Below are 56556 nucleotides of genomic sequence, written 5' to 3'. Positions count from 1 at the left end.
GCCGACCCCCGCAGCCAGCTCGACGAGCCGCGCGTCGGTCAGCCCGGGGCCACCCTCGGCCGGTTGCTCGGTGAACAGCGCGTCGTGGAAGTCGAGGAACGCCTCGGTGCCGGCTGCGTCGGCGACCGCGGCCGCGGCGTTGAGCGCCCGGGTGGAGTAGTCGTCGGTGGAAGCGCGGTCGAGGATCGCGATCGGGTGGTAGCGCACCTGCGCGGTCCCGTCGGCGGCGAGCTCGGCGAGGGTGGCACCGGCGGCGGCCTCGAACTGCCGGCAGGCCGGGCAGAGGAAGTCCTCGTAGACGTCCACGGTCACAGGAGCGTCGGCCGGCCCGACGGCGAACGCGGTCCCGCCGTCGGTGGTGTTGGCCGGCACGGCGGCGTCGGGAGAGGTCGACGTCCGGGCGCTCTGGACGGCGATCACCACGACGACGGCGAGCACGACGACGACCGCCGCTGCCACCCCGCCGACGAGGGTCTGCCGGCGCCGGCGCTCCTGGGCGCGGGCGCGTTCCTCTGCGGCGCGCTTCTCGGCGATGCGACGGCGGGCGGCCTCACGCCTGGTCTCAGGGGACACGTTCGCCCTCCTCGTTCGACGGTGTCGCCTCTGCATGCCGGCCGCCGAGGGCCAGCCGGGAACCCGGCCAGCGAGCCAGCGCCAGCGCGACCGCGAGGAGAGCGACGTCGCGGACGACCTCCGCCGGGTAGGCGGTCTCCCCCGCGGCCACCTCACCGCCGCCGCCGAAGCAGCCGCAGTCGATCTGCAGGCCCCGGGCCCAGGCCGAGCCGACGCCGCCGAGGAACACGACGAGCAGGGCGGCCGCGACGACCGCCGCCGTCCGCACGAAGACGCCGGCGACGAGTGCCAGCCCGACGGCGATCTCGAGAACGGGCAGCCCGAAGGCCACCGGCGCGACCAGCGGCTCGGGCAGCAGGCGGTAGGCGCGCACGGCGCGGACGGCGGCGTCCGGGTCGGGCAGCTTCAGCGCCCCGGCAGCCAGGAACACCCCGCCCAGGACCCAGCGCGCCACCGTGGCCACCCAGGGCACGACGGACCTCTCCACCTCAGGACAGTCGTCCGGGCCGCGCCGGTGGTTCCCGCGGACACGACGAGGGCCCCGAGCGGATCGCCCGGGGCCCTCGTCGCGGCCCAGCCCGGAGGCTCACCCCGAGCGGGCGAGGGGTGAGGAGGGCGGGGTCCTTCTTCAGGCGGTGCGGAGCACGGCCTCGATCTCGAGCTCGACGGTGATCTTGTCGCCGACGACGACGCCGCCACCGTCCATCGGCATGTCGATGTCGACGCCGTACTCCTTGCGGGAGATCTCGGTCTTGGCGGAGAAGCCGGCGCGGGTGCCGCCGTAGGCGTCGGGGCCGAAGCCGTTGAGCTCGAGGGCGAGCTCGACGGGCTTGGTGATGCCCTTGATGGTCAGGTCGCCGACGACGGTCCAGTCGGCACCGTCGGTGCGGACCTCGGTCGAGCGGAAGGTCATGTGGGTGTGGTTGCCCACGTCGAAGAAGTCGGCGGAGCGGATGTGCGCGTCGCGCTGCTCCTGCCGGGTGTCGATCGAGTCCATGTCGATCGTGGCGGTCACGGTGGACTGCGCCGGGTCCTCGGCGGTGACGATCTCGCCGGAGAACTTGGTGAAGTAGCCGCGGACCTTGCTGACCATCATGTGGCGGACGGAGAAGCCGACCGTCGAGTGGCTGGCGTCGATGTCCCAGGTGCCGACGACGTAACCGGGGATCTGCGTGGCGGTGGTCATGGGAGCCTCCAAGTGGTTGAGCGTTGGACCATCGTGCTGGACCGAACTCTAGTTGAAGGCTCATCTATTCCGCCAGTACCCTCGTGGGTATGACCGCCGACGTGTCGCTCGCTCCCCGGGACCCCGGCTCCGACGCCGAGGGGACGCGCTGGCTCGACGCCGAGGAGCAGCAGGCCTGGCGGGCCTGGCTCTACAGCGCCCAGCTGCTGCTCGACCGGCTCGACCGGGAGCTCACCCACGCCACCGGCATCTCGCACGCCTACTACGAGATCCTCGTCGCCCTGTCGGAGACCGAGGGCCGGATGATGCGGATGAGCGAGCTCGCCGACCGGTGCCTGTCCTCGCGCAGCCGGCTCTCGCACGCCGTCTCCCGGCTGGAGGAGCGCGGCTGGGTGCGCCGTCAGGTCTGTCCGGACGACGGCCGCGGCCAGCTCGCCGTCCTCACCGACGACGGGTTCGCCGCGCTCGAGGCGGCGGCCCCGGTGCACGTGGAGAGCGTGCGCACCCACCTGTTCGACCAGCTCTCCCCCGAGCAGGTCGCGGCGATGCGGGACCTCGGCGAGACGCTGCTGCGCCACCTCGGTCCCCGCTGATGGAGGACCCCGTCCTACCCACCCCTCGCACGCTCAGGGCGGGGCCCGGGACGGGGCCGCAGCGGGTCGCCTCGGGTCAGGAGACGTCGTCGGGCGGGGCCGGCCAGCGGGGTACGCCGGCCACCGCGTCGTCCCCCAACCGGGCGGGGAACCGCGCCGGTCGCCGCTCGAGGAAGGACGCCACGCCCTCGGCGGCGTCCGGACCGGCGCCGAGCTCGCCAAGGGCCCGGGACTCGGCGCGGTGGGCGTCCCAGGGCGAGGGCGCCCCGAGCATCGACCACAGCAGCTGACGGGCTGCTCCCACCGCGACGGCCGAGGTGTTGTCGGCGATCTCGCGGGCCAGGCCGAGCGCGGTGGGCAGCAGCTCGTCGTCCGGGACCACCCGGGACACCAGCCGGCCGCGCAGCGCCTCGGCGGCGTCGAACACCCGGCCGGTGGCCACCCACTCCATCGCCTGGCTGATGCCGACGACCCGCGGCAGGAACCACGACGACGCGGCCTCCGGCACGATACCGCGGCGGGCGAAGACGAAGCCGAACCGGGCCGACTCGGCTGCGATACGGACGTCCATCGGCAGCGTCATCGTGGCGCCGATGCCGACCGCGGGCCCGTTGACCGCGGCGAGGACGGGCTTGCGCAGCCGGGCGAACGGCAGCGAGGCGATGCCGCCCCAGTCCCGCGGGACGCCGTCCACCGTGCCGCGCGGGACGGGGTCGGGGCGCGTGCCGCGGTCGCGGAAGGTGCCCTCGCCGCCACCGAGGTCGGCGCCGGCGCAGAAGGCCCGGCCGGAGCCGGTCACGAGCACCACCCGGACGTCGTCGTCGGCGTCGGCGGCCGCGGCGGCTCCGGCGAGCTCCGCGGCCATGACCGGCGTGAAGGCGTTGAGCCGCTCGGGCCGGTGCAGGGTGATGGTCGCGACGCCGTCGGCGACCGCGTAGCGCAGCTGGGTGGGGGTCACCCGAGCGCGCCGGCGACCGCGAGCCGGGCGACGGCGTCCAGGTGCTCGGCGGCGTCGCCGAGGAGCAGCCGGTCGACCTTGGCCCGCCGCCAGTACAGGTGGGCGTCGTGCTCCCAGGTGAAGCCGATCCCGCCGTGCACCTGGACGCACGCCTCGGCGGCCCGCTCGAGCACCTCGGCGGCGTGCGCCTTGGCGGCCGACGCGGCCAGCGGCAGCTCCTCGGGTGCGGCGTCGGCGGCCCAGGCCGCCCACCACACCAGCGAGCGCAGCTGGTCCACGCCGACCCACGCGTCGACCAGCATGTGCTTGACCGCCTGGTAGGAGCCGATCCGCCGGCCGAACGCCTCCCGCTGCTGCGCGTAGCCGACGGCCATCTGCACGGCGGCGTCGGCCGCGCCGAGGTCCTCGGCGGCGAGCACGACGGCGGCGACCTGCCGGGCCCGGGCCCACAACTGCCCCGCGTCCTCGGCGAGCACCCGCCGCGAGGTCAGCCGGACCGAGGCCAGCCCGCGGGTGGCGTCCAGCGGGCGGCCGGGGGTGGCCTCCCCCTCCCCGACGACGAGCGCGCCGTCGTCGTCCAGGCCGAGGAAGAGCGTCGCGCCGGCCGCGTCGACCGACGGCGACGAGCCGGGAAGCGGGCCGTCGACGACGGCGACCGCCGCAGACCCGTCGGCCAGCTGCGCGGCCAGGTGGGGGGCGCCGGCCACCAGCACCGCGGCGCGCGCGGCGGTCGCCAGCGACGGGCCGGCGAGCACGGCTCCGCCCTGCTCGGCGACGACGGCGAGGTCGAGCAGCGACCCGCCCGCACCGCCGGCGGACTCGGGGACGGTGATCCCGAGGAAGCCGATGTCGGCCAGCGCCTTGCGGCCCGGCGCGACGGCGCCGCCCTCGAGCGCCTCGCGGGCGGCGGTCGGCGAGGCCGAGCCGCGGTAGAAGTCGCGCGCGCCGGCGGCGGCGTCGCGCTGGTCGGGGCCGAGGTCGAAGTTCACCGGGCGCCGCCGGCGAACGGAGCGCTCTTGTCGGAGCGCGGTTCGGGCGGGAGGCCGAGCACCCGTTCGCCGAGGATGTTGCGCAGCACCTGGTCGGTGCCGCCGGCGATGGCCAGGCCGGGCAGGAAGCCCTGGCTGCGCTGCCAGGTCTCGTCGCCCTCGGCGGTGGCGGCGTACACGGCGTCGTCCCCGAGCAGCCGGACCCCGGCGTCGGCGACGAGCTTGGCCGCGGCGGTGCCGGCCAGCTTGCCCGCGCTCGCCTCCGGTCCGGGCACCCCGCCCCGGCTGAGCTCGGTGAAGCGGCGGTAGCCGGTGTAGCGGGTGGCGAGGGAGGCCACGACCGCCCGGCCGACGGCCTGCCGGGCGAGCACCTGCCGGTCGTGGTCCAGCTGCGGCAGCCGCTGCCGGGCGTGCGCGACGAGCGTCTCGACGGGGACGCCGAGGTCGCTGCCGGCGCCGCCGATGGCCACCCGCTCGTTCATCAGCGTGGTCAGCGCGACCCGCCAGCCCTCGCCGGGCTCCCCCAGCCGCTCGCTGTCGGGGATCCGGACGTCGTCGAAGAACACCTCGTTGAACCCGGCGGAGCCGATCATCTGCCGCAGCGGCCGCACGGTCACACCGGGGGCGTGCATGTCGACGACGAACATCGTGAGGCCGGCGTGCTTGGGCCTCTGCGGGTCGGTGCGGGCGAGCAGGATGCCGTGGTCCGCGACGTGGGCCAGCGTCGTCCAGACCTTCTGGCCGTTGACCACCCAGTCGTCGCCGTCCCGGACGGCGGTGGTGCGCAGTGCCGCGAGGTCGGAGCCGGCCGCCGGCTCGCTGAACAGCTGGCACCAGACGTCGTCGGCCCGCAGCAGGCGGGGGAGGTACCGCCGCCGCTGGTCGTCGCTGCCGTGGGCGATGACCGTCGGCCCGCACATGCCCAGGCCGATGTGGTTGACCAGGGCCGGTATGCGGGCGCGGGCCAGCTCCTGCTGCACGATCGCCTGCTGCACCAGCGTGCCGCCCCGCCCGCCGTGCTCGCGGGGCCAGGTGACGCCGACCAGGCCGGCCTCGTAGAGCACCCGCTGCGTGCGCCGCAGCTCGGCCTCGGCGGTGGCCGCGTCCACCGTCTCCTCCCCCGCGCCGACGTGCAGCAGCTCGGCGGCGTGCTCCTCGAGCGCCCGCCGGACACCGGCCCGGTACTCGGCTTCCTCGGGGGTGTCGTCGAAGTCCACGAGCGCCCTTCCTCCGTCCGGCGGGTCGGCCGCAGCGTGTCAGCGGTCACCCGCAGTGGTCAACGACGACCGGCTGTTGACCACCCCGGTCGCCCCGGCCAGCATGACGCCCGTCACAGTCCGGCGGTCAGGAGGCCCCGTGCGCGCAGACGTCCCCCGGCTCATGGGCCGCGGCATGACGACCAGCGACCAGCTGGCGCGGTGGGCCCGCCGGACGCCGGACGCCGTCGCGCTGCGGTTCGAGGGCACCGGGCGCAGCTACGCCGAGCTGGACGAGCGGGTGACCAGGCTGGCCCGCGCCCTGGCCGACCGGGGGGTGGGCGCCGGCGACCGCGTCGCCGTCCTCGGGCTCAACGGGCTGGAGGTGTGGGAGTCCTACCTCGCCGGGGTGCGGGTGGGCGCGGTCGTGGTCCCGGTGAACTTCCGGCTCGTCGCCGACGAGGTCGGCTACGTGCTCGGCGACAGCGGCGCCGTGGCCCTCGTGGTCGACACCGCGCTCGCCGAGGTCGCGGCCGAGGCCCGCGAGCAGGCGCCCGGCGTGCGCACCGTGTTGACCATCGGCGGGGACTACGAGGAGGCGCTGGCCGCGGCGGGCACCGAGCCGCTCGACGTCGAGGTGGACGAGGGCGCCGCCGCCTTCGTCATGTACACGTCGGGCACCACCGGCCGGCCCAAGGGCGCCGTGCTGACCCACCGCAACCTGCTCATGCACGTGTTCAGCCAGGTCACGCACCTCGGCTGGGACCCCGACGACCGGGTGGCCGTCCCCGGGGCGCCGCTGTTCCACATCGCCGGGCTCGCCGGCGGCCTGCCGCCGCTGCTGCTCGGCGGCACGCACGTGGTCCTGCGCTCGGGTGGCTTCGACCCGGTCGCCACGCTCGACCTCATCGAGCGCGAGCGGGTCAGCAGCGTGTTCCTGGTGCCGGCGATGTGGGCGGCGGTCGTCGCCGTCCCCGACATCGCCTCCCGGGACCTGTCCTCGCTGCGGCGCATCTCCTGGGGTGCGGCGCCCGCGTCGACGACCCTGCTGCGGACGATGATCGACACCTTCCCGCAGGCCGAGGTGGTCACCGCCTTCGGGCAGACCGAGTGCAGCCCGGTCACCTGCTTCCTCCGCGGCGAGGACTCGGTGCGCAAGATCGGTTCGATCGGGACGCCGATGCTCAACGTCGAGGTCCGGGTGGTGGACGACGCGATGCAGGACGTGCCGCAGGGCGAGGTCGGCGAGATCGTCTACCGCAGCCCGATGGTGATGCGGGAGTACTGGGGCAAGCCGGAGGCCACTGCGGAGGCGTTCGCCGGCGGCTGGTTCCACTCCGGCGACCTGGTGCGGCAGGACGAGGACGGCTACCTCTACGTGGTCGACCGCAAGAAGGACATGATCATCACCGGCGGCGAGAACGTGTACTGCGCCGAGGTCGAGGACGTGCTGGCGGGCCACCCGAAGGTCGGCGAGGTCGCGCTGATCGGCGTGCCGGACGCACGCTACGGGGAGGCGCCGCTGGCCGTCGTCGCTCCGCGCGACCCGGCCGACCCGCCGACGCCGGCCGAGCTCACGGCGTGGTGCCGGGAGCGGCTGGCGAGCTACAAGAACCCGCGCGAGTACTCCATCGTGGGCGCGCTCCCGCGCAACCCCAGCGGCAAGGTGCTCAAGACCCGGCTGCGCGAGGAGCACTCGGCCAGCTCGCTGGTCGCCGACCCGGTGGTCTGAAGAAGGACCCCCTGCCCCCCGCAGGGGGCCGGCGGGCCCCGGGACGGGGCCGTCGCTCAGATGGAGCAGCCGTCAGGGCCGCAGACCTCGCCGCCGGTGATGACCGGGATCAGCGGCGTCCGCTCGGCCCAGGCCCGCTCGAGCACCTGCAGCAGCGCGTCGGCCGGCTGGGCGCCGTTGACGCCGTACCTGCGGTCGACGACGAAGAACGGGACGCCGCTGATGCCCAGCGCCTGCGCCTCGGCCTCGTCGGCCCGCACCGCGCCGGCGTAGCGCTGGTCGTCCAGGGCCGCGCGCACCTCGTCGGCGTCGAGGCCCGCCCCGGCGGCGAGCCGGACGAGGGTCTCGCGGTCGCCGACCGCCTCGCCCTCGCTGAAGTAGGCGGTCAGCAGCCGCTCCTTGACCGCGTCCTGCACCCCGCGCTCACCGGCCAGGTGGATCACCTGGTGGGCGTCGAAGGTGTTGGCGCGCACCGCCCTGTCGAACCGGAAGTCCAGGCCCTCGGCGGCGGCCTGCTGCGTCATGTGGTCGGTCATCTGCTGCGCCCCGAGCACCGAGGTGCCGTACTTCCTCGCCAGCCGCTCGGCGTACTCGGTCGGCGAGACCGGGTCACCCGCGGCGGCCGACGGCGCCCCCGGGTCCAGCTCGAAGGACTTCCACTCCACCTCGACGGCGTCCCGGTGCGGGAACCGGTCGAGCGCGGCCTCGAACCGGCGCTTGCCGATGTGGCACCAGGGACAGACGACGTCGGACCAGATCTCCACCTTCACGCCCGGCCCAACGTCCCCGGCGCCACCCGGCATTCCGTCCGGTTCAGTCCTGGAACAGGTCGCGGGAGACCAGGCCGGTGTCGGGGTTGTCGGTGAACAGCCCGTCGATGCCGGTCTCCCAGAAGACCAGCTGCTCGTCGATCGCCCGGCCGTAGTCGCCGGGCTCCTCGCCGGGGTCGCGGAGCTCGGCGGGCAGGAACTCGTTCTCGTTGCGGAAGGTGTACGGGTGCACGAGCAGGTCCGCGGCGTGCGCGTCGGCCACGAAGGACGTCGGCTCGCCGAGGGTGCCGTCGGCCTCCCGGGGGATGACCTGGGCCTTCTCCGGGCCGACGCCGTCGGCGTACTCCCCGATGTCCGCCAGCCCCTCGGCCGTGGACAGGTCGGCGTAGGTGCGCGGGTCACCGGCGGCCACCAGGTCGGCCGGCGCGCCGGTCGCCGACAGCAGCTGCACCAGGGGGACGTCGACCACCCCGTCGAGCTCCCGCAGGTTGGCCGTCTCGAACGACTGCAGGAACACCGGCGCGTCGCGGCGGTCCAGCCCGGCCTCGTCGAGGTCCCCGACCAACGGCTCCTCGAGCGAGAGGTCGATGGAGTCGAAGTAGGTCGGGTGCTTGGTCTCGATGTAGACGCCGACCTCGCGGCGCAGCTCCCGGGACAGCTCCTCGCGCAGCTCGAGCACCTCGTCGAGGGTCGGCACCTGGTAGAGACCGTCGTAGAGGGTGTTCTCCTCCCGGACGTCGGGCAGCCGCTCCACCGCGCGCAGCGAGCGCAGCTCGGCCAGCGTGAAGTCCTCGGTGAACCAGCCGGTCAGCTCGACGCCGTCGATCAGCTTGGTGGTGCGCCGGTCGGCGAACTCGGGCCGCTCGGCGACGTCCGTCGTCCCGGAGATCTCGTTCTCGTGGCGGGTGACCAGCACGCCGTCGCGGGTGCTGACGACGTCGGGCTCGATGTAGTCCGCGCCCATGCGGGCCGCCAGCTCGTAGGAGGCCAGCGTGTGCTCGGGCCGGTAGCCCGAGGCGCCGCGGTGCCCGATGACGAGCAGCTCGTCGGCGCCGTCCCCGGTCTCCCGCTGCGGTGGGGCAGCGGTGGCCGGCCCGGTCAGGAGCAGCGGGACGGCGAGGACGGACGCGGTGAGCAGCGCGGTCCGGCGGTGGGCGCGTGGCATGGGACATCTCCCCCGGGCTCCGACGGCGACCCTCGCCGTCGGCCCGGACGATCCCAGCCCGGCGACGTGGCCGCGACGTGAGCGCTCGCGCGAACAGGGGGTGGACCCGGACCCTCAGCCCTGCCAGGCCTCGGTGACCTCGGCGGCCACGCCGGCGGCCTGCGCCAGGCCGGCGCGCGCGGAGCCCGCGCGGGCGGCCGGGTCGAGCACGTTGCGGCCGATCGCACGGCGGCTGGCGTCGTCCGGGGAGACGACGGCGACCCGCGCGATCATCCCGGTGACCTGCGCATCGACGCCGGCCATCGGTCCGAGGCCGCGCGGGATCGGCGCGAGCACGACGACCCGGTCGGAGCCCCCGGCGAGGTCGGCGTTGGCCGCCGAGCGCATGCCGCCGTCGACGTAGCGGCGGCCGTCGATGGTGACCGGCGGGTACACGCCGGGGACGGCGCAGCTGGCCGCCACGGCCTGCAGCAGCGGGACGCCGGAGGTGCGGTCGAGGACGCGGAACTCGCCGCTCTCGGCGTCGACGGCGGTGATGCGCAGGTCGCGGTCGGGCCACTCCCGGCTGACGAGGCGGGAACCGATCACGTCGAGCCGCTCCTGCTCGGTCGGGGTCAGGCCGGCCCGCTCGGTGGCCAGCGCCAGCGCGCCGATCCGGCGGCGGAACCCGACGTCGTCCCCGCGGCTGCGCAGCGCCGCCAGTCCGTAGCGGAGCAGCGCGGAGCGGGTCATCCGGGCGGCCTGCTCGCCGGTGGGCGGCTCGAGCTGACGGGCGAACAGGGTCTCCAGGTCGGCACCGCCGGTGAGCTGCGCCCCGACCACCGAGCCGGCCGAGGTGCCCACCACGAGGTCGGCACCGGTGAGGTCGACGCCGGCCTGGGCCAGACCGGTGAGCACGCCGATCTCCCAGGCGATGCCGGTGATGCCGCCGCCGCCGAGGACGAGGGCCCTGCGCTGGTCGTCCATCCCGCCATCCTCACCCACCGTCGGCTCTCGACACGGGTAGTGACGTACGCCACGCTGAGGGCCTCCGGAGAGGAAGGACCCGCATGACCGCCACGCAGGACGCCCCGACCCCGACCGCGCACAGCTGGCCGCCCGGCCTGCCGCGGTCGCTGGACTACCCCGCGGTCCCGGTCGGCTCGATCCTGCGGGCAGCGGTGCGCCGCTGGGGCGACCGCACGGCGTTCGTCGACCACGACGTCCCGCTGACCTACACCGAGCTGGGCGCCCGGGCGCACGCCGTCGCCAACTGGCTGGCCGACCACGGGGTCGGGCGCGGCGACGTCGTGGCGGTGCACATCCCGAACTGCCGCCAGTACCCGGCGGTCTACTACGGGGTGCTGCTGGCCGGGGCGACCTTCTCCCCCACCAACCCGCTGCTGCCTGCGGCCGACCTCGCCGCGCAGCTGACCGACGCCGGCGCCCGCGTGCTGGTCACCTGGGACCAGGTCCTGCCGTTCGTGCGGTCGGCGCTGGCGGCCACGCCCGTGCAGACCGTCGTCGTCACCGGGGAGGCGCACACCCTCGACCTCGACGCCCGCCTGGAGCTCGAACCCGAGGACGTCGACCTCGCCGAGCTGCTCGCCGGCGACCCCGGCGACCGGCACCTCGACGCCGACGTCGACCCGGCCGCGGACCTGGCGCACCTGGCCTACACCGGCGGCACCACGGGGGTGAGCAAGGGCGTCGAGCTGCCGCACCGCGCCGTCGTCACCAACGTGCTGCAGTCCGCCTGCTGGTCGTCGGGGTCGGTACCCGACCTCGACGAGGCCGGTGACGTGACCCTGCGGCAGGTGCTCGGGCGGGACGAGTACCCGACGGCGCTGGGCGAGGGGCGGCTGGTCAACCTCACGCCGTGGTTCCACGCCATGGGCGCGATCGGCTACCTCAACGGCATGGTGATGGCCGGGACCATGACGGTGGTCCACATGCGCTTCGACCCGGTGCGCTACGTCGAGGACGCCGCCCGGTACGCGGTGACCTCGATCGGCGGGGCGCCGCCGGTGTTCGTGGCGCTGCTGCAGGTGCCGGGCTTCCTGGAGGGCGACTGGTCCGGCGTCCGCGGGGTCTCCTCCGGAGCCGCGCCGCTGCCCGTGACGCTCATCGAGCGACTGCAGCAGGTGCTGCCCAACGCCGTGATCGGCGAGGGGTACGGCCTCACCGAGGTGACGATGCAGGCCACCGGCAACCCGGTGTACCGGTCGGGCACCCGCAAGCCCGGCACGGTGGGCGTGCCGATCTTCGACACCGAGATCAGCATCCAGCCGCTCGGCGGCGGTGCCCCGCTGCCGCCCGGCGAGCGCGGCGAGGTGTGCATCCGCGGCCCGCAGGTGATGCGCGGCTACGCGCACCGGCCGGAGGCGACCGCCGAGGCGATCGACCCCGACGGCTGGTTCCACACCGGGGACGTCGGCGTCCTCGACGAGGACGGTTACCTGGCGATCGTCGACCGCACCAAGGACATGCTGCTCTACAAGGGCTACAACGTCTTCCCGCGCGAGCTGGAGGAGGTGCTGTTCGGCGTGCCGGGGGTGGCCGGGGCGGCGGTGGTGGGCCGGCCGGACGAGGAGGCCGGGGAGCTGCCGGTGGCCTACGTGGTCCGCAAGGCCGACGACGCCGGCGCCGCGCTGACCGCCGAGTCGGTGATGGCCGCGGTCAACGACAGGGTGACGCCGTACAAGCGGCTGCGTGACGTCGTCTTCATCGACGCGATCCCGGTGTCGGCCGCCGGCAAGGTGCTCAAGCGGGAGCTGGCCGCACGGGAGCGGGCCGCCGTGACCGGCGGCTGATCCCCTCCGCCACCGCACCCGTCCGCTCACCCGGACGGGTATGGCGGTGCAGGCGGGACGGTGGGGGGCTCACTATCGTCCGGCGGGTGGCGAGCGAGACCGAGGCGGGCACCGAACACACCGGCGTGCAGCTCGCGCACGTCGAGCCCTCACCGATCCGCCAGGTCGCCCGGCGGATCGTCTTCGCCGTCGTCGTCTTCGTGGTCACGGTGCTGCTGGTCTACCTCGACCGGGCGGGATACCGGGACCTCGAGGACCTCGGTGAGATCACCCTGCTCGACGCCGCCTACTACGCGACGGTGACGCTCTCCACCACCGGGTACGGCGACATCACGCCGGTCACCGAGCAGGCCCGTCTGGTCAACCTGCTCGTCATCACGCCGCTGCGCGTGCTGTTCCTCATCGTCCTCATCGGGACCACTCTCGAGGCGCTCACCGCGCGCTCCCGCGAGGAGTTCCGCATCCGCCGTTGGAGGTCCCGCGTGCGCCAGCACGTCATCGTGTGCGGCTACGGCACCAAGGGCCGCAGCGCCATCCGCTCCTTGCAGGCCAGCGGCACCCCGCTGGAGCAGATCGTCGTCGTCGACCCCGACCCCCGTGCGATCGACGAGGCCAACTCGGTGGGGCTGCACGGGATCGTCGGCGACGCCGGCCGCACCGACGTCCTGCGCCGAGCGCACGTCGAGCGCGCCCGCGCCGTGATCGTCGCCGCCAACCGGGACGACGCGTCCGTGCTGATCACGCTCACCGTGCGGCAGCTGAACCCCAGCGTGCCGATCACGACGTCGGTGCGCGAGGAGGAGAACGCCGCGCTGCTGCGGCAGTCGGGAGCCGACACGGTCATCACGACCTCGGCCACCTCGGGGCGGCTGCTGGGGCTGTCCACGGACGCCCCGCGGGTCGTGGCCACGGTCGAGGACCTCGTCACCGGCGGCCAGGGCCTCGACCTCCAGCAGCGCCGGGTCACCGCCGGCGAGGTCGGCCTGGGGCCGCGGCAGCTGCGCGACATCGTGCTCTCGGTGACCCGGGGCGGGCGCACGCTGCGCTTCGACGACCCGCTGATCGGCACTCTGGAGCCCGAGGACGTGCTCGTCGTCGTGCGGTCGCACCCGCCGGGCGGGCAGATCGCCGGCTGACCGTTCGACGCCGCCAGCCTGGGCCTTCCCCCTCGGAGCCGAGGCGACTCCGATCCCGCACCTGGCCCCGAGCCGACCTCCACGGATCACTCGGAGCGCATCACCAGGCCGTGGACGAGGAGACCGCTCCCGACCTGCTCGATCTCGCACCCGACGACGCTGCGCGCGCCTGCCACGCGCACGACCTGGACCTGGCGATCGACCACACCCGGGCGATGTCGTGGTGGGGCTGGGACCAGCCGGGCGCCCACGTGGCAGAGCAGCGCCGCAGCAGCACTCAGCGTGCCGGCCTGCATCCCGTCGTCCACGCGTTCGACTGCGTAGGACTGCAAATGAGAAGGCCAGGTCAGAACGACGTGGAGGTGCAGAAGGGCGCGGAGCTCAGGGTCGGTCGGCGCGGAGCACCCAGGTCCGCGTGGGCCGGTGGCGGCCGCGGAGTTCGGCTACGGCGCCGGGCTCCCAGTGCCGCCCCTCCCCCGCGCCGGCGTCGCGCACGGCGTCCTCGCTGGCCACCACCCGCCCGGGCACGTCCTTGGCCAGGTCGGTGAGCCGGGCCGCCTCGTTCACCGGGTCGCCGATGACCGTGTACTCCAGCCGGCTGGCGGCCCCGACCTGACCGGCCCACACCGGACCGCAGGCCACCCCGACACCGAGGTCGAGCTCGCCGGCGGCCCGGACGGCGGCCGCGATCCGCCGGGCCGCGCGCAGGGCCGCGCCGGCCGGGTCGGGGTGGTCGGCGGGAGCGCCGAAGACGGACAGGACGGCGTCCCCCTCGAACTTGTTGACCAGTCCGCCCTCGCTCTCGACGGTCTCGACGACCACGGCGAAGAAGCGGTTGAGCAGCCCCACCATCTGCTCGGGCCCGGTGCGCAGCACCAGCGAGGTGGAGCCGGCGATGTCGACGAAGAGCGCGGCGACCGTGCGCAGCTCGCCGCCGAGCGAGACCCCGGTGACCATGGCCTGCTGGGCGACCGTCGTCCCCACGTGGCGACCGAACAGGTCGCGCAGCCGCTCGCGCTCGGCGAGGCCGGCGACCATCGTGTTGACGCCCTCCTGCAGCAGCCCGATCTCGCCGGCGTCGTCGACCGGCACGCGGACGTCGTGGTCCCCCGCGCCGACCCGCTGCACCGCGCGGCGCAGGTCGCGCAGCGGCGCGCCGACCGAGCGGCCGGTCAGCAGGGTGGCGAGCAGTCCGACGAGCAGGGCGACGACGGTGAGGAAGACGACCGCGGCCTCGTTGGGCCCCTCGGGGTTGCTCGGGTCGAGGAACAGCAGGACCAGACCGAGCAGGGGGACGCCGCTGGTCAGCCCCCAGGTGAGCAGCAGCCGCGGGCGGACACCGAGGCCCAGCGCGCCCGTCGGCGGGTGGGCCTGGAGCGCCCGGGCGGTGACGTGGCGACCCATCCGCAGCGCGAGCAGGTAGCTGACGCCGGCGGCCACCACGCCACCGAGCAGCGCGGCCAGGGTGATGCGCACGCCGACCAGCGGGAACGGGGAGACGACGGCGCCGACGACGCCGACCAGCAGCGCGCCGCCGAGCCACGTGACCGCGGCGACCCGGGCGATGTCGACGGGCAGCCGCAACGCGTGGCCGGCCTCCACCGGAGTGGGACGGCGGCCGGCGCTGAGCCAGGCCGCGGTCGGCCGCTGCCACCGCAGCCCGACCAGGACGCCGAGCGGCAGCGCGACGGCGAGGTAGGCCAGCGCGGTCAGCGCGATGACGGCGCGGCCCCCGGCGGGGTCGTGCGCGCCGGCGGACAGGCCGAGCAGCAGCAGCCCGACGGTGCCGACGCCGACGAGGTTGGCGACGACGACCAGCACCACGAGCACCGGCACCGCGCGCCGCCCGGTCGGCGCCCACTCGAGCGCCGCGTCGAGACGACGGGCGGCGGGGACGCCCCTCATGGACCGGATGCGGGGGCCGGGTGGTCGCGCACGGCCCCCATGGTCACCGAGGCGCGCCCCCCTCCCCGCAGGCGGGGCCTCAGACGAGGACGGCCTCCAGGGCGTCGGCCTGCTGCACCAGGTCAGCCGCGGTGGTCAGCCAGCCGGCGACCAGCAGCAACGGCCACGCCTGCTCGTCGTCCAGCGAGGCCGTCGTCGCCACCAGCGAGGCCTGGGCCACGGCCCTGCACGCCATGTTCCGCATGACGGCTCCTTCCATCGGTTGCCGGGACGGTCGGCACCGACGGGGCAGGGATCCAGTCGTGCAACACGGATGTCACCCCGAGGGGGTGGACGGCGCACCGCCGCCGCGGACCACCCGGACGGGCGGGGCGGTCAGTGACCCCTCGGCCCCGAGCGCGCGGCGGCGACGTCCTCGGCGCTGAGCTGGATGCCGAGGTTCTGCTCCATCTCCTCCAGCGGCACGTTCTTCGTCTCCGGCATCACCTTCAGCACCCAGACGAGCTGACCGACCATGCAGACGAAGAAGAGGGCGAACGCCGCGCCGCCGCCGAGCGCCGCGGCGATCCCGGGGAAGGTCCAGGACACGACCGCCGCGAACACCCAGTGCGTCAGGCTGCCCAGCGACTGGCCGCGGGCCCGGATCCGGTTGGGGAAGATCTCGGAGATGAAGACCCAGATCACCGAGCCCTGACCGAAGGCGTGCGCGGCGATGAAGACCACCAGTGCCGCCAGCACCATCACGCTCGAGGCGCCCGTGAACTGCCCGTCGTACACGGTGAACACCACCGCCAGCGCGCCCAGGCTGACCAGGTAGCCGATCGAGCCGATGAGCATCAGCCGCCGGCGGCCGATCTTGTCGATGACCGTCAGCGCCGCCATCGTCGTCACCAGGTTGACCACCCCGACGACGACGCTCTGCAGCGCGGCGGAGTTGTCGCCGGCGCCGGCCATCCGGAAGATGTCGTTCGCGTAGTAGAGGATCGCGTTGATCCCCGACAGCTGGTTGAACGCGGCGATGGCGACCGCCAGCAGGATGACCTTGCGGTTCTGCCGCACGAAGAACGGCGCCCGGGCTGCCTCGGCGTCGTTGGCGAGCGTCTGCTCGATCTCCCGGATCTCGAACTCGGCCTCGTCCCGGGAGTTCGTGAGCCGGTGGATCGTCTCCACGGCCTCTCCCCGGCGGCCCACCATGTACAGCCAGCGCGGCGTCTCCGGCGTGGTGAACAGCAGCAGGAAGAAGACCGCCGCCGGCAGGGCCATGACCATGAACATCCAGCGCCAGGCGATGTCGCCGGGCAGCGTGCTGGCCAGGATGTAGTTGGACAGGTACGCCAGCAGGATGCCGAGCACGATGTTGAACTGCACCAGCCCGACCAGCCGGCCGCGGTACTTCGGCGGGGCGACCTCGGCGGTGTAGATCGGCGCGACCACCGAGGCCACGCCCACGCCGATGCCGCCGACGAACCGGAAGAACATGAACAACCAGAGGTTCGTGACCAGGCCGGTGCCCAGAGCGCCGACGACGAAGAGGACGCCGATCCCGAACAGCACCTTCTTGCGGCCGTAGCGGTCCGCCGGCTTCCCGGCGATCAGCGCGCCGACGATGGTGCCGAGCAGCGCCGTCGCGACGGTGAAGCCGAGCCAGAACCCGCCGATGTCGTAGACCCGCTCGAGGTCCTCGGTGGTGCCGGAGATGACCGCGGTCTCGAAGCCGAACAGCAGGCCGCCCAGGGCAGCCACGATCGCGCTGCGCACCACGAGGGGGTTCATCGGGGGGCTCCCTCACGCCTCGGGATCGGGATGTCCTTCACGAGGTCAGAACCGTCGTCCCGGCGGCCCGTCGGGGGCACGGTAGGGACCGGTCCCGGCGACGGGCAAGGGGCGTACGGCACCGCCCGGTCCGCTCCCCCGGCGCGTCGTCCGCGACTCGCCGTCCGGCGGGCGAGCGGGCGGCACGTCGACCCCGACCCCCCGGATTGGCGGGCGCGGAGCACGGGGAACCGGGGGAGACTGGCCTGCGCCAGAAGAGGTCAGGTCGTGGGGGACGGTCACATGTCGGAGGAGTCCAGGCCCGGGCGGAGGCACCGGCACGGGTCGGGCCTGTGGCAGGGCGCGGCCGTGGTGGTCGCCGCCGCCACCCTGGTGGCGAGCTCGCAGGTGGCCGACGCCGGTCGGCCGGCCGCGAGCACCCACCAGGACCCGCCGCCGGCCGGCGTCGACACGTCCCCCCAGCCGGCGGGCAGTTCCGCCTCCACCCCGTACGCCGCTCCGGACACGCCCGCGTCGCCTGCGTCGCCTGCGTCGTCGTCAGCGTCGTCCCCGTCGTCGAGCGCGGCGGCGGCCGCGTCGGGACTGGCAGCCGGCGGGATCCCGTCGGTCGCCCGGGCGGCCTACGACTCCGCCGCGGCGGCCGCACCCGCGGACTGCGGCGTCAGCTGGTCGCTGGTCGCCGCCATCGGCCGGGTCGAGTCCAACCACGGCCGCTTCGCCGGAGCGGTGCTGCAGACCGACGGGCGGTCGACGCCCCGGATCATCGGGATCCCGCTGGACGGGAACGGCACGGCGCTGATCCGCGACACCGACGGCGGACGTCTCGACGGCGACTCCGTCCACGACCGCGCCGTCGGCCCGATGCAGTTCATCCCGTCCACCTGGGCGCGCTACGCCAGCGACGGGGACGGCGACGGGAACAGCGACCCCTTCGACATCCAGGACGCCGCTCGCGCGACCGCGCGGTACCTGTGCGCCGCCGGTGGGGACCTCACCACCGTCAGCGGGCAGCGGCGCGCCGTCTTCGCCTACAACCATTCCGACAGCTACGTGGCGACGGTCCTGACCCTCGCCGCCCAGTACGCCGGGACGCCGACACCCACCGTGCCGACCGACCCGGTGCCCCCGCCGTCGGAGCCGCCGGCCAACCCGGGGCCGCCGCCGGCAGTGGAGCCGACCGTGAGCCCGTCGTCGTCCGCCGCGCCGCCGCCGAGCCCCCGGCCGACGTCGACGCCGTCGACGACGACGCCGCCGTCGACCACCGCGCCGCCGACCGTCACCGCGCCGCCGTCGACCACCACGCCGCCGTCGACGACGCCACCGAGCACGACCCCGCCGGTCACGACGCCACCGACCACTAGCACGCCGCCGACCACCAGCACACCGCCGACCACCAGCACACCGCCGACGACGACACCGCCGACCACCACGCCACCGGCCACGACGACGCCGCCGAGCACGCCCCCGGCCCCGACGACGACACCGCCGACCTCCACGCCACCGGCCACGACGACGCCACCGACCACCAGCACACCGCCGACGACGACACCGCCGACCACCACGCCACCGGCCACGACGCCGCCGCCGAGCACGCCACCGGCCACGACGACGACACCGCCGACCTCCACGCCACCGGTCACGACGACGCCGCCGACCACCAGCACACCGCCGTCGACGACCCCACCCACGACGACCCCACCCACGACGACACCGCAGACCACGACGCCCGGGTGCGGGACCCCGACGGTCGCATCGCTCGGCACGGTCGACATCCGCGACGGCTCCGCGGACCCCTCGGTGTCGACCGCCGTCGGCGCCCGGGTGGCGGAGGCGGGCGGCACGGTCGGCGCCGTCAGCGCCACGCAGGACACCACCTCCGGCGTCCTGTACCCGGAGGGTCAGGCCGAGGTCGCGACGGCGCTCGCCGACGCGCTGGGCCTGACCGGCGCCGCGCAGGTGGGTGACGTCGAGCGGGTCACCGTGGTCATCGGGGCCGGCGACGCCGCCCGGCTGGCCTGCGCCGACTGACCTCGGCGCCGCTGCGCCGGACTGCCCAGCCGGGCCGGGCGCCGGTCAGACGGTGAACTGCCCCACCAGCGCGCGCAGCTGCCGCGCGAGCGAGGCCAGCTCGTCGGACGCCTGCTGCGTGCTCGCCGCCTCGCCCTGTGCCGCATCCGCCGCAGAGGCCAGCCCGCCCACGGTCGTCGAGATGGTGGCCGCGCCGCCGGCCACCTCCGCGACGCTGCGGCTCATCTCCTGCGTCGTGGCGGTCTGCTCCTCCACCGCCGCGGCGATCGCCGACTGGTAGTCGTTGATCCGGTCGATGACCGAGCTGATGCTCGTGATCGCCTCCGTGGCCTGCCCGGTGTCGGCCTGGATGGCCTCGACGCGGCGGGCGATGTCCTCGGTGGCCCGGGCCGTCTCCTGGGCGAGCTCCTTGACCTCGTTGGCGACGACGGCGAAGCCCTTGCCGGCCTCGCCCGCGCGGGCCGCCTCGATGGTCGCGTTCAGCGCCAGCAGGTTGGTCTGCTCGGCGATCGAGGCGATCACCTTCAGCACGTTGCCGATCTCGGTCGAGGAGCCGCCGAGCTTGGTCACCGTCACGCTCGCGGCGCGCGCCGTCTCGACGGCTGAGGCGGCGACCTGCGCCGCCTGCTGGGCGTTGACCGCGATCTCCTGGATGGACGCGCTCATCTCCTCCGCACCGCTCGCGGTGCTCTGCACGTGCGAGGTGACCTCGGTCGCGGCGGCGGCCGAGCCCTGGGCGCGGTCGGCGACCTGCGCCGCGGAGCTGGAGAGCCGGACGGCGACCTCCGACAGGCCGGTCGAGGCGGTGGTCAGGGTCCGGACGCCGTCGTCGATGTCGGCGACCGCCGTGCGCATGCCGCCGGTCGCCTCGTCCAGCGCGCGGGCCATGTCGCCCATCTCGTCGCGCGAACGGAGGTCGAGCCGGGTCGAGAGGTCCTTGCGGCCCAGCGCCCGCAGCGCCTCGACGCAACGCTGCAGCGGACGGGTGACCGACAGCTGGACGGCGCGCGCGAGCGCCAGGGCCGCGAGCAGCGCCAGGCCGAGCGTGACGAGCGTGGCGGTGCGGTAGGCCTGCGCCGAGGACGCCGCGTCGGCCGCCGTCCGCGCGGCCCGCTCCTGCACCTCGGTGACCATCTTGGTCGAGATGTCGGTGAGCTCCAGGTACGCCGCGAACTGGCCGTTCTCGCCGTCGTTGAGCCATGCGCTGACCTGACGCGCGGCGTCCGGAGCGCCGCTGGAGAGGATCGCCGCCTGCTGGTCGGCGGTCGCCAGGTAGCCCCGCCACTTCTCCTGCAGGACCTCGAAGTCGGCCCGCTCGGCCGGCGTCATCCACTCGGTGTGCACCGAGGCGAGGAACTCCTCGGCCGCCGACACGCTCGCCAGGAGACCGGCCCTGTTGGGGGCATCCGGCGCGATCGCCTGGACCGGGCCGAGGTAGTAGGCGTCCATGCCGACGCCCATCTCGTAGGCGCCGATGTCGGACGTGTAGTAGGTGGACTTGTCCATCTCCTCGACGAGGACGCGCAGGTGGTCGGCCTCGACGGCCGCGGCGTGCTGCTTGCTGAGACCCACCAGGCCCACGACGGTGGCCAGTGCGGAGAGGGCGAAGACGGTCAGGAACGCCGCGAACAGCCGCGGCCCGGTGCGCAGACGACCGAGCAGACTCATGACTGGTGGACTCCAGGCAGTGGACCGAACGGGCAGGTGACCCGGAGGACGAGGTACGCCCGGTTCGGACGATCGGCCGGCCCGACGGCCGTGTTGAGCCGAGCCGGCGAGCGGCGGACGGGACGAAGACCACAGCGGACGCGGACGACGGACCCCCGGAGGACCAGCGGACCCGACAGACGGTGCCTCGGTACGGGACGACCCTTCACAGGCCGAGGCGGTGCAGCGACCCTGGACACGTCCGCGACCGCCGTGGCCGATGGCGTGGCGGGCGCACCGCGCCGCAGGCCGGCCCCAGTTCCGTGGGAGGAGACGCGTGCGAGAACTCGTCTACTACATCGGGGTCTCCCTCGACGGCTTCATCGCCGGGCCCGATGACCAGACCGACTTCTACCCGACGTCGGAGCCGTACCAGGAGTGGATGACCACGGAGTTCGCCGACGCGCTGCCCACGCACTTCCGTCGAGGACTGGGCATCGACACGGCGCCCAACCGGCGCTTCGACACCGTCATCATGGGCCGGCGCACCTACGACCCCGCCCTCCGGCTCGGCATCACCAGCCCGTACGCCCACCTCCGCCAAGTGGTGGTCTCCCGCACGCTCGAGTCGAGCGACCCACACGTGACCATCGTGCGCGACGACCCGGTCGGAGCCGTGCGCGCGCTCAAGCAGGAGGACACCGGGCTCGACGTCTACCTCGCCGGTGGTGGGCAACTGGCGGGTGAACTCCTCGCCGAGATCGATCGCCTGGTCGTCAAGCTCTACCCGGTCGTGGCCGGGGCGGGCCGGACGGCCTTCGGTACACATTTCAGCCCCACGCGTTTCGAGCTGAACCACGTGCAGACCTTCCCGGGCGGCAACACCGTCCTGTACTACTCGCGACCTCGCTGAGGGAGCACAGCCGCCCCAGCGCGCTCGACCGCACCCGCGGGTCGTCGCCCGAGCCGCCGGAGACCACACGAGACGACGACCTCGGGGTGGGGTGCTCCCCGAGACTGACCGAGGCCACCGTTCCCGGCTCTCGTCGTGACCCCGCTCACCGTGCGACTGTCAGCCGCCGTCGATGGATGATCCCTGTGCGCCCCCCCCGTGCGGTGGCCGGGCATCACCGGGCACATGCCCCGCGTGACCACGCGCCGGAGGCGCGGCGGCAGACCTCCGCGGGCAGCCGCACGGGTACCGGACGGCGGCTGCTCTTACCAGACTTTCTTCTTGCTGTCAGCGGTTCTCGTCCCGAGCGACACCCACGCAGAGGGGGCTGAGATGCCTCTCGACGACTCCTCCGTCACCCGCTTCCTCCAGACCTTCCCGGGAGAGGTGCTGCGGCCGGCCGACGCCGGGTTCGCCGAAGCACGAGCCGCAGCCGTCTGGAACGGGGCGATCACCCACCAGCCGGCACTCATCGTCCGCCCCACCTCGACCGAGGACGTGGCCGCGACGCTCGCCCTCGCCCGGGAAACCGGGACGGACGTGACCGTGCGAGGTGGCGGGCACAGCGCGGCGGGCAGCTGCGTCGAACAGGGCGCGGTGATGGTCGACCTGTCGCGGATGAACGGTGTCCGGCTGGACGTGGAGGCGCGGCGAGCGCACGTCGGCGGCGGGGCATCGTGGGCCGCCGTCGACGCCGCGACCGCCCCGCACGGCCTCGCGGTCGTCGGCGGCACGGTCAGTCACACCGGCGTCGCCGGGCTCACCCTCAGCGGTGGCTTGGGCTGGCTGACGTCCCAGCAGGGCCTGGCCTGCGACAACCTGGTCGCGGCCACGCTGGTCACCGCCGACGGCCGGACCGTGACCGTCACCGACCAGGCCGAACCCGATCTCATGTGGGCCCTGCGCGGGGCCGGCACCAACTTCGGAGTCGTGACCGAACTGGTGTTCGACCTGCACGAGGTCGCCCCGATGGCCGACCTCGGGCTGTTCTTCTGGCCCGTCGCCGACGCCGCCGAGCAGCTGGCCTTCGCCCGGGAGTACCTGTTCGACCTCCCGGAGAGCATGGGGGCGGTGGTGGCGGCGTCGTCCGCTCCGCCCGAGCCCTTCGTCCCCGAGCAGCACCGCGGCACGCCCGGCATCACCGTGCTGATAGCGAACTGGGGCAACGCCGAGGAGCACGCCGCCGCGGTGGCACCGCTGCGGGCACGGGCGCCGCTGTTCGAGCTGGTCACCTCCCTGCCGTACGTGGCGTTGCAGCAGATGCTCGACGACGCCGAACCGTGGGGGATACACGGCTACGCCAAGAGCCTGAACTTCGACGACCTGCCGGACGAGGCGATCGCGATCCTGCTCGACCGGCTGCCGCGCCGGCGCTCGCCGATGTCCGAGGTGCCGATGTTCACGCTGCGCGGCCGCTACTCCGAGATCCCCGACGATTCCACCGCTTGGGGCAGCCCCCGCAGCGCACGGTGGGCGGCGGCCCTGCTGGGCCTCGCCTGGGACGAGGAGAGCTACGCCGCCGACCGCGCCTGGGTCCGCGACCTGTGGCAGGCGCTACGGCCGTACGCCTCCGGCGAGGGGGCTTACCTCAACTTCGAGACCGACACGGAGGAGCGGCGGGTGCGTGTCTCGTACGGGGAGGACAAGTACCGCCGACTGGCCGCCCTCAAGGACGAGTGGGACCCGGACAACGTGTTCCACCACAACCCCAACGTCCCGCCTGCCGCGGCGGACATCCCGACCCCCCGCGAGGCGACCCCGACGCAAGCCGACAAGACCACGCGCTGACTCCGCCGCCGGGTCGGCCTCGAGCCCGAACAGCCGAGGGAGGAACCGCACCCCCGGAGCAGGGGAAGACACGTGGGGCCCGGTCGTCCGACCGGGCCCCACGTGGTTGAGCGGCGAGTTCTCCCCGACCCTGGGTCCCGAGGGAGGAGTTGCCAGGTTCTCGGGGAGAACTGCGGGGTGGAGGTGGCGGGAATCGAACCCGCGTCCTACGACGCATCACCAGGGCTTCTCCGAGCGCAGTCCGCTGTGTCTCTGCTCGACCCCATCGATCTCACGGACGAGTCGATGTGACGGGCCCAGTCGCTGTTTGGTGTCCCGCGCGCGCCCGCGACCGGCACGCACGGTCAGTCATCTAGCTGATGCCAGGATCCGGGCCGATGACGAACCCGGGCTGACAGAGTCGCTCCGCTACTTAGGCAGCGAGGGCGAACTCGCGCTGACTGGAGTCGGCGCTTGTGTTGTTTCCGACGCGTGGTTAACGAGCTCATCGTCGGCTTCCTCGGCTCGCTTCCCCTGGTCATCCGACCGCAGTCGAGACCATTCACCCCCTGTGTAGTTGTGCAGACAGCGTAACGGCACCCGCCGGCGGGTTGTTCCCGCGCCGCACCGGCCTCGCCCCGGCGCTCCTCCCTCAGATCCAGCCGCGGCGCTTGAAGACGGCGTACAGCGCCAGGCTGACCCCGATCATCGCCAGCAGCGCCATGGGGTAGCCGAACGACCAGTGCAGCTCGGGCATGTCGTCGAAGTTCATCCCGTACACCGTCCCGACCAGCGTCGGCGCGAAGAGGATGGCCGCCCACGCGGAGATCTTCTTGACCTCCTCGCCCTGCGCGATCGAGGCCTCGGTGAGCTCGCGGATCTCCTCGTTCTGCCGCTGCGCCACCAGCGTCGCGTTCACGGTGAGGATGTCGCGCAGCTGCAGCCGGAAGGCCTCCACCCGCTCGGTGACCGAGGTGACGTGGTCGGCGACGTCGCGCAGGTAGCTGCGCAGGTCCTCGTCGACGCCGTACTTGTCGAAGCCGGCGGCGATCGCGTCGAGGATGCCGGTGAGCGGCTGCGCGGCGCGCTGGAACTCCAGCACCTCCTGCGAGAGCTCGTAGATGCGCCGCGAGACGCCGGGGTCGCCGCGGAAGACCTCGGTCTCGATCTCGTCGATGTCCGTGGCCAGCCCCGCGACCACCGGCGAGTACCCGTCGACGACGGCGTCGAGGATCGCGTACAGCACCGCCTCGCTGCCCTTCTCCAGCAGCGCCGGCTCGCTCTCCAGCCGCCGGCGCACCCGGGAGAGGTCCGGGGACTCGCTGTGCCGCACGGTGATGGCGAAGTTCCGGCCCAGGAACAGGTGCAGCTCGCCGAACTCCACCTCCTCGGTCGCGTCGAGGTACCGAGCGGCCTTGAGGACGACGAACAGCGTGTCCCCGTAGCGCTCGAACTTCGGCCGCTGGTGGGCCTTGATCGCGTCCTCGACCGCCAGCTCGGGCAGGTCGTACTGCTCGGCCAGCTCCCCGAGCTCGCCCGGCTCGGGCCGGTAGAGGCCCAGCCACACCAGGCGGTCGGGGTCCTCGACCAGCCACTCGTGGCTCTCGGCGACGCTGTCCGGCGTCGCCACCCGCCGTCCCGACGAGTAGACGGCGTTGTCGACGATCAGCGACTGCCGCTGCGACGCGACCGGAGCCGGGGGCTGCGGCGCGGGCGCGAGGGTCAGTTCGGGGCGCGGCCGGCGGGCCAGGGTGGACAGGGCGGTGAGGGACGCACGACGGCGGTCGACCACGGCGGACTCCCGGGGAGGCGCTGGAGCGGGGGACTCGTCGGGGGTCCGCATCCCTGGCGGCCCGCTGCAGGTCCCGCCGCGAGCTCGCGAGCGGCGGGGCAGCGGGGTCCTTCACCAGCTGGTGCGACCCCCGGTGCCGGTACTGGGCGGTTCACTGCGCATGGCACAGCACCTCCCGTCGTCCGTGGGTCGGCCCGCTCGAGCGGGCCGTCGTCCATCGTGACACGCGCTGTCCACCCGGCTCCCCCGGTCGGGTGAACGTCACACGACGGTCAGCCGACGCCCAGCACCAGGTCGATCAGCACCGGGAGCAGCACGACGATCAGCAGGGCGCCGAGGACGTCGAAGGAGATGCCCGACCGGATCATCTTGGTGATCGGCACGACGCCGGAGCCGTAGACGATCGCGTTCTGCGGTGTCGACACCGGCAGCATGAACCCGAAGGACGCCGCGAAGGTCGCCGCCAGCGCCGGCACGAACGGGTTGATCCCCGCCGCCACGGCCACCGGGATGATGATCGGCACGACGACTGCGGCCGAGGCGGTGTTCGAGGTCGTCTCGGAGATCACGATCGCCAGCAGCACCGCGAACACGGTGATGGCGAAGGTGTTGGTCAGCCCGAGCAGGTCGGCCGAGCCGTTGCCGATGGTCTCGGCCAGGCCGGTGTCGGCCAGCAGCGAGCCGAAGATGATCCCGGTGCCGAAGAGCAGGATCGTGCCCCAGTCGATCTTCGCCGCGTCCGACCAGTTCAGCGTGAACTCGCGGCGCCCCCAGTCGGTGGGCAGCAGGAACAGCAGCGAGGCCCCGAGGACGGCGACGATGCCCTCGTCGAGCCGGTCGCCGATCGTCGTGTAGAGCGCCGAGTCGGTGCCCGCGGTCAGCGCGATGACGCCGGGGAAGATCCACAGCGCCACGGTGATCCCGAAGGCGACCAGCGTGTTCTTCTCCGCCTGCGTGACCGGTCCGAGCTCGGCGCGCTCGTGCTGCACGTACTCGTGCACGCCCTCGATCCGCTTGATCTCCGGCCGGTTGAGCAGCAGCAGGACGGCGGCCAGCGCCACGAACATCAGCGCGCAGATCGGCAGCGCCATGAGCATCCAGTCGAGGAACCCGATGCGCTCCCCCGTCGCCTCCTCGATCAGCCCGCGGCCGATGAGGTTCGGCGGGGTGCCGACCGGGGTGATCAGCCCGCCGACGCTCGCCCCGTAGGCCAGCATCAGCATCAGCGCGACGCCCACCCGCAGCCGCAGCGGGTCGAAGTCCGGCGCCACCAGCTCCTTGTCCTGCAGCAGCTTGGCGATCACCGAGAGGATGCCGATCGCCGTCGGCAGCAGCATCGCGACCGTGGCGGTGTTGGAGACGAACGCCGACAGCAGGCAGGTGATGAGCCCGAAGGCGATGACCACCCGCGCGGTGGAGCCGCCGACCCACCGCATCGACAGGATCGCCATCGCGAACCGCCGCGCGACGCCGTGCTTGAGCATCGCGGCGGCCAGGATGAACGCGCCGATGAAGGTGAACACCGTCGTCGAGCCGAGCGGGCCGACGGCGTCGTCGGCGGGCACCACACCGAGGACGGCGATGGCCCCGACGCCGATCAGCCCGCCGATCGGGATGGGCACCGGCTCGGTGATCCACAGGACGATGACGCCGAGGAGCACCGCGGCGAGCAGGTGCTGGTCGCGCGGCAGGTCCAGCGGCAGCAGCGCGAAGACGATCGTCACGACCGGGGCGAGGAACAGCCCGACCGTGCGGCGTCCCTTCTCGAAGCGCTCCTCCGCCGGGCTGAGCCGCTGCTCACCGAGGCTGCGGTAGGTGGCCGACCCGCGGAACGCGGCGTCGACGTCGGTCCGCCGTCCGGACCCCTGCTGCCGTTCGGTCGCGGTCATGACGCCCTCCCCTGGACTGGGACCTCGACCATAGGGAGGCTCGGCTCAGCCGGGAACCTCTCCGTCCGGCGGCGGCACGGCCAGCGCGACGAGGAAGCGCGACACCATCGCGTAGCCGCCCACCAGCGCGGTCAGCTCCACGACCTGCCGGTCGTCGAGGTGCTCCCGGACGCCGGCGAACACCTCCTCGGGGACGGCGACGTCGCGCGTCGAGGCGTCGGTGAAGGCGAGGACGGCGGCCTGCAGCGGCGTCCACACCGGCTCGGCCGCGGCGTCGGGACGGCGCAGCACCTGCAGCTGCAGCTCGGCCAGACCGGCGCGGCGGGCGATCGGCTCGTGCGACACCCACTCGAACGCGGCGTCGTTGAGCACCGCCACCCGCAGCACCACCAGCTCGCGCAGGTCGGCCGGCAGCGTCGTCGCCCCGCGCAGCGCGCCGAGCAGCGCGTTCCAGCCCTCCGCGACCGGCGGGCTGTGCAGCAGCAACCGGTCCAGCGCGGAGAGCTCGCCGCCGCGGCGGGCGCGCAGCAGCTCCGCCGTCGGCCCGTCGTCGTCCGCCCCCGGGACACGGGGCTCGTTCACCGGGCGGCGAGGACGCCGGCCGGGTAGGCGCCGGCCGCCACCAGCCGCGCCGACAGGCCGCGGCCCAGCTCGACCACGCGGGTGGTCCGCTCCGGGCCCAGGTGCACCCAGGGCGCCGCGGAGAGCTCGTCGGTGCCGGCCTCGATCTCGGCGCGCAGCGCGACCCCGGCCTCGGTCAGCGCGCCGTCGGCCACCAGGCCCCGCGCCGCCAGCCCGTCGGCGGCCGCGGCCCACTCCTCGTCGCTCCAGCCGCGGGTGGCCTTGGCCGCGGCCTCGGTGAAACCGCGGCCGGTCAGCGTGTGGGTGACCAGCGACTCGAGGCCGGTGAGCCCCGCCCGCAGCAGGCAGGCGACGTGCCCGTCGCCGCGGTGCTCGCGCAGGAGCGTGGCGCCGTGCCACAGCGACAGCACCGGCTCCTCCGGCCAGGGCTGGTCGGCGTGCGCGGCGTACAGCGGGCGGCCCTCGGGGGTGAGCGCGGTGCAGGCCTCCCGCAGCAGGTCGGCGAGCTCGGCCACCTCCGGCGCGGCTGCGGCGTCCGCACCCCCGAGCAGCCGGGTCAGCGAGGCGCGGGCGCCGTCGAGGCGGGCGGTGAGCACCTGCTCCGGAGCGGCGAGGGTCCAGGCGCGCGGCACGTGCCGGGCCACGAGCGCGGGGGCGAAGTTGACGAAGGTCGCCGTCACCGTGCCGGGACCGACCGCGCCCATCGCGGCCGCGCGCCCGGCGAAGTAGCACATCCGGCCCGGGCGCAGCCCGACCGCGGTCAGGTACCCGTCCTGCTCGGGCGAGAAGTAGACGTGGTTGTGCAGCGGCTCGACGGCGCGGTGTGCGCGGGCGACGTCGGGGGCGGCTGGATCGGCGCTGACCATGCGCCGGACCCTAGAAGACCCCGTCCTGCTCACCGTGGAAGGGCCCCGTCCTCCCCACCGTTCGCAGGCTCAGGGCGGGACCCGGGACGGGGGCCGGCGTGCCGGCCGAGCGAGCGCAGCCACCGGCGCTGCCACGGCGTCTCGACCGCGCGCGGGTGGTACCGCTCGCGCACCCAGCGGACGGCATCGGCGGCCGGCAGCCCGTCCAGGACGGCGAGCGCGGCCAGCGCGGTGCCGGTGCGGCCGACCCCGCCGCGGCAGGCCACCTCGACCCGCTCCCCCGCCCGCGCCCGGTCCAGCGCCTCGGTGAGCGCGGCGACGGTGTCGGCGCGGTCCAGCGGGATCCAGAAGTCCGGCCAGCGGACCCGGCGCGCGGGCCACGGCGGCAGCGGGCCGCTGCCGAGCACGACCGCCCGGTCGGCCGGGGACGCAGGCGCGCCCAGCCGCCGCCCCCGGACCCGCGCCCCGCCGGGCAGCTCGACCAGCCCGGCGCCGTCGGCCCAGCTCACGTCCCCGGGAGGCGGGTGCAGGTCCACTGGACGCGGGTGCGCACGCGCGTGAACCCCAGCCGCCGGTACAGCCCGAACGCCCCGGTCGGGTTCTCGGTGTCGACCTGCAGCCCCGCGGTGTGGCAGCCGGCGGCGGCGCTCGCGCGCAGCGCCGCGACGATCGCGGCTGACGCGATGCCGCGCCCGCGGGCCGGGCGCAGCACGCCGAGCTGCCCGAGGTGGGCCTGCTGGACGCCGGTCGCGCGGGTGTCGGCCTCGTACACGGAGGTCAGCACGTAGCCGGCCACCGCCCCGTCGACGAGGGCGAGCACCGACAGGTCCGGCCGGAAGGCCCGCGTGCCGGTGAACCAGGCCCGCCACGTGGTCGCGTCGCGCTCGGCCGAGCCGTGGTGGTCGGTGAAGGCCGCGTTGTGCGCCCGCCGCACCTCGTCGTCCCGGTCCCAGGCGAAGGGCACCAGCTCGACGCCCGGCACCGCCGGGGCCTCCGGCAGCCCGGTCAGCGGCCGCTCCATGTCGGCGTACCAGCGCTCGGCGGTGAAGCCGGCACGGCGGACCAGCGACTCCAGGGACCCCATGCCCGGGTACACCGACACGTCGAGCCGGCCCGGCAGCTCGGGGTGGTCCCGGCGGTGCACCTCCGCGCCGCGGCGCAGCTGCCAGTCCAGCAGCGCGCGGCCGATGCCGCGCCCGCGCCAGGCCGGGTGCACCCGACCATCCAGCAGGACGCGGTGGTCCTCGCGGACCCCGCTCATGGACACGACCACGGCCACCGCCACCAGTGCGCCGTCGTCGGTGCACACCGCCCGGCTGTCGCGCGGCAGGTCGACCAGGTCGTCCACCCACCACTCGGCGAGGTCGTCGGCGTCCAGGTGCTCACCGGTGTCGTCGACCGGCTCGGCGGCGGCGAACAGCCCGGCCGCGGCGGGGAGGTCGTCGGCGGTCAGCGGTCGGGCGGTGAGGCCCGCGGGGAGGTCGAGCACGCCGCGCAGCGTAGGGACGGCGTCCGACGCGGTCGACCGTGTTCCCGCGGCGGTGTTGCGGCCGGGCCCGGACCCGCGTCAGCATCGGCGCACGCCGCCGAGAGGAGGGCCCGTGCCCCGCTTCCTGGTCATCGCCCGGTACCAGGCGCAGGGCGCGCGGGCGGTGATGGCGGCCGGGGGGTCGGCCCGGCGCAGCGCCTTCGAGCACGCCGTCCTCGACCTGGAGGGGCGGCTGGAGAGCTTCGACTTCGCGCTCGGGGACGCCGACGTCTACGCGATCGTCGAGCTGCCCGACAGCGCGGCCGCCGCGGCGCTGTCGCTCACCATCACCGGGGGCGGCATCGCGTCGGTCCGCACCGTCGCCCTGCTGACGCCCGAGGAGGTCGACCGGGCCGCCCGGCTGCACCCGGACTACCCCGCCGGCCCGCGCTGAGGGGTCACCAGCCGGGCAGGAACAGGCAGCACGGGTGACCGGCCGGGCCGGGGCCGGCCACACCGGCGGCACGTGGTCGGTCTCGAGCTGGGAGGACAGCCCCGCGCCGGCCAGCCGGGCGCGGCCCTGCCACAGCAGCGACCCGCCCCGGCGTCAGGGCGCCAGCGCGAACAGCCGGGCGCCGTTGTGCCACAGGACGGCGCGCAGCCACTCCTCCCCCAGGTCCAGCCGGTGCAGGGCGGCCAGCTGGTGGGCGTACGGGTACGGGATGGACGGGAAGTCGCTGCCGAGCACCACCTTGTCCCGCAGCGCGCCCAGCCGCGGCCGCAGGGCCGGGTCGAACGGCATGAGCCGTTCGGTGAAGTCGGTGGCGAACATCGTGGTGTCCAGGTGCACCCGCTCGTAGCGCTCGGCCAGGTCGAGGAAGGCCGCGTACTCGGGCATGCCGAGGTGGGCGATGACCAGCTGCAGCCGCGGGTGGCGCTCGAGCAGGCCGGTCATCGGCGCCGGCCCCGTGTGCTCCCCGCGCAGCGGCCCGGAGCCGCAGTGGATGACGACGGGGGTGCCGGTCTCCTCCAGCCGCGCCCACACCGGGTCCAGCAGCGGGTCGCGCGGGTCGAAGGCGCCCACCTGGACGTGCACCTTGAACACCCGCACGCCGCGGTCGAGCGCCGCCTCGACGTAGGACGCCGCCTCCGGCTCGGGGAAGAAGGTCGCCGACTGCAGCACCCGCGGGTGCGCGGCGGCGAACCGCGCCGACCAGTCGTTGAGCCAGGCGGCCATGCCGGCCTTGTGCGGGTAGGGCAGCGTGGGGAAGGCCCGGACCCCGAGCCGGTCGAGCACCGCCAGCCGTTCGTCCTCGGCCAGCGGGTAGTGCACCGGCCAGGCCGCGCCGTAGTGGGTCTCAGCGGCGGCGAAGTAGTCCCAGACCTTGGCCTGCACCCGCTCGGGCAGGAAGTGCACGTGCACGTCGACCAGCCCGGGCAGGCCCAGCTCGCGCCAGTACCGGGGGACGTCGGCGTCGTCGACCGGTGGGGTGATCACTGCAGCGTGACCGTGCCCGTGGTCACGAGCGCAGCGTGACGACGACCTTGCCGCGCACGTGCCCGCCCGCGACCAGCTCCTGCGCCTCGGCGGTCTGCTCCAGCGGGAACGCCCGGGCGATCGGCACCCGCAGCTGGCCGGCGTCGGCCATCCGGCCGAGCTCCTCGAGGTGCTCGTGCTCGGGACGGACGAAGACGTAGCGGCCGCCCATCTCGTTGACCACCGGGTCGACCACGGAGGCGATGCGGGCGCGGTCGCGGACCTGCTTCGGCGCGTCGGCCAGGGTGTCGCCGCCGACCAGGTCGAGGACGGCGTCGACCGGCTCGGACAGCTGCGCGCTGATCGGCCCGGCCGAGTAGTCGAGCACCTCGGCGACCCCGGCGTCCCGCAGGAAGCCGTGGTTGCGCGGACTCGCCGTGCCGATGACGTGCGCGCCCAGCGCGACGGCGATCTGGACGGCGGAGAAGCCGACGCCACCGGCCGCGCGGTGCACGAGCACCCGCTCGCCCTCGTGCACGTCGAGCGCCTCGGTCAGCGACTGGTAGGCGGTCAGCCCGGCCAGCGGCAGCCCCGCCGCCTCGGCGAAGGACAGTGACTCCGGCTTGTGCGCCAGGCACCGCTGCGGCGCCGGCACGAGCTCGGCCGTCGTCCCCCACTGGACGTCGTCCCGGCGGACGTAGCCGAACACCTCGTCACCGGCGGCGAACGCGGTGACCGCGGGGCCGGCGGCCTCGACGACCCCGGCGACGTCCCAGCCCGGGACGATCGGCAGGTGGTGCGGGTAGGCGCCGGTCAGCCCACCGGAGCGGATGAGCACGTCGACCGGGTTGACGCCGGCGGCGTGCACGCGCACCAGCACGGTGTCGGGGCCCACCGGGGGGTCGGGCAGGTCGTCGCGGAGGGTCAGGACCTCGGGCCCGCCGTACCGGTCGTAGGCCACACCCCTCATCGGCACACCAGCACCTACCGCCGTCCCTTCACGTAGCGCCCGAAGGCCCGCTGGATCTCCCGGCGCGAGTCGCGCTCGGCGAGGTCCTGCCGCTTGTCGTAGGACTTCTTGCCCTTGGCGAGGGCGAGGGTCGCCTTGACCTTGCCGTCCTTGAAGTACAGGTCGAGCGGCACGAGGGTCAGGCCGCCCTCCTTGGTCTTGCCGATGAGCTTGTCGATCTCGGCGCGGTGCATGAGCACCTTGCGCTTGCGCCGCGGGGCGTGGTTGGTCCACGTGCCCTCGGCGTACTCGGGGATGTGCACGTGCTGCAGCCAGACCTCGCCGTCGTCCACCGTGGCGAAGCCGTCGACGAGCGAGGCACGGCCGGCACGCAGGCTCTTCACCTCGGTGCCGGTGAGCACCAGGCCCACCTCGTAGGTGTCGAGGATCGAGTAGTCGTGCCGCGCCTTCTTGTTCTGGGCGATGAGCTTGCGCCCCTCTTCACGCGGCATGACCCCAGGTTACTGGGCCCCCGGAGGCGGCGAGATCTGCACAGTGGCGGCCATCGGAGGGCCGAAGGCCGCCGCTGTGCAGATCTCGCGGGGAGGACGGGCCCGCTAGATGCGCACGTACAGGCGCAGCGTGACGTAGGCGGCGACGGCGGCCAGGCCCACGCCGGCGGCGGCGATCACCGGACTGATGAAGGCGATCGCGCCCCAGTCGACCGGCGGGATGATCCCGGCGCGGATCGGCCCGGCGAGGGTCTTGTCCACGAACAGGATCTTGGTGACGACCAGCCCGCCGATGGCCAGCAGCGCACCGATCAGCCCGGCCAGCGCGGCCTCGAGGATGAACGGCAGCTGGGTGTACCAGCGGGAGGCGCCGACCAGCCGCATGATGTTGGTCTCGTTGCGCCGGTTGAACGCGGCCAGCTGGATCGTGTTGGAGATCAGCAGCAACGCCGCGAGCGCCTGGACGACGGCGACGGCGATCGTCGCGTTGCGGGCGCCGTTGAGCAGGCTGAACAGGCGGTCGAGGAAGTCGCCCTCGTCGCGCACCTGGTCGACACCGTTCTGCCCGTTGGGGAACTCCGCGGCGATGACCGAGTAGCGCTCGGGGTTGACCAGCTCGACGCGGAAGCTCTCCGGCAGCGCGTCCGGCGGGGTGTTCTGCACGAGCTCCGGCTGCTGGCTGAACTGCTGCTGGAAGCGGGCGTAGGCCTCGTCCTTGGACTCGTAGATGTGGTTGGCCACCTCGGGCGAGCCCGACAGCTGCTGGTCGATGGCCGCCCGCTGCTCGTCGGTGACGTCGTCGGCCAGGAAGATGGAGACCTGCACCTTGTCGTAGTAGATCTCCTTCATGTCGGAGATCATCCCGGCGATCAGCAGACCGGTGCCCATGAGGCCGAGCGAGATGGCCGTGGTCAGGATCATCGCGACCGTCATGGTCAGGTTGCGACGCAGCCCGGTGGCCACCTCGGAGAGCACGAAGTTGACGCGCATTGGTTCCCTGTCGTGAGGTCAGGCAGGTGGAGGAGCGGGCGACCGGGTCAGCGGCCGACCCCGTAGACACCGCGCGACTGGTCGCGGGTGAGGACCCCCCCGTTGAGCTCGATCACGCGCCGGCGCATCGAGTCCACGATGTGGTAGTCGTGCGTCGCCATGACGACCGTCGTCCCGGTCCGGTTGATGCGCTCCAGCAGCAGCATGATGCCCTCGCTGGTCTCCGGGTCGAGGTTGCCGGTGGGCTCGTCGGCCAGCAGCACCAGCGGCCGGTTGACGAACGCGCGGGCGATGGCGACGCGCTGCTGCTCGCCACCGGACAGCTCGCTGGGCAGCCGGTTGGCCTTGCCCTCGAGGCCGACCATCTCCAGCACCTCGGGGACGACGCGCTTGATGGTCCGCTGGGGCTTGTTGATGACCTCCAGCGCGAACGCCACGTTCTGCGCCACGGTGCGGTTGCGCAGCAGGCGGAAGTCCTGGAAGACGCAGCCGATGGTGCGGCGGAGCTTGGGCACCTGCCACTTGCTCATCGTGTTGAGCGTCTTGCCGTTGACGATGACGTTCCCCTTGGTGGGGTCGTCCTCCTTGAGCAGCAACCGCAGGAAGGTCGACTTGCCCGAGCCCGAGGAGCCGATGAGGAAGACGAACTCGCCCTTGTCGATCTCCGTCGACACGTCCTCGAGAGCCGGCCGCGAGCTGGCCGGGTAGAGCTTGGTGACGTGTTGCAGTTCGATCACGAGGGGCCACGGTACCTCTCCGACCGGGGAGACTGGAGTGTCACGCGCGGTCGGCCGCCGTCCCGTCCCGACGGAGCGTGAGCAACTCCGCACGGGGCCCGGGACGCCCGTCACCCAGCGTGGCGCATCCGCCGTCCGGCCGTGCGACGGGTGTGACGAACGGGACGCCTGAACTCGCCGGCCCCAACGGGTCCTCCGTCAGCTGGACGGCACGGCCTCCTGCTGACGACGCCACCGGATGCCGGCCTCGATGAACGGGTCGATGTCCCCGTCGAGGACGGCGGAGGTGTTCCCGGTCTCCTGCTCGGTGCGCAGGTCCTTGACCATCTGGTACGGGTGCAGGACGTAGGAACGCATCTGGTTGCCCCAGCTGCTGCCCTCGCCGCGCAGCGCGTCCATCTCGGCCCGCTGCTCCTCCTGCCGCTTGGCCAGCAGCCGCGCCTGCAGGACGCGCATGGCCGCCGCCCGGTTCTGGATCTGGGACTTCTCGTTCTGGCAGGAGACGACGATGCCGGTCGGCAGGTGGGTGATCCGGACGGCGGAGTCGGTGGTGTTCACGCTCTGCCCGCCGGGACCGCTGGACCGGAAGACGTCGATGCGGATCTCGTTCTCCGGGATGTCGACGTGGTCGGTCTGCTCGACGACGGGCAGCACCTCGACACCGGCGAACGACGTCTGCCGGCGGCCCTGGTTGTCGAACGGCGAGATGCGCACCAGCCGGTGGGTGCCCTGCTCGACCGAGAGCGTGCCGTAGGCGTAGGGCTGCTTGACCGCGAAGGTCGCCGACTTGATGCCGGCCTCCTCCGCGTAGCTGACGTCGTAGAGCTCGACGGGGTACTTGTGCCGCTCGGCCCAGCGCAGGTACATCCGCATGAGCATCTCGGCGAAGTCGGCGGCGTCGACGCCCCCGGCCTCGGAGCGGATGGTCACCAGCGCCTCGCGGGAGTCGTACTCGCCCGAGAGCAGGGTGCGCACCTCGAGCTCGTCGATCGCCTGGCGCAGGCTCTCCAGCTCCCGCTCGGCCTCGGCCAGGGTCGCCGCGTCGTCCTCCTCCTGCGCGAGCTCGTGCAGCAGGCCGACGTCGTCGAGCCGGCTGCGCAGCTCCTCGACCCGGCGCAGGTCGCCCTGCAGGTAGGAGAGCTTGGAGGTCAGTGCCTGCGCGGCCTCGACGTCGTTCCAGAGGTCGGGGGCGGCGGCCTGCTGCTCGAGCTCGGCCACCTCGCGACGCAGCCGGTCGACGTCGAGGACCGCCTCGATGGACCTCAGGGTCGTGTCGAGTTCGTCCAGGACGACGGAGAAGTCAGCGGCCACATCGACCCAGGGTAGTCGCGCTCCGGGACCGGGTAGGCAGCCACGGCATGAGCGAACCCCGCCGGCGGCGGTCCCGCGAGGACTACCAGCGCGGCCTCCCCGACCACCACGACCCGACGGCCGGCATCGGCGGCGCACCGCCGGCGCGGTCGGCGCTGACGCTGCGGCTGGTGCTGGCCGCCTTCGGCCTCGTCTTCTGCCTGGGCGCCGGCCTGCTCTGGCTCTCCGGCGACGACCTGCCGGCCTGGCCCGCGGTGGTGCTGTTCGTGCTGGCGGCGGCGGCCGCCGTCGACCTGGTCGTGGTGGCCCGTCGCAAGATGCGCGGCGAACCCGGCTGACGGAGGACCTCCCTGCCCCCCACCGCTCGCACGCTCGCGGCGGGCGCCCGCCGGGAGGCCGGTCAGAACAGGGCGGTGGCCGGCTGGGCGGCGTACCCGGCGAGCCAGCCGGTCAGGTCCTCGGCGGGCATCGGCCGGGCCAGGTGGTAGCCCTGCGCGAAGGTGCAGCCGAGCTCGGTGGCCAGCGCCAGCTGCTCGGCGGTCTCCACGCCCTCGGCCTGGGTGCGCACACCGCAGGCCCGGGCCAGCGCGACGACGGCGGCGATCGCCGCGGCCGCCTGGCTGCGCCGCCCCTGCGGGTAGGCCACCAGGCTGCGGTCGATCTTGAGCAGCCCGGTCGGCATGGCGACCAGCTGGCCCAGCGAGGAGAAGCCGCTGCCGAAGTCGTCGATCGAGACCTCGACGCCGGAGCGGCGCAGCTCGGCGAACTGCGCGGCGGCGCGATCGACGTCCTCGGCCACCGAGCGCTCGGCCAGCTCGACGACGAGCTGCTCGGGCGGCAGCCCGGAGGCCTGCAGCGCCTCGTGGACGTCGGCGACCAGCGTGCCGGTGGCGACGTGGTTGGCGCTGATGTTCACCGAGGTGACCAGGTGCAGCCCGGCCGCCGCCCACGCCGCGGTCTGCCGGGTCGCGGCGCCCAGCACCCAGCGGGCGATCGGGGTCATCAGGTCGTGCTGGAGCGCCGTCGGCAGGAAGTCGGCCGGCGCGAGCAGGCCCCGGCGCGGGTGCTGCCAGCGGACCAGCGCCTCGACCCCGGTGCACCGGCCCGAGGCCAGGTGCAGCACCGGCTGGTAGTGCAGCACCAGCTGGCCGTCGTCCACCGCGTCGCGCAGCTCGGCGGCGACGGTGGCCTTGTGCTGGGCGGCGGCGCGCAGGTCCGCGGTGAACAGCCGGACCCGGTTGCGGCCGGCCGCCTTCGCCGCGTACATCGCCAGGTCGGCGTCGCGGACCAGGTCCGTGGAGCGCACCCGGGTCGGGGAGTCCGGTGCGGTGGCGATGCCGATGCTGACGCCCAGCCGCACCAACCGGCCGCCGAGGTCGAACGGGCGGTCGATGCTGGCCCGGCACCGGTCGGCCAGGGCCTCCGCGCCGGTGGAGTCGCAGTCGCGGCACAGGACGACGAACTCGTCGCCGCCCAGCCGGCCGACGGTGTCGCCGACGCGGGTCACGCCGGTCAGCCGCTGCGCGATCTGGCGCAGCAGGTCGTCGCCGGCCTCGTGGCCGAGGGAGTCGTTGACGTCCTTGAAACCGTCGACGTCGAGGAACAGGACCGAGACCGGCCCCCGGTCGTGCTGCTGCAGCTCGGCGTCGATGAGCTCGTGCAGGTGGGCGCGGTTGGGCAGCTCGGTGAGGGTGTCGTGGCGGGCCCGCCAGTGCGAGGCCCGCTCGGCGGCGACCCGGTTGGTGACGTCGGTGTGGGTGACCACGACCTGGCCGGCCTGGTCGACCCGCGAGGCCTGCAGGTGGACCCAGTGCGTGCCGCCGCGCAGCTGGAGGGCGTAGTCGGCCTGCACCGAGGGGCGCTCGCCGCGGGAGAGCGCGCGCAGCTCCTCGATCAGCGTGGCGGTGCTGTCGTCCCCGCTGAGCCGGCGGGCCATGGCGAAGTAGTCGCCGTCGACCCCGACGCGGACCCGGTCGTCGCCGAGGACGTCGGCGACCTTCTCCCAGGCGGTGTTGGCCAGCAGCACCGTGCCGCCGGCGTCGATCAGCAGGGTCGGCGAGGGCAGCGCGTCGAGCACGGCCTCGACGACGACGGCGGGCTGGGCCGGACCGTCGACCCGGCGGCGGACGTCGAGGGGCAGGTCGTGCTCCTCCGGTCGTCGTCCCACGAGCCCTCCTGCCAGGTCCGAACGGTCCTCGTCGGTCTCGGTGGGCACGGTGCCCAGGTGGACGGTGCTCATGCCCTGCCCCACCCCCCTCCGTCCCGTGGCTCGCGCGTCTCCTCCACCACCCAGCGCAGGTAGTCGGGGTTGCCCCCGACCAGCGGCAGGGCGATGACGCACGGGACGTCGTACGGGTGGAGCTCGGCGGTGCGCGCGACGACCTCCGGCACCAGCGACCGCCGGGTGTGCAGGGCGACGCGCGCCTCGGGTTCGTCGTGCACGGCGCCCTCCCAGCGGTAGACGGACCGGATGGCGGCGAACTGGTGACCGCAGGCCACCAGTCTCTCCTCCACCAGTGTCCGTGTGTACCCGCTCAGCCACTCCGCGTCACTTCCCGTGACCACGATCTCGCACACGTCGTCCGTCACGCGGCCATCCTGCAGGGGTGGAGTGACAGCTCCGCGGGGTAGGGCGGGGGCATGGACGAGGAGATGACCATCACGGTCGACAGCGAGGACTACGTGCTCCGCCCCGAGGGCGACAGCCTGAAGGTCGGCCGCCGGATGGGCGGCGACACGGCCTGGCTCGACGACGTCGAGCTGGCCAGCCTGCCCGCGGACGCCCGCATCGCCCTCGATCGCGGGAACACCTCCGACCCGGCGCTCATGCTCGCCCTCCGCGGCGTGGTGGCCGCGGAGGTGGGCCGCGGCGGCTGAGCGGAGCGGGAGGGGGCGTGCCTACGGTGCGGGCGTGCCCCCTCCCGACCGGCTGCCGGCCGACCTGGTCCTCGAGGGCGGTGGGGTCAAGGGCATCGCCCTGGTCGGCGCCACCGTCGAGCTGCTGCGCCGCTACCGCTTCGAGCGGGTCGCGGGCTCCTCGGCGGGCGCCGTCCTCGCCGCGTTCCTCGCCACCGGACTCGACGCCGACGGCGTGCTCGAGCGGACGTCCCGCCTGGAGTACGACCGGGTGCCCGACGCCTGGGCACCGGTGCCCGTCGTCGCCCCGGCGGTCGGGCTGCTCACCCGGTCCGGGCTGCACCCCGGGCGCTACGTCACCGAGTGGGTGCGCCGGGAGCTCGCCGACCTCGGCGTGCACACCTTCGGCGACCTGCGCCGCGAGGACCCCGGCGACGACCCGACGCTGGCGCCGTGGCAGCGCTACCGGCTGGTGGTGACGGCGACCGACGTCACCCGCGGCCGGCTGCTGCGGCTGCCCTGGGACTACCGCGACTACGGCCTGGACCCCGACGCCCAGCCGGTCGCCGACGCCATCCGGGCGTCCCTGGCCATCCCGTTCTTCTTCGCGCCGCAGACGCTGCGCGACCCCCGCACCGGGCGGCGGTCCACCCTGCTGGACGGCGGGGTGCTGTCGAACTTCCCGGTGGAGATCTTCGACCGCACCGACGCCGCTCCCCCGCGCTGGCCGACCTTCGGCGTCGGGGTCGGCGACGTCCTCTCCGACGGGGAGGTCTCCGTCTTCCCCCACCGCCGCCTGCTGCCGCCGCCGGTGCGCCTGCTGGACTCCCTGGTCGCCACCACCGTGAACGGGCGGGACCGCACCTACCTCGCCCAGCCGTGCGTGCGCCGCCGCGCCGTCTCCATCGACACCAGCGGCACCCGGGCGACCGACTTCGACATCGGCCCGGCCGAGCGGGCGCGGCTGGTGAGCGCGGGGACGACGGCGGCGCGGGACTTCCTCGCCGGGTGGGACTGGGCGGACTACCTCCGCGAGTGCCGCGGCGTCGCCACGGGCTGACCGGCCGGGGCAGGGAGGTCCCCCGTCAGCCGTCCTCGCCGTCCACCAGCTCCAGGGCCATCTCGGGCCACCACTGCCCGGCGGGCGGACCGCCTGCGCAGGTGCCGTCGGAGTCGCCCGGCTGCTTCACCCAGAGCAGCGCGTCGACCCGGTCCAGGTCGGGGGACGTCGTCGGCGCGGCGCCGACCTCCCGGTCCGGCGGGTTGCACCAGCGGCCCTCGCCGCCGGGGGCGTCCTCCGGCGGGCCGGCGCCGTTGCGGCTGGTGTCGACGACGAAGTGGGCGGGAGGCGTGCCCTCGGGCGCACCCTGCTCGAGCTCCCGGGACAACTCCAGCCCGTAGTCCGCGCTCGCCTCGGTGGTCTCGTAGTTCGAGACGTTGAGGGCGAACCCGTCGGCCCGGTCGACGCCGCTGCGGCGCAGGGCGTCGGCCAGCGCCGGCAGGTCGTCCACCCAGCTGGCGTTGCCGGCGTCCACGTAGACCCGGGTCTCCGGCTGCCGGTCGAGGATCTCCACGGCCTGGGCGAGCATCTGGTACCGCGCCGCGGGGTCGACGCCCTCGCACCCGACCAGGGCCTGGGGGACGGCGTCCGGCTCGAGGACGACCACCGCGGGCCGGTCGCCGAGAGCCGCGGCGAAGCTGCCGATCCAGCTCAGGTAGGCGTCGACGCCGGCGGCGCCGCCGGCGGAGTAGGACCCGCAGTCCCGCCCCGGCACGTTGTAGGCCACCAGCACCGGGAGCTCGTCCTCGGCGGCCGCGGCGAGGGAGATCTCCTCGACCGCCGGATAGGGGTTGTCGGGGGTGGCGATCCAGGTGGCGGTCGGCTGGTCGGCCAGCGGGGCCAGCGCCTCGGCGTCCGCCGTCCGCCCCTCGGCGAGGGCCTGCTGGACCGCGGCGGGACCGTGGCCCTCGGGGTTGAGCCACAGCTCCTCCCCCGCCAGCCGGCCGGACTCCGCCGCCGGGGTCTCGGGGGTGTCGGCGCCGCCGCAGGCGACCGCGGTGCCGGCGACGGCGGCCAGCACCGTGGCCTGGACGGACCGTCGGGCGTGCAGACGCGTCCTCATCCGACGTGCACCCAGCGCGCCGGGGAGGGGACGCCCTTCTCGTCGACCACGACCAACATGTACCAGCCGTTGGGCGTGAGGCCCTCCTCCTCGGGGACGCCGAGCTCGTAGGAGCCGCTGCCGCAGCAGCCGTCCGGGCAGTCCGCGGGGTGCTCGGCGGCGGGCTCGCCGGCCCCCGTCTCCGGGCAGGACGCCGGCCGGACGTCGAGGGCGACCGAGCGCTGCTCGGGGTCGGTCTGGTGGGTCACCGCGCTGGGCCGCACCAGCCGCGCCTCGGCGACCTCGCCGTCGGCGGTGACCGGGAAGGAGCCGCCCCGGGTGACCTCCTCCGGTGCGTCGGTGACCTCCGGGCGGTCGCCGGCGAAGAGGTACGGCGGGGAGTAGATCTCGATCCGCGTCTCGAACTTTCCCGGGATGGTGTTCTCCTCGTCGGAGAACAGCGGGTCCGAGCCCATGGTCATGACCCGCCCGTCGGGCAGCAGCAGCGCGGTGGCGTGGTAGTTGCGCCCGACCTCGTTCGGCGCCGCCTCGTGCAGGTGGCCGCTGTGCGGGTCGTACACCGTGGTCAGGTGCAGGTCGCTCTGCGAGTTGCCGCGGTAGCCGACCGAGCCCCCGGTGAGCAGGGTGGTGTCGTCGGGCAGCGTGACCGCGTTGAGGTAGCGCGCCGGGCTCGGGTAGTCGCTGGCGGCCGGCTCGTAGCGCGGCTCCGGCTCGCTGAGGTCGACGACGTCGAAGCGCGCCGTGGACTCCTCGCTGTCCCCGACCCCGCCGCCGCCGACGATGCCGACCCGCTGGTCCTGCGCGGGCGCGAGCAGGAACGAGGAGCTGGTCTCGTTGAACTCCGGGTCGCGCAGGCCGGGGACGTCGGTCCAGCTGTTGTCGTCGAGGTCCCAGATGCCGGGCTGGCGGCCCTCCTCGGCCGGCCCGTAGCCGGTGTTGGAGCCGCTGTAGAACAGCCGGTGCCCGTCGGCGAGCCGGAACAGGGCCGGGTAGGTCGGGAAGTAGCGCTCCAGCTCGGGGCGGTCCTCCCAGCTGCGGGTGGCCGGGTCGTAGACCTCGTTCTCGCCGTCGAGGACCTGGCCGTGCTCGTCGAGACCGGAGACGGCGAGCACGCCGCCGTCCTCCAGGCCGACCAGCGTCGGGTACCAGCGCGACTCGGTCAGCCGGTCGGTCTTGCGGTAGGTCTCGGTGGCGACGTCGAACTCGTAGGAGGCGTCGAGCCCGCGGTAGTTCTGCTTGTCCAGGGTGATGGTGTCGCCCTGGCCGTAGAGGTCGCGGCGCCGCTCGGGCTCGACGTCCTCGACCTGGAACTGCTGGCCGCCCGTGACGACCGGGGCGTCGCCCTCCTCCTCGGCCTCGATCCAGACGTCCTGCTCGCCGGCCATGGAGCTGCCGTCGCCCATCAGGTGCGCGGGCGGCACCGTCACGTCCTCGGTGGAGACGTAGCTGTGGCCGCGCGCGGTGAAGCGGGTGCCCGTGGGCAGGGTGACCGGGCCGTCGTGCCGCTCGTTCTTCACGGTGAGGACGCCGGCGGCCCTGGTGACGTCGTCGGCGAGCACCTCGTACTCCCGCGTGCCACCGGCGATGAGCAGGTTGCCGTTGGGCAGGTAGGCGTGCCCGGAGCAGAACAGGTCCTCCGGCGTCGGCACCTCCTTGGTGTCGCCGGTGACCGGGTCCCAGACGATCGTCTCGAAGCTGCCGGCCTCGAAGTCCTTCGCGTCGTTGCCCGACCCGGCGACGAACAGCACCTTGCCGGTGTGCAGCAACGCGGCGTGGACGGCCTGCGTCCGGTACTCCTCGGGCAGCTCGATGGTCTCCCACGAGCCGTACTGCGCCTTGTAGTCCGGCCGGCTGCGCTCGAAGTCGTGGTAGGCCTCCTGCGCGACGGCGCTCACGACCGGGCCGTTGGCCGCGACCAGCCCGGTCACCGTCGCGGCGACCAGGGCGGCGTTGCGCAGCCGGCGGCTGCGCTTCGGCTTGGGTCGGATCATCGGGTGCTCTCCTGGGTCTGGGGGACGTCGACCGCGCGGTTGCCGACGAAGGTGACGGCCGGCGTGCGGGGGCGGACGGCGGCGACGGCGTCCGGTACGACCGGGGCGGGCAGGGACGGCGTCCCCTCGGGGGCGTGCCGGCGCTGCCGGACCGACGCGGTGGCCCAGATGGCCACCGGCAGCAGGCACATGACCAGGCTCAGCACGGCCCAGACGCGGATCGCCGGGTGGGTGTGGCCGAGCAGCTGCGAGGTCACCAGCGCGACGAGCAGGACGGCGGCCCAGGCCAGGTGCCGGGAGAAGGCGGCCAGGCTGCTCCCGCTGACCGCGCCCTTGCGGGTGACGGCGAAGCCGGTGCTGCGGTTGCGGATCGCGGCCCACAACGCGCTGACGTACAGCGGCGTCGACATCACCGAGATCACCATCCCGCTGACGCCGGAGGAGCCCTCCTCCTCGTGCGGGCTGACGTTGTGCCTGCGGTTCCAGAAGTAGACGGCGACCTGCAGCACCGCGGCGTTGACGTAGAGCATCAGCCACAGCTGGGCCGACACCAGCAGGCCGGCGACGCCGGTGAGCAGGTAGGCGACCAGGTTGGTGACGCCGAGGACCCAGCTGACCGCGGTCGCCGGATAGTACGACATCAGCAGCGTGTAGTGCAGCCGCTGCGCGACGGCCATCCGCGGGGCCAGCCGCCAGAAGCGGCGCAGCACGATCTCGTCGGTCCCGCGGGCCCACCGGCCCTGCTGGGTGAAGTAGTCCCGCCAGGTGCTCGGGCCCTCGCCCACCGCCAGGACGTCGGGGGTGTAGACCGACCGCCAGCGCGCGCCGGTGCGCGGGTTGGTGCTGGCGTGCCAGACCAGGCTGGTCGCGGCGTCCTCGGTGATGGAGTCCTGCAGCCCGCCGATGTCGCGCAGCGCCGAGATGCGGACGGCGTTGTTGGTGCCGACGAACATCGCGGCGCGGAACCGGTTGGCCGCCCGCTGCAGCACGCTGTGGAACAGGTACTGCTGCGACTCGGCGGCGCGGGTGACGAAGGTGTCGTAGTTGCCGTACACCTGCGGGCCCACCACGAAGGCGACGTCCGGGTCGCGGAAGTAGCCCATGAGCCGCTCGGCCATGTTCGGCAGCGGCACGTGGTCGGAGTCCACCGAGATCCAGAAGTCGTAGCCGTCGCCGTGCGCGTCGAGCCAGGCGTTGTAGTTGCCGTGCTTGGTCCGCGCCTTGTGCCGGCCGGTGGGCTGGTTCCACTCGGGGACGCCGGCCCGGGTGAAGTGGCGGACGCCGAGCTCGGCGCACATGGCGCGCACCGCCGGGTCGTCGCCCTCGTCGAGCAGCCAGACGTCGAGCGTGCCCTCGTACCGGACGGCGCGGGCGGCCTCCAGCGTCCGGCGCACCATCTCGATCGGCTCCTTGCTCGGCACGATCGTGGTGATGAACGCGATCCGCTGACCGGGAAGCGGGGTCAGCGGGATCGGGTCGCGGGCGTTGAGCGTCGCGACCGCCAGCGTGAAGACGTTCACCAGGCGCAGGGCCTCGATGACGGCGACGCTGCCGATCAGCGCCACGACCAGCACCGAGCGCCAGTCGCCGGCCCACTCCGGGTGGTGCGCCGGCCGCAGCAGGAAGACCAGGAACAGCACCTCGAAGAGCAGGGCCGCGGTCACCAGCAGCCAGGCCCGGATGCGCGCGCCGCCACGGGACACCGGCTCGAACCGGATGCGGGAGTCCTCCGCCGGCTCCTGCAGCGGCCCGGCGAGCTCGCTGAAGTCGGCGTAGGGGTAGCTGCGCTCAGCCACGCCGGGACGTGACCGGGAGGCTGCCTCCTGCGCGGGAGGGCGTCGGGGACGCGGACCGGCGGGGCGCGAGGGCGGATGAGGGCATGGGGCAACCGTTCGTGAGGGGGCGGGGAGGTCACGCGGGCAGGCCGGGATCCCGGCCGGCGTCCTGGGGGAGCCGGGCCGGTTCGGTCGGCCGGGTTGCTGCCGGGATCGGAGGGCGCAGCACGACGGGCGTGCTCGCGACGCCCGACAGCGGGCGTGCGCTCAGCTCAGGTGGACGGCTGAGCGGTGGTGGAGGCGTCCGGCGTCAGCTCTGACGGGACCGGTGGGGACGAGGACTCGGACGCGGCAGGCAGGGCATTCCAACTCCCTCTCCAGGCGGGTGGGACCGGACAGGACAGCGGCCTCGTCGCCGCCCTCTCCCCCCGTGCACCTGCGCATGGCGTCGGTGGGACCTTCGGTTCTCCACATCGTTCACTCGGGCACCCGCTCGGGCGCCGGCAGGCACCGTAAGCACGGGCGTCTGCCACGCGCCAACGGATCCGGTGATCTTGCGGTCGAGGAACGCCTCGCTGGGCATGTCCGTCACGGAGCGTGCCCGATCGCGGGACACAGAGGTACAGCTGCGAACACCGCGCGTGTTCGAGTACAGAGACCGGCGTCACCACATTCGGCGCGCCGACACGCACCGGAACCCGCTGTTGCAGGGTGTGACGATCATCGCGGTTTGGAGTCGGTCCACCGCGGTTGCGCCGCGTGACCCGGCGACGTGCCCCACACCGGGCGGAGCTACTCCGTCAGGCAGGGCAGCGGGATCCACCAGAACCACGGCGGGTTGCAGTCCTGGGATCCGACGGCGGCTGTGGCGACCCCGGGTGCGAACAGCACTGCCGCCGCCCCCACCACCGCAACGACCGTGGCCCTGAGCACGCGCATGGTCTCCCCCAGGCTTGTCTCACCCACGGCGAGACCGTCCCGTCCCGCCAGAAGGGACGCGATGCTGCCACCCACGCGCAGCGGACCACCACCGGGTCCTTCGTCCCTGCCCGCCGCTCCGGACGACTGCCGGTGTCCCTCACCGACCGCTCGTGTCCGCGGACGGACCGTGCGCGGTGTCGCGGGGACGTCGTAGGCAGCGCCGTCCCCTGCCCACCGGCGGAGCCGTTGCGGCGTCGTCCGTGGGTTGCCGGTGCTGCAGGACCGGCAGGGCGCGGGGAACGCCGGCAATGGGCGGCTCAGGCGTCGACGTAGCGGTCGCGTTCGACGACGAACTGGCCGGTGGCGGTGTTGGCGTCGACGAACTCCGGCAGCAGCGGGATCCGCACCGTGACCGTCACGCAGACGGAGAACTCCTCCCCGCGCGCCAGCCTCGGCGTCCAGCCGCCCGCGGCGTCGCAGCCGGCACCGGCCGGGGCGTAGCCGACGTGGACATCGGTCGCGTCGACCGACTGGTCGGCCACCGCCAGCCGCGCCGCGGCCTCCGCCCGCGCCGCGCCGGTGACCGGGTCCGGCGCGGTGCCCATCGCCCGCCCGGCCTCCCGCGCGGCCGCGGTCGACGCGAACACCCCGCGCTGCACCGCCGAGAACCCCGCCACGACGTAGGCCAGCGGCACGAACACCACGATCGCGATGAACGTGAACTCCACCAGCGCCGAGCCGCGCTCCCCGGCGACCATGCCCAGCCGGGCCCGCAGCCACCTCACGCGCCCTCCCCGCCGGCGCTCGTCGGCCCCGTGCGATGGACCTGCGCTGCCCATGGTGAGCTCGCAAGCTCGCTCACCGCGCCTCCTCCACCGCCCGGCCGGTGACCTCGACCGGCAGCAGCGAGCCCAACCCGGCCAGCAGCGTGGGCACCGCCCCCGAGCAGCGGACCACCACCAGCGTCAGCCCGCTGGCGTCGACCTCCTCCACCGAGCTGCACACCAGCCCCTCGGCGGTCCGCGGCGAGGTCGCCCGCGCCACCACCGCCACCGCACGGTCGGCACCCGCGGACGAGGGCACGTCGGCGTTGGCCGCGAACCGGGCGCCGTCCTGCGCGCTGGCGGTCACCACGTTGCGCACGTGCACGTACACCGCCACCTGCAGCACGGCCAGCAGGAGCACCACGACGAGCACCGACACGAACACGAACTCCACGACCGCCGCACCCCGCTCGCCGTCCCGCTGCGAGCCTGCCAGCAGCGGGGTGGTGCGCGGCTGCAATGGCCACCCTCCAGGGGCCCGCGCCGAGCGTGCGAGGTGTGGAGAGGAGGGTGGTCCTTCTTCAGCCACCGGCCGTGACGGAGGCCAGGGCGTTGGTGACCGCGGCGACGATCGCCTCGCGGAACGGGATGAGGATGGCCAGCACCAGCGCCGCCGTCATCACCGTGATCATCACCCAGCCGGGCACGTCACCCCGCTCGGCGTCGTCCCCGCGCAGACGGTCGGCCAGTGCGGCCAGCGCCGCCAGGACCCCCGCGAACTTCGGCATGCTGCGTCCTCCCTGTCGTGTCCGCGGGCTCATCGGGCCAGCGAGACGATGCTGATCAAGCCGGGGTAGAGCGCGAAGAGGACGGTCACCGGCAACACCAGGAAGACGACCGGCACCATCATCGCGATCTCCTTGCGCCCGCCGGCCTCGAGCAGCCGGCGCTTGCCGGCCTCCCGGACGTCCGCGGCCTGCGACCGCAGCACCTCGGCCATCGGGGTGCCGCGCTCGAGGGCCACGAGCAGGCCGTCGACGAAGCGGGCCAGCGGGTCCAGCGAGGTGCGGTCGGCGAGGTGCTGGAGCGCGTCGGCCAGCGGTACGCCCGCGCGCGCCCGGCCCAGTGCCGCGCCCAGCTCGCCGGCGAGCTCGCCGCCCGACAGCCGGGTCACCCGGGCGATCGCCGCGGTCGGGCTCTCCCCCGCCGTCACCGCCAGCGCCAGCAGCTCGGCCACGACGGGGAACTCCGCCAGCAGCAGCTCCTCCCGCCGCTGCACCTGCTGGGTCAGCCACCAGTCCCGACCGAGGACGCCGCCGACCAACCCGGCCACGCACAGCAGCGCCACCGACAGCACGTTGACGTCCCCGGCCAGCAGCGAGCCGACCGTCGCCAGCAGCGCCGCGCCGAGCAGCCCGAGGCCGCCCCACACCACCTGCTCGACCCGGAAGTCCTCCACGCCGGCGTCGCTGCCCAGCGCATCCAGCCGCCGGCGCACCGCCGTCCGGCCGCCGAGGACCCGGTCGACGAAGCGGGCACCGTCGGTGACCACCGGGCCGAACAGCCGCCGGACAGCCGTGAGCAGCCCGGCCTCGGTCGCGGTGCCCAGCAACCGGGACGGCGGCGGGGTGTCGTGCACGTAGGGGGCCAGACGGTCGACCAGGCGCACCGAGCGGAACGGCGGCGCGAAGGTGACCGCGAGCAGCACCCCGCCGGCCGCGGCCAGGCCGAGCAGCATCCCCGCCGACGAGGCGCTCACTGTGTCACCCCGCCGCTCCGCGGCCCGTTCGATCCGCTCCTCGCCCGTTGGCGCTCGCTGCGATGCTCACTCACTGCAGCACCCGCACGTCCTGCGGCAGCCGGCCGATCCGCAGCATCAGGCGGTACGAGACCAGGCAGACCGCCGCGCCGCCGAGCAGGATCGCCGTCCCGAGTGCTGAGTCGTAGGCCTCCAGCGTCGTGGACTGGGTGGCCAGCAGGAGCAGCACCACCCACGGCGCGGAGACGGCCAGCCGCGCGGCCTGCACCACCCAGCCCTGCCGGGTCTCCAGCTCGGCGCGGGCACGGGCGTCCTCGCGCAGGAACGAGGCGAGGGTGCGCAGCACGCGGCCCAGGTCGCTGCCGCCGACCTCGCGGGCCACCCGCAGCGTCTCGACGATCCGGTCGCCGACCGGGTCGGCCAGGTCGTCCTTGAGCCGGTCGAGGCAGTTCCCGAACCGGCCGCTGGAGCGGTACTCGGCGGCGAACCGGGCGAACGGCGGGCGCAGCACCTCCGGCCCGCGGGTGGACAGCGCGGAGAGCGCCTCGGGCAGCGAGAGCCCGGCCCGGACGGCGGAGGCGAGGTTGTCGACGACCTCCGGCCAGACCTCGCGCAGGTCCGCCCGCCGCTTGACCGCCAGCCGGCGCACCTGGACGACGGGCAGGGCGGCGGCGAAGGCGCCGAAGAGCAGGCTCACCGTGACCGTGCCGGTGGTGAGCAGGACGACGACCGTGGCCAGCAGCCCCAGCCCGGCCTGCAGGGCGGTGAGCTGGGCGGCGTTGATGCCGGTCAGCCCGGCCGGGGCCAGCTGCTGCTGCCGGCGCGACGGCCTCCGGGTGCGGTCCCGGCGCTGCGGGGCGCGCGGGCCGCTGCGCCAGACCAGCAGCAGGCCGACGCCGAGCAGCAACCCGAGCAGGGCGCCGATCACCCGCGCCACCGCGCGTCGTCGAGCAGGGCGGGCAGGTCGAAGCCGTGGGCGGCGAAGCGCTCGGCGTGCGGCGGGTAGCCGGTGCCGCGGACCAGCTGGCCGTCGCGGGTGGTGAAGACGTCGGCGAGCTCGATGACGCCGTCCTCGGCGCGGCCCGGGACGGCGACGACCTCGCGCACTCGGCGCCGTCCGTCGGGGTCGCTGCCAACGTGCACGACCAGGTCGACGCTGGCGGCCACCGTGGGGACGACGAACGCGTGGCCGATGTTCTCGCCGGCCAGCAGGGGCAGGGTGCACATCTTGGTGACCGCCTCGCGGGCGCTGTTGGCGTGCAGCGTGCACAAGACCTTATTCGGCAGGTGGGCGTGTCATCACGTCACCGCCGAAGCCCGCTTCTCCAGTCCTAACCAGGCGATGGGCACCAGCCTGACCGCCGTGTCAACGAAGGAGAGAGAGACTCAGCAGTAGGAGGAAAAGAGGTTCTCAGTAGTACTCACGGATGTAGCCGAGCGCTCGCTCGAACACATCGTTGTCGCGGATCTTGTACTTGACGTAGAGGGTCTTGCGCAGCGCCTGCTGCACCAGTCGATCGCCTTCAGAGGTGTTCTGCCAGCCATCGAACCGGACAGACTTCACCACCTGATCTACATCGTTCACGACACGCTCCACCATGACAGGGGTGTCGGCGTCCTTCAGGGACTCGAACAGTTCGGTGAGGGCCGCCCTGCCGCGCTCCTCGCGGGGCACCTCGGCGACCTCCTTCTCGGCAGCCACGGTGTCGCGAGCAAGAGCAAACAGTTCCTTCAAGAACTCCAGGCTGGCCTGCTGCCCGTGGCTGTACTTCTCGCGAAGCGCGTTGAGCCGCTGGCCCAGTTCCACGAACTTCGGATTGTTGATGTGCTTGGCGATGCGAGCGGTGATCTGCCGCTCCAGTTCCTCCTTGACCTCCCGCTGCTTGCCGGAGGAGAGGTCCTCGATGACCTGCGCGTCGAGGATGATCGTCTCTAGATCGGTGCGCGGTACCTCGACGGTGACGTGCTCGTTGATCAGACCGAGGGTCTTCGCACCCAGTGAGTGCCAGACGAGGCGTCCGGTGAGGTCGGTCGGCTTGACCGATTCGTACACGTCGGTGAGCCATCGGTAGTTCGCCTCGTGATCACTGAGGATCGGGTCGGGACTGAGTGCCTCCCACAACTGCCCAACGATGCTGTACGCAAGGGCGAAGGCGTCCTTGGCGGCGTCGTCCGCGAGCGCTGCTTGGGCCTGGATGAGCCCTTCATAGCCGCTCACCGTTCGATCCACGCCGGGGAAGAACGACAACGCTGTCGCGATCGCTACGGGCAGTTGGTTCCGCAACTCAGCGATGTTGGTGATGACCCGCTGGACGCTCTTGTCGTCAAAGAGGAGTGCCTGCGCGACATCGTCGAAGATGCCGAGGTAGTCGATGACCAGGCCGTGGGTTTTGCCCTTTTCGGCGTACGTCCGGTTGGTCCGGGTGATCGCCTGGAGGAGCGTGTGGTCGCGGAGAGGTTTGTCGAGGTACTGGGCTTGGAGAATTGGGGCGTCGAAGCCGGTCAGCAGTTTGGCGGTCACGATGATGACCTGGAGCGGATCGGCCGGATCGTTGAAGCGGGCCAGCAACTTCGCTTCCGCGTCCTTGTCGAGCGCGAAGCAGTCCTTCCAAACCTGCGGGTCCCGTGCGTCAATGCTCATCACCACAGCCGAGGCGTCCGCCCCTAGGAGGCCGTCGAGTGCCTCCTTGTAGGCGACGCAGGCGGCCTTGTCGTAGACGACGACCTGCCCCTTGAAGCCATTGGGCGCGACCTTGCTCGTGAAGTGTTCAGCAATGTCGGCGGCGACCTTCTGGACCCGGTCCTGAGACTTGATCAACGTCTCCAGAGACGCTGCCTTCTGCGAGAGGGCCGTCTTCTCCGCCTCGCTCAAGTCGTGGCGGGTGGCGAGTTCGTTGAAGGCATCGTCGATGCCCTCTTGATCGATGGTGATCTCGCTCAGGCGGGGCTCGAAGTGCAGGGGCAGCGTGGCGCCGTCGCGGATGGAGTCCTGGTAGGTGTATCGGGACAGGTAGCCACCCTTGTCTTCTTCAGCCCCGAACGCCCAGAAGGTGTTGCGGTCCCGCTTGTTGATCGGGGTGCCGGTGAGACCGAACAAGAAGGCGTTCGGAAGCGCTTCGCGCATCTTCCGACCGAGGTCGCCCTCCTGGGTGCGGTGCGCCTCGTCGACCATCGCGATGATGTTGTGACGGTCGTCGAGGACGCCGGGCGCCTCCGAGAACTTGTGGATGGTCGTGATGATGACCTTGCGAGCGCCCTCACGGAGCAGTTGCTGGAGTTCAGCGCGGCTGTCGGATGACACGAGGTTGGGCACGTCCGCCGCTGTGAAGGTCCCCGTGATCTGGGTGTCGAGGTCGATGCGGTCCACGACGATAAGCACAGTCGGGTTGGCGAGCCGGGCCATCGCGCGCAACTTCTGGGCGGCGAAGACCATGAGCAGCGACTTGCCCGAGCCTTGAAAGTGCCAGATTAGACCCTTCTTGATCCGGCCGTTGAGAACGCGCTCGACCATCAGGTTGGCGCCCTGGAACTGCTGGAATCGAGCGATGACCTTGATCTTGCGGTGCTTTTTATCCGTGGCGAACGCCGTGAAGAATCGGAGGAAGTCCAGGATCGTCGCCGGGAACAGCACTCCTCTGATGGCCTCCTCGACGGCCGCCAGGCCCACCGGCACCGGTGCGCTGCCATCAGGTTCCTTGCGCCATGGTCCCCACATCCCGACCGGCATCCCGACCGAGCCGAACCGGAAGTCCTTGCCCTCCGTAGCGAAGGACAGGACATTCGGCACGAAGAACGACGGCACGTTCTTCTCGTAGTCGTCGTGGATTTGGGCAGCCGCGTCGAACCAGGAGTAAGCGGGCCGAACCGGGGACTTCGCCTCACCCACGACGACAGGCAGGCCATTGCACCACAGGACCAGGTCGAAGCGGCGCTCGATGCGACCGCTCGTGAAGGTGACTTCCGTGGACACCATCCACTTATTCGCCGACGCCTGGGGGTTGTCGAAGTCGATCAGTCGCACCGTCGTATGCGCTCCGCCGGGCCCGAACGGCATCGACCGATCGCCGTTCAGCCAGGCCGCAAACTCCTCATTCGCCGCAAGAAGGCTTCCCTGCCGCGCGGACAGGATGATGGCCCGCAGCCGGTGCAGGACTTCGTCAGCCCGGCTCGGTTCCGATTCGACCTCCGGATTGAGCCGGATCAGGGCCGCCTTCACCTGCGCCTCTAGAAGGACGCTGTCCGTCGTCCGAGGGAGTTCTCTTCCGGGAATGAACTGCACGTCTACCGACCCAACGAGATCGCGTACGAAGTCTCGAACCGAGTTCGCCTCGTTGAACGTCACGCGACGCTCCAAAGACTCTCCATAAGACTCGACATCATCCGTCGCTCCACAGACACTGCCTCATGCAGGACGGCCAAGGCCGACTCAAGGTCGTCCGCCTCCTTGGAGATTTGGTCGCGCTCCGTTTCTGTTAGGAGCCGAAACGGCAGAGTAGCGCACCTGACTGCCGTGAGGTGGAGAATCCCGGTTCCCTTGGCTATTCGCGCGAACTGTCCAGCCTCTTGGGCCCAGCGAGCCCACTCGCGGACCAAAGTCGCATTACTGCGACCCTCAATAGATCGAAGACGGATGAGAGTCTTCTGAAAGAAGACCTCTCGATCGCCCTCACGTTGCCAGACAGCGGAGTTTCCCAGTTCCTTCAGGGATCCGCATCCCTCAGTAACGAGCACGTCCCCCGCCTCCAGGCGAAACTTCTCCTGCTCGGCTGGCGTGAAGTTCATGACCTTCAAATCCGTCATGTCGATGCGCCCATCCTTGATGTTGGCCGCTCGCACGTACGGCAGCATGTGATCGCCTTGTTCATGCTGGGGGGCGCGCTGCCTGCCGAGTGCTACTTCGACGAACTTGTCGAGACGGTCCTGAGGACCAGCGGAGAAGACGGAGGAACGCCAAGACCGGGCCACCTGCTCCATACTTCCGAGTACCCGCTCGGAGGCCGCGACACTACGCGTGCAAGACCACAGGAGACGCGCAATCCGTTCCTGCTCCTCGACTGGGGGCAGGTCAAACTCAAACCGTTGCATCGCGCCCCAGAGAAGCCGCGGGTTCATGGACCCCGTCGCTTCTGCCATCGCAAACTCGCAGAAGCGGTCAGACAGCAGAAGGAAGGGAAGGAAGTCTTGTAGGAGTCCGTTCTTGGAGATGGCGTCCAGTACATAGGTCTTGTCTGCTACGACGCCGCCGAACTGCGGGATGGCTACTTTGCGCAGATACGGTCTCGCAGAGATGAAGAGGACTTGCCCCGGATGGAAGACGTAACGGAAGGTGGATCCCATCTGCCCGTCGTTCACGTCGCCCCAACGTTCGACCATCGGCGATCCAGAGTCGAAGTGCCCTCCGGCGACGTAGCGATCGACAGTTCCGGCCTGCGGATCGACCTGCTGCCTGGAGCGGGCAATCACATCGCCGAGGCGGACGCGCTTCCACGTGCTCTTGTCAAGGTTCAGGCTCACTGACGCATCCCCTCTCGACGCATGCCGAGCACCCGGTTGATCGCCGAGTCGGACTCTGCAACCGCCTGCCGCCACAACGCGACGGCATCGTTGACCAAGACCTGCTCGTTGACGCTCGGGGCCGCTGACTCGCTGACGTAGAGCGGGATCGCGAGGCTGTGGTCCTTCTCGGCAATCTCGTCAAGCGTGGCGACGTGCGCGAAACCACCTTGGTCCGCGAACGCCTGATAGGCCGTCAAGATCATCTGTTGATGGCTGGTGCGGAGGAAAGACTGGGCCTGCTCGCGCACGTACTGTGTTCTAGCGTTGATGAAGAGAACCTTGCCGCGTCGATCGGCTGGCTTGTCTGCCCGCAGAATCAGTAGGATGGCTTCCATCCCCGAGTTGTAGAACAGCCCTGGCGCCAACCCGATCACGCATTCGACCAGATCGGATTCCACCATGGCGCGCCGGAACTGGGCCTCTGCGAACCGGGTCAGGACACCATGAGGCAGCAAGACCGCCGCGCGACCAGTTCTCCGGTTTAGGCTCTTGGCGATGTGCTGGATGAAGGCATAGTCCGCCGTTCCTTGTGGCGGAACACCCCATGCATTGCGCCCGTAGGGGTCCTTCGTGAACGACGCACGGTTCCATGCCTTGATGGAGTACGGCGGGTTCGCAAGGACGACGTCGAAGGTGCGCAGTTGTCCGTGCGCGTCGTGGAAGGCCGGCGCTGCGAGGACGTCGCCGTGGGCGATGTGACCGTCAACAACCCCGTGCAAGAAGAGGTTCATGCGGGCGATAGCCGAGGTGCCGTAGTTGAGTTCCTGGCCGTATAGGCGGAGGTTGCGCCACTCTTTGCCCTGCCGCTTCACCTCGGCGGCGGTCGAGATAAGCATGCCGCCGGTCCCGCAGGTGGGGTCGTAAATGGACTCTCCCGGTTCCGGCTGGAGCATGAGAGTCATCAAGTGAACGAGTGTGCGGTTGGTATAGAACTCCTGCGCGGTGTGACCGGAGTCATCAGCGAACTTCTTAATGAGGTACTCGTACCCTTGCCCAAGTTCATCTTCTGGGAGATTTGCCACCAACAGCGTCTTCTTGGAGAAGTGCTCGACGAGGTCGTTGAGTGTGGAGTCCGGCAGGAGGTCCTTGTTCCCCCAGTCACCGTCCCCGAAGACGCCGTATAGGCTGTCAGGGTTAGCGGCCTCGATGGCGCGCATTGCCTTAAGCAGCGTGGCGCCCTTGTTGCGGGTGGTCGCACGGATGTCTTTCCAGTGGGCGCCCTCGGGGATGGCGAAGCGGTGATTCTCAGGCAGGTCTGCCAGTTCTTCGTCGCCATAGACCTCAAGTGCAGCGGCGTGCTCCTCGTCATAAACGTCGGACAGGCGCTTGAGGAAGACGAGGGGGAAGATGAACTGCTTGTAGTCACCTGCGTCGATAAGGCCACGAAGGAGTACGGCGGCGCCCCAAAGGTAGGACTCCAGTTCCTGCTGTGTGATGCGCTGTATCGGGGCGCTCATGTACCCAATCCCCACTTGACGAGTTCGGCCTCTAGGTCGGCACGGGCGGCCGAAGCCAATCGCTGCGCTTGTTCCAGGCCAGCAAGAGATTCCTCAAGAGTTGATCCGTCACGGTCGTCTGTGGGGTCAACGTAGAGCGGGATGTTGAGGTTGAAGTCGTTAGCCGCGACGTCTGACAGGGACGCGACATGAGCGAAGCCGGGCTCGTCGACGAAGGCTTGGTATGCCTTCAGGAGCGTCTCGGCATGCTCAGGGTCGAGCGTGTTCTGATTACGCCCTCTGTTGAAGAGCATCTCTCCGTTAAGGAAGAGGACCTTGTCCTTCGTAGTGGCGGGCTTGTGCTGGCGCAGGACCAGCACACAGGCGGCTAACCCGGTTCCGTAGAACAGGTTCGGCGCCAGGCCGATGACGGCCTCAATCTTGTCGGCCTCTATGAAGTGTCTGCGGATCCGGGCCTCCGCCCCGTGCCGGAACAGCGCGCCCTGAGGAAGAACAACGGCGACACGGCCGGTACGGGAGGTCGCCGAGGCGGTCATGTGCTGCACCCAGGCCCAGTCTGCGTAGCCCTTCGGGGGCAGGCCACCGAGCGCGTTGCGGCCCCAACGATCCGCCGCCCACTCGGACTCGCCCCAGTTCTTGAGGGAGAACGGCGGGTTGGCGATGACGCAGTCAAACTGGGCCAGGTGGTCTCGATCAAAGAAGGCCGGATCGCGGAGTGTGTCCCCGCGGACGATGTCGAAGTCCTCGACGCCGTGCAAGAGCATGTTCATCCGGGCGATGCCGGAGGTGGCCAGAACCTTCTCCTGGCCGAACAACTTGCCCCAGAGCAACTGAGGGCGGCCACCGTTGCGCTTCACGTGCTCAATGACCTCAATGAGCATGCCGCCGGTGCCGCAGGCAGGGTCGTAGACCGTCTCGCCCTCCTGTGGGGCAAGGATGTCTACGAGCAAGCGCACGATCGAACGTGGGGTGTAGTACTCCCCAGCCTTCTTATTGGACTGGTCGGCGAAACGCTTGATAAGGTACTCGTACGCCTGTCCGAACACGTCCGGCGATACAGCCGCATTGGTTAGCGGCCTCGTTGAGAAATGTTCAATGAGGTCAAGAAGTCGCGCATCGGACAGTTTGTCCTTGTTCGTCCAAGAGGCGTTGCCGAAGATGCCATAGAGCGTCAGAGGGTTGGCCTTCTCAATACCTCGGAACGAGGTCACCAACGCCTGGCCAACATTCTCTGTCCGCGAGCGGACGTCCGCCCACAGGCAGCCTTCGGGTATCGCAAACCGATGATTCTCCGCGAACGCCGCAAACTCATGGTCGCCCCCGGAGTCGGCCAGGGCGTCGCGGTACTCCTCCAGGTACACATCGCTGATTCGCTTGAAGAACATCAACGGGAAGATGTATGCCTTAAAGTCGGATTGGTCGATAGTCCCGCGCAACAGGTCCGCTGCCCCGGCAAGGTGGTTCTCCAGTTCCGCAAGGCTCAGCGGCGCGGGAGACTCCGGTATCAGCGCCATCGCAAGCGCACGGGCACCCTCTTCCGTCACTTGGGTTCCCGACGGCCGCTGCTCAGCGGGGCATCCACGACCGCCATAGCGAGTCCGTGCTCTTGCTTGGACTGG

Annotated in this window: 54 protein-coding genes, 1 other RNA gene and 1 pseudogene (1 of these 56 only partly in view); 12 read left to right on the top strand and 44 right to left on the bottom strand. The window is 72.6% G+C overall.

The features are described from left to right. The 3 genes from BLS21_RS06945 to BLS21_RS06935 all read right to left on the bottom strand — a co-directional run. Positions 1-573, bottom strand: the 5' portion of a protein-coding gene (locus BLS21_RS06945) for a DsbA family protein (protein ID WP_245700123.1). 189 nt of this gene lie to the left of the window's left edge; 573 of the gene's 762 nt are visible here — the first part of the coding sequence; the start codon lies at positions 571-573; the stop codon falls past the left edge of the window. Further along, positions 563-1060 carry a MauE/DoxX family redox-associated membrane protein gene (locus BLS21_RS06940; RefSeq protein WP_091215629.1) on the bottom strand — a complete coding sequence of 166 codons (498 nt, stop codon included), beginning with the start codon at positions 1058-1060 and terminating at the stop codon, positions 563-565. The genes BLS21_RS06945 and BLS21_RS06940 overlap by 11 nt, the downstream gene beginning before the upstream one ends. 141 nt (positions 1061-1201) lie before the next feature. Continuing rightward, positions 1202-1759: a YceI family protein gene (locus BLS21_RS06935; RefSeq protein ID WP_091215626.1), complete on the bottom strand. Its 558-nt coding sequence runs from the start codon at positions 1757-1759 to the stop codon at positions 1202-1204. An 89-nt stretch (positions 1760-1848) separates the two neighbouring features. Here BLS21_RS06935 and BLS21_RS06930 point away from each other — a divergent pair, with 89 nt between their 5' ends. Then, on the top strand, positions 1849-2352 hold the full coding sequence (locus BLS21_RS06930) for a MarR family winged helix-turn-helix transcriptional regulator (protein WP_175479470.1): 504 nt from the start codon (positions 1849-1851) through the stop codon (positions 2350-2352). A gap of 76 nt (positions 2353-2428) precedes the next feature. Here BLS21_RS06930 and BLS21_RS06925 read toward each other — a convergent pair whose 3' ends face one another. Genes BLS21_RS06925 through BLS21_RS06915 form a run of 3 tightly spaced genes read right to left on the bottom strand, consistent with a single transcriptional unit; the run spans position 2429 to position 5516 of the window. Beyond that, a complete protein-coding gene (locus BLS21_RS06925) occupies positions 2429-3310 on the bottom strand; it encodes an enoyl-CoA hydratase-related protein (RefSeq protein WP_091215620.1) in 882 nt (293 codons plus the stop codon). Next, positions 3307-4299, bottom strand: coding sequence for an acyl-CoA dehydrogenase family protein (locus BLS21_RS06920; protein ID WP_091215617.1), 993 nt, complete (start codon positions 4297-4299; stop codon positions 3307-3309). Before BLS21_RS06920 ends, BLS21_RS06925 begins: the two co-directional genes overlap by 4 nt. After that, positions 4296-5516, bottom strand: coding sequence for an acyl-CoA dehydrogenase family protein (locus tag BLS21_RS06915; RefSeq protein ID WP_091215615.1), 1221 nt, complete (start codon positions 5514-5516; stop codon positions 4296-4298). The genes BLS21_RS06920 and BLS21_RS06915 overlap by 4 nt, the downstream gene beginning before the upstream one ends. A gap of 139 nt (positions 5517-5655) precedes the next feature. Between BLS21_RS06915 and BLS21_RS06910 the strand changes: the two genes are divergently transcribed. Then, a complete protein-coding gene (locus tag BLS21_RS06910; RefSeq protein ID WP_217636026.1) occupies positions 5656-7227 on the top strand; it encodes a long-chain-fatty-acid--CoA ligase in 1572 nt (523 codons plus the stop codon). 56 nt (positions 7228-7283) lie between these two features. On the opposite strand, the gene BLS21_RS06905 is transcribed toward BLS21_RS06910, so the two are convergent. The 3 genes from BLS21_RS06905 to BLS21_RS06895 all read right to left on the bottom strand — a co-directional run bounded on the left by BLS21_RS06905 (position 7284) and on the right by BLS21_RS06895 (position 10128). Then, positions 7284-7997: a DsbA family oxidoreductase gene (locus BLS21_RS06905; RefSeq protein ID WP_091215612.1), complete on the bottom strand. Its 714-nt coding sequence runs from the start codon at positions 7995-7997 to the stop codon at positions 7284-7286. Between the two features lie 43 nt (positions 7998-8040). Further along, positions 8041-9162: a glycerophosphodiester phosphodiesterase gene (locus tag BLS21_RS06900; RefSeq protein WP_091215609.1), complete on the bottom strand. Its 1122-nt coding sequence runs from the start codon at positions 9160-9162 to the stop codon at positions 8041-8043. A gap of 114 nt (positions 9163-9276) precedes the next feature. Further along, on the bottom strand, positions 9277-10128 hold the full coding sequence (locus BLS21_RS06895) for a patatin-like phospholipase family protein (RefSeq protein WP_091215607.1): 852 nt from the start codon (positions 10126-10128) through the stop codon (positions 9277-9279). 83 nt (positions 10129-10211) lie between these two features. On the opposite strand from BLS21_RS06895, the gene BLS21_RS06890 reads away from it, so the two are divergent. Continuing rightward, on the top strand, positions 10212-11954 hold the full coding sequence (locus tag BLS21_RS06890; RefSeq protein WP_091215604.1) for a class I adenylate-forming enzyme family protein: 1743 nt from the start codon (positions 10212-10214) through the stop codon (positions 11952-11954). 86 nt (positions 11955-12040) lie between these two features. Beyond that, on the top strand, positions 12041-13090 hold the full coding sequence (locus BLS21_RS06885) for a potassium channel family protein (protein WP_175479469.1): 1050 nt from the start codon (positions 12041-12043) through the stop codon (positions 13088-13090). 86 nt (positions 13091-13176) lie between these two features. Here BLS21_RS06885 and BLS21_RS24540 read toward each other — a convergent pair whose 3' ends face one another. The 5 genes from BLS21_RS24540 to BLS21_RS25810 form a co-directional block, all read right to left on the bottom strand. Further along, the gene (locus tag BLS21_RS24540; RefSeq protein WP_139177042.1) at positions 13177-13398 is read right to left on the bottom strand and encodes a hypothetical protein; all 222 of its coding nucleotides are present in this window, start codon (positions 13396-13398) and stop codon (positions 13177-13179) included. Positions 13399-13471: 73 nt separating this feature from the next. Beyond that, positions 13472-14995, bottom strand: coding sequence for an adenylate/guanylate cyclase domain-containing protein (locus tag BLS21_RS06880; RefSeq protein WP_091215601.1), 1524 nt, complete (start codon positions 14993-14995; stop codon positions 13472-13474). Positions 14996-15074: 79 nt separating this feature from the next. Then, positions 15075-15239 carry a hypothetical protein gene (locus BLS21_RS25065; protein WP_170856897.1) on the bottom strand — a complete coding sequence of 55 codons (165 nt, stop codon included), beginning with the start codon at positions 15237-15239 and terminating at the stop codon, positions 15075-15077. Between the two features lie 131 nt (positions 15240-15370). Then, positions 15371-16768 carry a sugar porter family MFS transporter gene (locus BLS21_RS06875; protein WP_091215598.1) on the bottom strand — a complete coding sequence of 466 codons (1398 nt, stop codon included), beginning with the start codon at positions 16766-16768 and terminating at the stop codon, positions 15371-15373. A 620-nt stretch (positions 16769-17388) separates the two neighbouring features. After that, a complete protein-coding gene (locus BLS21_RS25810; protein WP_245700192.1) occupies positions 17389-17640 on the bottom strand; it encodes a hypothetical protein in 252 nt (83 codons plus the stop codon). On the opposite strand from BLS21_RS25810, the pseudogene BLS21_RS26420 reads away from it, so the two are divergent. Next, positions 17630-17692, top strand: a pseudogene (locus BLS21_RS26420) (hypothetical protein); the annotation flags it as partial. The gene BLS21_RS25810 and the pseudogene BLS21_RS26420 sit on opposite strands and share 11 nt — an antisense overlap. A 122-nt stretch (positions 17693-17814) precedes the next feature. Here the strand turns inward: BLS21_RS26420 and BLS21_RS26165 are convergent. After that, on the bottom strand, positions 17815-18540 hold the full coding sequence (locus tag BLS21_RS26165) for a hypothetical protein (protein ID WP_281241915.1): 726 nt from the start codon (positions 18538-18540) through the stop codon (positions 17815-17817). Positions 18541-18565: 25 nt separating this feature from the next. Between BLS21_RS26165 and BLS21_RS25800 the strand changes: the two genes are divergently transcribed. Then, positions 18566-18796, top strand: coding sequence for a hypothetical protein (locus BLS21_RS25800; protein WP_245700190.1), 231 nt, complete (start codon positions 18566-18568; stop codon positions 18794-18796). Between the two features lie 45 nt (positions 18797-18841). Here BLS21_RS25800 and BLS21_RS06865 read toward each other — a convergent pair whose 3' ends face one another. After that, complete coding sequence (locus BLS21_RS06865) at positions 18842-20464, bottom strand: HAMP domain-containing methyl-accepting chemotaxis protein (RefSeq protein ID WP_091215591.1); 1623 nt, start codon at positions 20462-20464, stop codon at positions 18842-18844. Positions 20465-20780: 316 nt separating this feature from the next. Between BLS21_RS06865 and BLS21_RS06860 the strand changes: the two genes are divergently transcribed. Together BLS21_RS06860 and BLS21_RS06855 are read left to right on the top strand one after the other, a co-directional pair. Continuing rightward, positions 20781-21356 (top strand): dihydrofolate reductase family protein, encoded by a 576-nt coding sequence (locus tag BLS21_RS06860; protein ID WP_091215588.1) that lies wholly within the window; start codon positions 20781-20783, stop codon positions 21354-21356. Between the two features lie 372 nt (positions 21357-21728). After that, positions 21729-23183, top strand: a complete 1455-nt coding sequence (locus tag BLS21_RS06855) for an FAD-binding oxidoreductase (protein WP_091215585.1) — start codon at positions 21729-21731, stop codon at positions 23181-23183. A gap of 175 nt (positions 23184-23358) precedes the next feature. Here BLS21_RS06855 and ssrA read toward each other — a convergent pair. The 7 genes from ssrA to BLS21_RS06820 all read right to left on the bottom strand — a co-directional run bounded on the left by ssrA (position 23359) and on the right by BLS21_RS06820 (position 29780). Then, positions 23359-23732, bottom strand: a transfer-messenger RNA (tmRNA) gene (ssrA, locus tag BLS21_RS06850). 82 nt (positions 23733-23814) lie between these two features. Continuing rightward, positions 23815-24954 carry a magnesium and cobalt transport protein CorA gene (locus BLS21_RS06845; RefSeq protein WP_091215582.1) on the bottom strand — a complete coding sequence of 380 codons (1140 nt, stop codon included), beginning with the start codon at positions 24952-24954 and terminating at the stop codon, positions 23815-23817. Positions 24955-25226: 272 nt separating this feature from the next. Next, positions 25227-26843, bottom strand: a complete 1617-nt coding sequence (locus tag BLS21_RS06840) for an SLC13 family permease (protein WP_091215580.1) — start codon at positions 26841-26843, stop codon at positions 25227-25229. A gap of 45 nt (positions 26844-26888) precedes the next feature. Beyond that, complete coding sequence (locus BLS21_RS06835) at positions 26889-27425, bottom strand: carboxymuconolactone decarboxylase family protein (protein ID WP_091215578.1); 537 nt, start codon at positions 27423-27425, stop codon at positions 26889-26891. Next, on the bottom strand, positions 27422-28291 hold the full coding sequence (locus BLS21_RS06830) for an SCO6745 family protein (protein WP_091215575.1): 870 nt from the start codon (positions 28289-28291) through the stop codon (positions 27422-27424). Before BLS21_RS06830 ends, BLS21_RS06835 begins: the two co-directional genes overlap by 4 nt. Positions 28292-28320: 29 nt before the next feature. Further along, positions 28321-28800 carry a protein-tyrosine phosphatase family protein gene (locus BLS21_RS06825; RefSeq protein ID WP_245700122.1) on the bottom strand — a complete coding sequence of 160 codons (480 nt, stop codon included), beginning with the start codon at positions 28798-28800 and terminating at the stop codon, positions 28321-28323. Then, positions 28797-29780, bottom strand: a complete 984-nt coding sequence (locus BLS21_RS06820) for a GNAT family N-acetyltransferase (RefSeq protein WP_245700121.1) — start codon at positions 29778-29780, stop codon at positions 28797-28799. Before BLS21_RS06820 ends, BLS21_RS06825 begins: the two co-directional genes overlap by 4 nt. Positions 29781-29892: 112 nt before the next feature. On the opposite strand from BLS21_RS06820, the gene BLS21_RS06815 reads away from it, so the two are divergent. Continuing rightward, the gene (locus BLS21_RS06815; RefSeq protein ID WP_091215570.1) at positions 29893-30213 is read left to right on the top strand and encodes a GYD domain-containing protein; all 321 of its coding nucleotides are present in this window, start codon (positions 29893-29895) and stop codon (positions 30211-30213) included. A 153-nt stretch (positions 30214-30366) separates the two neighbouring features. On the opposite strand, the gene BLS21_RS06810 is transcribed toward BLS21_RS06815, so the two are convergent. The 6 genes from BLS21_RS06810 to prfB all read right to left on the bottom strand — a co-directional run bounded on the left by BLS21_RS06810 (position 30367) and on the right by prfB (position 35735). After that, complete coding sequence (locus tag BLS21_RS06810; protein WP_091215568.1) at positions 30367-31257, bottom strand: amidohydrolase family protein; 891 nt, start codon at positions 31255-31257, stop codon at positions 30367-30369. 22 nt (positions 31258-31279) lie between these two features. After that, positions 31280-32206: an NADP-dependent oxidoreductase gene (locus BLS21_RS06805; protein ID WP_091216447.1), complete on the bottom strand. Its 927-nt coding sequence runs from the start codon at positions 32204-32206 to the stop codon at positions 31280-31282. Positions 32207-32220: 14 nt separating this feature from the next. After that, on the bottom strand, positions 32221-32697 hold the full coding sequence (smpB, locus tag BLS21_RS06800; RefSeq protein WP_091215566.1) for an SsrA-binding protein SmpB: 477 nt from the start codon (positions 32695-32697) through the stop codon (positions 32221-32223). Between the two features lie 105 nt (positions 32698-32802). Continuing rightward, positions 32803-33687, bottom strand: a complete 885-nt coding sequence (ftsX, locus tag BLS21_RS06795) for a permease-like cell division protein FtsX (protein WP_091215563.1) — start codon at positions 33685-33687, stop codon at positions 32803-32805. 47 nt (positions 33688-33734) lie between these two features. Further along, complete coding sequence (gene ftsE / locus BLS21_RS06790; protein WP_091215560.1) at positions 33735-34424, bottom strand: cell division ATP-binding protein FtsE; 690 nt, start codon at positions 34422-34424, stop codon at positions 33735-33737. A 198-nt stretch (positions 34425-34622) separates the two neighbouring features. Further along, on the bottom strand, positions 34623-35735 hold the full coding sequence (prfB, locus tag BLS21_RS06785) for a peptide chain release factor 2 (protein ID WP_091215558.1): 1113 nt from the start codon (positions 35733-35735) through the stop codon (positions 34623-34625). Positions 35736-35782: 47 nt separating this feature from the next. On the opposite strand from prfB, the gene BLS21_RS06780 reads away from it, so the two are divergent. Next, the gene (locus BLS21_RS06780) at positions 35783-36073 is read left to right on the top strand and encodes a DUF6343 family protein (RefSeq protein WP_091215555.1); all 291 of its coding nucleotides are present in this window, start codon (positions 35783-35785) and stop codon (positions 36071-36073) included. A 62-nt stretch (positions 36074-36135) separates the two neighbouring features. On the opposite strand, the gene BLS21_RS06775 is transcribed toward BLS21_RS06780, so the two are convergent. After that, a complete protein-coding gene (locus BLS21_RS06775; protein ID WP_091216445.1) occupies positions 36136-37974 on the bottom strand; it encodes a putative bifunctional diguanylate cyclase/phosphodiesterase in 1839 nt (612 codons plus the stop codon). Then, positions 37971-38324: a divalent-cation tolerance protein CutA gene (gene cutA / locus BLS21_RS06770; RefSeq protein WP_091215552.1), complete on the bottom strand. Its 354-nt coding sequence runs from the start codon at positions 38322-38324 to the stop codon at positions 37971-37973. Before cutA ends, BLS21_RS06775 begins: the two co-directional genes overlap by 4 nt. Before the next feature lie 51 nt (positions 38325-38375). On the opposite strand from cutA, the gene BLS21_RS06765 reads away from it, so the two are divergent. Then, positions 38376-38612 (top strand): hypothetical protein, encoded by a 237-nt coding sequence (locus tag BLS21_RS06765; RefSeq protein ID WP_091215549.1) that lies wholly within the window; start codon positions 38376-38378, stop codon positions 38610-38612. A gap of 34 nt (positions 38613-38646) precedes the next feature. Continuing rightward, positions 38647-39651, top strand: a complete 1005-nt coding sequence (locus BLS21_RS06760; protein ID WP_175479468.1) for a patatin-like phospholipase family protein — start codon at positions 38647-38649, stop codon at positions 39649-39651. A 25-nt stretch (positions 39652-39676) separates the two neighbouring features. On the opposite strand, the gene BLS21_RS06755 is transcribed toward BLS21_RS06760, so the two are convergent. From BLS21_RS06755 to BLS21_RS06690, 13 genes are all read right to left on the bottom strand, one after another. Continuing rightward, complete coding sequence (locus BLS21_RS06755; RefSeq protein ID WP_091215546.1) at positions 39677-40714, bottom strand: glycoside hydrolase family 6 protein; 1038 nt, start codon at positions 40712-40714, stop codon at positions 39677-39679. Further along, a complete protein-coding gene (glxA, locus tag BLS21_RS06750; RefSeq protein WP_091215543.1) occupies positions 40711-42705 on the bottom strand; it encodes a radical copper oxidase GlxA in 1995 nt (664 codons plus the stop codon). The genes BLS21_RS06755 and glxA overlap by 4 nt, the downstream gene beginning before the upstream one ends. Then, entirely contained in the window at positions 42702-44501 is a 1800-nt protein-coding gene (locus BLS21_RS06745) for a glycosyltransferase family 2 protein (protein ID WP_091215541.1), read from the bottom strand. The genes glxA and BLS21_RS06745 overlap by 4 nt, the downstream gene beginning before the upstream one ends. A gap of 1217 nt (positions 44502-45718) precedes the next feature. Continuing rightward, on the bottom strand, positions 45719-46186 hold the full coding sequence (locus BLS21_RS06735) for a hypothetical protein (protein ID WP_091215536.1): 468 nt from the start codon (positions 46184-46186) through the stop codon (positions 45719-45721). Positions 46187-46259: 73 nt separating this feature from the next. After that, positions 46260-46685 carry a TadE/TadG family type IV pilus assembly protein gene (locus tag BLS21_RS06730; protein ID WP_091215533.1) on the bottom strand — a complete coding sequence of 142 codons (426 nt, stop codon included), beginning with the start codon at positions 46683-46685 and terminating at the stop codon, positions 46260-46262. 61 nt (positions 46686-46746) lie between these two features. Further along, positions 46747-46953: a hypothetical protein gene (locus tag BLS21_RS06725; protein ID WP_091215529.1), complete on the bottom strand. Its 207-nt coding sequence runs from the start codon at positions 46951-46953 to the stop codon at positions 46747-46749. Between the two features lie 29 nt (positions 46954-46982). Beyond that, complete coding sequence (locus BLS21_RS06720; protein WP_091215526.1) at positions 46983-47924, bottom strand: type II secretion system F family protein; 942 nt, start codon at positions 47922-47924, stop codon at positions 46983-46985. A 70-nt stretch (positions 47925-47994) separates the two neighbouring features. Next, a complete protein-coding gene (locus BLS21_RS06715) occupies positions 47995-48861 on the bottom strand; it encodes a type II secretion system F family protein (protein ID WP_245700120.1) in 867 nt (288 codons plus the stop codon). After that, entirely contained in the window at positions 48849-49196 is a 348-nt protein-coding gene (locus BLS21_RS06710) for a CpaF/VirB11 family protein (RefSeq protein WP_245700118.1), read from the bottom strand. Before BLS21_RS06710 ends, BLS21_RS06715 begins: the two co-directional genes overlap by 13 nt. 139 nt (positions 49197-49335) lie before the next feature. Next, complete coding sequence (locus BLS21_RS06705; protein ID WP_091215523.1) at positions 49336-52266, bottom strand: type I restriction endonuclease subunit R; 2931 nt, start codon at positions 52264-52266, stop codon at positions 49336-49338. Next, positions 52263-53438, bottom strand: a complete 1176-nt coding sequence (locus BLS21_RS06700; RefSeq protein WP_175479467.1) for a restriction endonuclease subunit S — start codon at positions 53436-53438, stop codon at positions 52263-52265. Before BLS21_RS06700 ends, BLS21_RS06705 begins: the two co-directional genes overlap by 4 nt. Then, the gene (locus BLS21_RS06695; RefSeq protein WP_091216437.1) at positions 53435-54937 is read right to left on the bottom strand and encodes a type I restriction-modification system subunit M; all 1503 of its coding nucleotides are present in this window, start codon (positions 54935-54937) and stop codon (positions 53435-53437) included. Before BLS21_RS06695 ends, BLS21_RS06700 begins: the two co-directional genes overlap by 4 nt. Beyond that, complete coding sequence (locus tag BLS21_RS06690) at positions 54934-56481, bottom strand: type I restriction-modification system subunit M (RefSeq protein WP_245700117.1); 1548 nt, start codon at positions 56479-56481, stop codon at positions 54934-54936. Before BLS21_RS06690 ends, BLS21_RS06695 begins: the two co-directional genes overlap by 4 nt. Positions 56482-56556: the final 75 nt, after the last annotated feature.

The organism is Geodermatophilus siccatus (assembly GCF_900103785.1).
GTDB lineage: Bacteria > Actinomycetota > Actinomycetes > Mycobacteriales > Geodermatophilaceae > Geodermatophilus > Geodermatophilus siccatus.
Note: the sequence above shows the minus strand (reverse complement) of the source record. Positions and strands in the feature narration are given on the sequence as shown.

Excerpts from the sequence above, each read along its gene's own strand:
- BLS21_RS06935 (WP_091215626.1), bottom strand. The coding sequence starts at position 1,759 with ATGACCACCGCCACGCAGATCCCCGGTTACGTCGTCGGCACCTGGGAC.
- BLS21_RS06930 (WP_175479470.1), top strand. The coding sequence starts at position 1,849 with ATGACCGCCGACGTGTCGCTCGCTCCCCGGGACCCCGGCTCCGACGCC.
- BLS21_RS06900 (WP_091215609.1), bottom strand. The coding sequence starts at position 9,162 with ATGCCACGCGCCCACCGCCGGACCGCGCTGCTCACCGCGTCCGTCCTC.
- BLS21_RS06895 (WP_091215607.1), bottom strand. The coding sequence starts at position 10,128 with ATGGACGACCAGCGCAGGGCCCTCGTCCTCGGCGGCGGCGGCATCACC.
- BLS21_RS06890 (WP_091215604.1), top strand. The coding sequence starts at position 10,212 with ATGACCGCCACGCAGGACGCCCCGACCCCGACCGCGCACAGCTGGCCG.
- BLS21_RS06880 (WP_091215601.1), bottom strand. The coding sequence starts at position 14,995 with ATGAGGGGCGTCCCCGCCGCCCGTCGTCTCGACGCGGCGCTCGAGTGG.
- BLS21_RS25065 (WP_170856897.1), bottom strand. The coding sequence starts at position 15,239 with ATGCGGAACATGGCGTGCAGGGCCGTGGCCCAGGCCTCGCTGGTGGCG.
- BLS21_RS06875 (WP_091215598.1), bottom strand. The coding sequence starts at position 16,768 with ATGAACCCCCTCGTGGTGCGCAGCGCGATCGTGGCTGCCCTGGGCGGC.
- BLS21_RS25810 (WP_245700192.1), bottom strand. The coding sequence starts at position 17,640 with ATGAACTGCATCGGGCCGACGGCGCGGTCGTGGACGGAGTCGCCGTCG.
- BLS21_RS26165 (WP_281241915.1), bottom strand. The coding sequence starts at position 18,540 with ATGTCGACCGTGCCGAGCGATGCGACCGTCGGGGTCCCGCACCCGGGC.
- BLS21_RS06865 (WP_091215591.1), bottom strand. The coding sequence starts at position 20,464 with ATGAGTCTGCTCGGTCGTCTGCGCACCGGGCCGCGGCTGTTCGCGGCG.
- BLS21_RS06855 (WP_091215585.1), top strand. The coding sequence starts at position 21,729 with ATGCCTCTCGACGACTCCTCCGTCACCCGCTTCCTCCAGACCTTCCCG.
- BLS21_RS06840 (WP_091215580.1), bottom strand. The coding sequence starts at position 26,843 with ATGACCGCGACCGAACGGCAGCAGGGGTCCGGACGGCGGACCGACGTC.
- BLS21_RS06830 (WP_091215575.1), bottom strand. The coding sequence starts at position 28,291 with ATGGTCAGCGCCGATCCAGCCGCCCCCGACGTCGCCCGCGCACACCGC.
- BLS21_RS06805 (WP_091216447.1), bottom strand. The coding sequence starts at position 32,206 with ATGAGGGGTGTGGCCTACGACCGGTACGGCGGGCCCGAGGTCCTGACC.
- smpB (WP_091215566.1), bottom strand. The coding sequence starts at position 32,697 with ATGCCGCGTGAAGAGGGGCGCAAGCTCATCGCCCAGAACAAGAAGGCG.
- ftsX (WP_091215563.1), bottom strand. The coding sequence starts at position 33,687 with ATGCGCGTCAACTTCGTGCTCTCCGAGGTGGCCACCGGGCTGCGTCGC.
- BLS21_RS06780 (WP_091215555.1), top strand. The coding sequence starts at position 35,783 with ATGAGCGAACCCCGCCGGCGGCGGTCCCGCGAGGACTACCAGCGCGGC.
- BLS21_RS06775 (WP_091216445.1), bottom strand. The coding sequence starts at position 37,974 with ATGAGCACCGTCCACCTGGGCACCGTGCCCACCGAGACCGACGAGGAC.
- BLS21_RS06765 (WP_091215549.1), top strand. The coding sequence starts at position 38,376 with ATGGACGAGGAGATGACCATCACGGTCGACAGCGAGGACTACGTGCTC.
- BLS21_RS06755 (WP_091215546.1), bottom strand. The coding sequence starts at position 40,714 with ATGAGGACGCGTCTGCACGCCCGACGGTCCGTCCAGGCCACGGTGCTG.
- glxA (WP_091215543.1), bottom strand. The coding sequence starts at position 42,705 with ATGATCCGACCCAAGCCGAAGCGCAGCCGCCGGCTGCGCAACGCCGCC.
- BLS21_RS06725 (WP_091215529.1), bottom strand. The coding sequence starts at position 46,953 with ATGCCGAAGTTCGCGGGGGTCCTGGCGGCGCTGGCCGCACTGGCCGAC.
- BLS21_RS06695 (WP_091216437.1), bottom strand. The coding sequence starts at position 54,937 with ATGAGCGCCCCGATACAGCGCATCACACAGCAGGAACTGGAGTCCTAC.